We start from the raw sequence: 56,626 nt of genomic DNA, 5'->3' as shown, positions 1-56,626 counted from the left end.
GCTCGATCAATGCCGCGGCCAAGAGCATCGGCGTGCAGAAGATCTACGTGTTCAACCCGCGGATCGACGGCAATGCGCTCAACGTCTTCGACTGGAACGAGCTCGCCACCCAGCTGGGCGGCGACGGCCTCGCGTACTGGAAGGCCGAGGGCGCGGTCGCGACCACGGGCGGCCCGCTCATCGACCTGATCAACGGCAACAGCCCCACGCCCGAGTTCGTCCGCACCGACGGCGTGGTGAGCAGCCCGTACCTCGTCGTGCTCGACAAGGACCGCACGGACGGCGAGGGCAACGACGACCACGTCGTCTCCTCGCTGTCCGACCGCAAGACGGCCGCGGACCTCGACACCGCCGAGGAGCGCGCCGCCTACGAGGAGGCCGTGAAGCAGACGCTGCTTGACGGCGGCACCGTGACCACGCCGGACCTGAGCGTGAACACCCAGTTCGAGTTCTACAAGGACGAGGTCAACCGCCGCCACAACGCGACGTACGCCACGACCGACGCCGACGCGGTCAAGTACGGCCGCGACATCCTGGGCGACGCGGACGGCGAGGGCGGCTGGCGCGTCCAGCAGCTGTCGTACCCGGAGACCATCGACCTGCTCAGCAACCCGCGCTACGCGAGCAGCGACGTCCCGCTGCTGTTCGGCGGCACGTGGTGCCACAACACGCGCGCCGTCATCGGGCACCTGAACGCGGACGCGCAGGCCAACGGCGTGAAGACGATCTACAACCTGGACTTCTCGCTCTTCTCGGCGGGTAACGGCGGCACGACGTACGACCACATCCGCACCAGCGGTGCGCCCAAGGTCCTCGGCGACAAGGTGCTGGCACCGGGTCACCTCTACGGCGAGCTGTTCAACACCTACCTGTACAACGCGGTCGCCGAGTACGCGAACGACGGCGAGCCGGGCGCGAGCCCCAACCGGTACTACCCGGGCGGCGACACCACGCAGCCGGTCAAGACCGCACGCCGCCTGCAGGTCCCCGCGCTGCTGGTCTACAACCCGAGCCACAAGGACGCGCTCGGCAACGCCGCGCCGGTGGTCGACGAGGCCATCCGCACCAACGACGACGGCACGTACACCGAGTACATGACCGAGCACTGGTTCGTGGCCGGTCACGACCTGCCCAACACGCCCGACACCACGCTCAACGGCAGCTACGTCGCCGGTGGCGACCGCCTGGCGAACGCGCGTGACTTCGCCACCGAGGCGCTCGACGCGTACGCCGACGTGCTGGGCTCGCTCGGCTCGACGCACTACACGAGCTCCACGTCCGTCCTGGTCGACGGCCAGCCGTCGACGGACCTCGTGCCGGGCACCACGCCCACGCTCGCCATCTCGGTGAGCGCGGCGGACTACGCGCCGTTCATCACCTTCAACAAGACCGGGGCCGACGTCCCGCGCAGCACCGCGACCGGCAAGCCGGCCGGCTACGTCGTCGTCCGCGACGCCGACGGGAACCAGGTGGGCAACGCCACCGCGCTCAAGCGGGACGGCTCGGCGGTCTCCGTGACGCTGCCGGCCATCTCCTCCGACCAGATCGGCGACGAGTGGACGGTCACGTACCTGGGCCGCGGCTACTCGATCACCCCGTCGACGACCACGCTGCGGGTCGGCAAGCAGTCCAGCGTCGCCCTGACCGGCACGACGTCCACGTCGTACAGCACCGCCGCGGCGTTCACCGCGACGGTGACCGCCGGCGCCACGGGCAACGTCTGGTTCCAGGGTCTGCCCGGCGCGCCGGTGAGCGCGACCATCGTCGACGGCACGGCGACGTTCACCGCGCCCGCCACGCTCCCGGTGGGCACGTACACGGTCACGGCCGCGTACTCGGGTGACGCGCTCTACGCCTCGTCGGTCTCCACGCCGCTCACCCTGACCGTCAAGAAGCTGACGGCCAAGGCCACGGTCTCCGCGGTCACCAGCAGCCCGTACGGCAAGGCCGTGAAGGTCACGGTCAAGGTCGTCGACGCCAAGGGCAAGCCCGCGACGGGCAAGGTCACGCTGTCCGGCGCGGGCACCGCCCGCACCGTCACGCTCAGCAGCGGCCTGGCCGCCGTGACGCTCCCCGCGTCGCTGCCGGTGAAGTCGTACACGCTCAAGGCGACGTACTCGGGCAGCAGCACCGTGTCGGCCACCTCGGCGACCCGCACCCTCAAGGTCACCCAGGGCAAGGTGTCCAAGGTCGCCACCAAGGTGACCCGGATCCCGACGACGAAGGCCTACGGCAAGGCCACGGTCACCGTCACGACGGCGTCGGGCCTGGCCCTGGCGACCGGCAAGGTCAAGGTCACCATCTCGCGCGGCGGGCTCAAGGCGACCGAGACCTTCACGCTGAAGTCCGGCAAGGCCACGTTCACGCTGCCCAAGCTCCCCAAGGGCACGTGGAGCATCTCGACCAAGTACGTCGGCTCCACGACGTACGCCCCGGCCACCGCGACGACGGTGAAGTTCAAGGTCGTCAAGTAGCTCCGGCTACCGCCTGACCGCACGGGTGGTGGTGCCTGCTCCTCGCAGGCGCCACCACCCGTCCGTCGTCTGCGGGATCAGTGCACGCCGTCGGTGGCCAGCGCGTCCGTGAGCAGGCTGACGAGCGCCTCGAGCTGGACGTCGGTCGCCACGGCCTCCTCGTCGGCCGCTCCGTCCAGCGCCCGCGCGGCCAGCGCCGACTTGCTGTCGATGAGCTCGGCGATCTTCGCGTCGATGGTCTGCGCGGCGATGATGCGCCACGCGGTGACCGGCTCGTCCTGGCCGATGCGGTGGATGCGGTCGATGGCCTGGGTCTGCTCGGCGTCGGTCCACGACAGCTCGGCCAGGACCAGGTTGGAGGCCACCTGGAGGTTGAGCCCCACGCCGGCGGCCATGAGCGAGCACACCACGATCGACACCTCGGGGTCGTCCACGAACGCCGCGATGTTCTTCTCGCGCACCTTGGTGGTCTGGTCCCCGCGGATCGAGGCGTAGCGGATGCCCCGGTCGGCGAACGTCTGCTCCGCCTGGTCCATCACGTCGACGTGCTTGGCGAAGAACACCACCTTGCCGACGTTGCGGGCCAGCTGCGCCGCGTAGTCGGCCGCGAGTCCGGCCTTGGCCTGGCCGATGCGCCGGACCATGGTGAACACGTTCTCGCCGCCGGTCTTCGAGCTCGAGTCCTTGAGCTCGGCGGCCGCGACCCGGCGCACCAGCTCGGCGTCGATCCCGTCGCCGGCCGCGTCCCCGCGGAACTCCACCGCGGCCCGGTACTGGGACACGAGTCGGCTGACGAGCGCGACCTCCGCGGCCCGGATGCTGCGGCCCGCGGCCCCGTCGAGCTCGACCGGCAGGTCTGCCACGCGGCGCGCGGGGATGTCCGCGACCACGTCCACTTTGCGGCGTCGCACGATCCCCATCTCGATGACGGCGGCTCGCGCGGCCGCGTAGAAGCCCGGGTCCGCCGGCGTCAGCCCGGTGTCCTCCAGCGCCGTCATGAGCGCGCCCTGCGGCGTCTTCTCATCGATCCATCCGAGGAACTGCCAGATGGCCCGGAAGTCCTCGATGTCGTTGATCAGCGGGGTGCCGGTGAGGGCCATGAGCAGCGCGCGCGGGGTCCGCTCGCGAATGCGCTGCGAGAGCGCGAGCACGTGCTGCGAGCGCTGCGAGGTCTTGTTCTTGATGAAGTGCGCCTCGTCGACCACCATGCCGCGGAACCCGAGGTCGCCCAGCCACCCCACGTGCCGGTCGAGCAGCTCGTAGTTGACGATCACCACGTCGGCGAAGGCGTCGACCTGCTCGCCGTCGCCGTGCACCACCGTGGCCGTCCGCGACGGGGTCCACAGCCCCACCTCGTGCGCCCAGTTCGTCTTGACCACGTTGGGCACCACCACGAGCAGCGGGTACGCGTCGGCGGCCTGCGCGGCGAGCAGCGCCTGCGCGGTCTTGCCGAGACCGGGCTCGTCGGCGAGCAGGAACGTGCGGTGCCCGCCGGCCGTCGCCGCGACCACCTGCGCCTGGTGCGGCATGAGCTCGCGGCCCAGCGGCCCGCGCACCAGGCGACCGTCGGGCAGCCGCATGCACGCGGGCGCCCCGTTGGCCGCGTACTCGAACGAGCGGAACAGCGGCTCGAGCAGCTCCCAGCCGGCCAGCCGGCGGGGACGCGCGGCGATGCGCTCGGCCGCGGCCTCGTAGTCCGGGGCCAGGAACGGGTTGGCGAGCTGGCGCGAGAGCACGGACTGCGGCACGACGCGGGTCGTGGCGTCGGGCGCCGGCGCGGCGGGCGGCTCGGGCTCGGGCTCCTCGGGTGGCTCCATGCCGCCGGCCCGCATGACGGTCGCCTTGAAGGCGCGCGCCGCGTCGGAGACCCGGGCATCCTCGGCGAGCAGCTCCAGCAGGGAGGTGTCCCGCGCGGCCGTCTTGGCCAGCATCGTCGCGACGCCGTCGAGCCGCTTGAGCTGCTCGGTCCTGCGCGCGTTCGTCAGCTCGGCGTCGGCCATCACCCGGGCCCGCTCCTCGCGGACCAGCAGCGCCACCACCTGGAACTTCAGCCGCACCGCAGGGCGCGTGGGCGGTCTCTTGACCGCGCCGTCGACCTCGCGCGCCACGTCGGCGAGCACAGGGATGAGCCCCTGCTCCGACCGCTGCGGACGTCGGCGCTGCGCGCCCGAATCGGTGCGCCCGCGGCCGGACCGGCCCTGGCCTGATGCCACTGCTCCTCCTTCGCAGGCTCGATGCCTGCGTCGCGCGCGAGCCCTCGCTCACGCCGCCGACGGCCGACGCCGCACCTGCGGACGTCGGTCCTCACTCGCTCCCCCGCCATGACCGTGCGGCCACGACCCCTGCCGACCACAGGCTGAGCCCGGCCGGACGACGCTCCGCGTCCGAGTCACCGGGTCCGGTGCTCACCCTGCACGGAGCCCCACCCCGACCGCCCCCGCGTGCGGGGGCGCGGTGCGGGCGACGCCGTGCACGCAGCAGCGTGTCCCCGCCGGTCGGTGGACGCTCCGGGTGTTGCCAGTCCGAGAGGTACGGCCGGCACCACGGGTGTGCCAGCCGGTTGCCTTCGGCTGCGGGTCCAGGGTACGACGCCCCGGGCGTGCGCAGGCGTCGGCGCGCGGCGGTGCGCCCGTTGGCGCAGGACGTCGGCGATCCCATCCGGACAATTCGCCCCAAGTCGCCTATAGCGGGCGTCCAACTTCTGCAACACACTTGCGGGATGAGCCCGCCCGAGGCAGTCCCGCCCACGGCCGTGGCGAGCCGCTTCCACGTGCTCCTGGTCGGCGCCACGAACGTGGGCGACTCACTCGCGGCCGAGCGGCTCCTGCGCGCCAGGCTCGGGGCGGACAGCGCCGTGACGGTGACCAGCGCGGGGATTCACGCCACGCCCGGCGATCCGGTGCCCGAGCACCTCAGCGAGCTTCTCGCGCGCGAGGGGGTGGCCGTCGACGGCCACCACGCGCAGGAGCTCGACGCGGCCATGGTGGAGTCGGCCGACCTCGTCCTCACCGCCACCCGGGACGAGCGGGCGGCCGTGGTCCGCAGGGTTCCGGCCGCGGTGCGGCGCACCTTCACCCTGTCGGAGATGGCCCGGCTCGCCACGTCCCTGGGCCCGTCTGCCCTGCCCGAGGGGGATGCGGCAGCGCGGCTGGCCGCGCTGGCCCGGGTGGCACCGGCGCAGCGGGGCGCACGGCCGGTCGCCGAGGACGACGACATCCCCTTCCCCGCCGCGGCCGGCCCACGCGGCTACGAGGAGTCGCTCGACCAGGTCCGCGCCGCCGTGGACGGCATCGTGTGGACGGTGCTCTCGCCTCCCGACGAGCCGGGACCGCCGCCCGCACCCCCGCGCCGGCCGGAGCCGCCGCCGCGCTCCCCCAGCCACCGCGGCCGGAACATCGCCATCGCGGTCGTCGGGTCGCTCGTCCTCCTGATCGTCGTCGCCATGGCCGGGGCGCTCGTCGTCGTCGGGGCGCTCGACAACCGACTGGAGCGCTTCCCCAACCCGATTCCAGCGGCCGACCGGCCGCCCCCGTTCACGCCCGCCGAGGTGGGCGGGCCCGTCCCCGTCAACATCCTCGTGCTCGGCTCGACGGACGACGTCCGCACCAAGGGGGACCAGGACTGGGCCGAGGCGGCCGCCCAGACCGACATCGTCATGCTCGCGCACGTCTCGGCTGACCGGTCCAGCGTGCAGGTCATCGCGATGCCCCCGGACCTCGCGGCCGACGTGCCGGGTTCGGGCCCGGGAACGCTGCGATCCGCCTTCGCGGAGGGCGGCCCGACCGGCGCGGTGCAGACGGTCGAGCGGCTGACGAACGTGCGCCTCGACCACGTGGCGCTCACCGACTCCGACACGTTCGCCCAGGTGACCGACGAGCTCGGCGGCGTGGAGGTCGACCTGGACGCGGACGTGGTGATCGACGGGCGCGAGGTGTCGGCCGGCCCTCAGGTCCTCACGGGCGAGGAGGCCCTCGCCTGGGTCCGCGCGGACGGCGTCGACGACGTGACGGGGGCGCGGCGCTCGGCGGTGTGGCTCCGCGCGATCCTCGACCGGTTGGGGGACGACGACGTCCGGCGCAACCCCGTTACCTGGCTGCGGCTGCTCCGAGTCGTCTCCGGATCCGTCGCCGTCGACCAGGCGTTCGACCGGTCCGAGCTGGTCGGACTTCTGACCAGCGTCCGGAACGTGGGTCCCGGGGAGGTGCGGGTGGTGCCGGTCCGGACGAAGGTCGTGACGACCGGTGACTCGGCCGCGACTGTGCCTGAGGCCGCGCCCTTTGCGGCGCTGATTGATGCGCTGCGGACGGACACGCTGGACGCGCAGCCGGCTGCCCCGATCTCGTGAGCGCGGGACGGCTCGACCAGCTCGAGCCGTCTCGACGCTAGGAGCACCTCGGGCCGTTTCCGATGATGCCCATGGCGGTCTTGTCTTGCCCCGCGCGCCGCTTGCCGCTCTCCTCGTACACGACACGCGTCGCCTCGAAGCTCGCATCGTCGGTCAGCGCGCGCATCGGCTGGACGATCTCCCAGAGTTCGCCAGGCTGGAGAACGCCCTGCTCCAGGGGAACCCTGCGTGGCCACGCGGCCGTCGCCCACGTGTCGCCTTTCGACGGCGGGACGAAGCCGCTGACGGTGTACCACTTCCCGCCCGGGGGATGAGGAAAGGTGGGTCGATCTCCAAGTCGTGAGGGGCGACAGGCTCGACCTTGACGATCTTGATAGGCGACTCGCCCGTGTTCTTGACCCACACGGCCGCCAGGGCGCGCGTGCTGCGCACCCCGGGTCCGAGCAGTTCAGCTCCTCGCTGCCCGGGCCGATGCTCAGCGACCCGGCGGAGATCCCCTCCGAGCCACTGCACGCTCCGACCGTGGCTGCGACGCCGACCCAGAGCAGTACGGCAAGGACGTGGGCTGACCTTGCTCGCATGTGCGCCTGGGCAGATTCGAACTGCCGACACCCGCTTTAGGAGAGCGGTGCTCTATCCCCTGAGCTACAGGCGCGTGAGACCGGGAGCCCACCGAGAAGCAGCCGGCAAGGGCGCTGCTCCGCAGACCAGAAGACCCGGTCACGCTCGGACCGCCGACCCTCAACCAGAGGCCAGCGACCGCACGCCAGGCTACAGGAACCGGCTCTGCCACCCGAAGCGGGGCAACAGCCAGTGACCCCGGCATGATGTCCCGGTGACGAACACGAGGGCCCGCACGTGAGCCCGTCCCTCTGGCTCGCCCTCGTCGGCGCGTGCCTCGTCATCTCCTGCACCCCGGGCGCGGGCGCCGTCAACACGATGTCCAACTCGCTCGGCTCGGGCTGGACCCGGTCCATCTGGGGGATCCTCGGGCAGCAGCTGGCCCTGGTGGTGCACATCGCGATCGTGGCAGCCGGCGTGGGTGCGCTCGTCAGCCGCTCGCAGGTCGCGTTCGACGCGATCCGCTACATCGGCGCCGCCTACCTCGTCTTCCTGGGTGTGCGGCAGCTTCGGGCGTCCACCGCGGCCGACGACAACGCACACGTGACCCGCGAGCCCGCCTGGTCGATGTTCCGCCGCGGGCTGCTGGTGAACCTCACCAACCCCAAGGCGATCGTCTTCTTCCTCGCGTTCATCCCGCAGTTCGTCCGCCTGGACCGTGCACTGGTCCCGCAGTACGCGATCGTCGCGGCGACGGTCGTGGCCGTCGACATCCTCGTCATGTGGTTCCTGTTCGCGGTGGCGGCGCGGGGGCTCGTGCGGTTCACGGCGCGCGAGGCGGGGCGCCGCACCGTCAACCGGGTGTTCGGCGCGTTGTTCGTCGGCGTCGGAGTAGCGCTGGCCGCCGTGCACTGACGCCCGCCCGGTGCGCCCCAGCCAGGACGACCGCGCGCACACGTCGTCGGGCGGCCACGCACGGGCGGGCGCACCGGTCAAGGATGGGGCAACGGGGGCGTCGTGGGCCGCGCCAGGCCGCGGCGCTTCTGCTCGCCCCACTCGGTCTTGCCGCGGACGATGTCGACGTACCCGAGCAGGCGCCACGTCAGATGCAGCTGGTGGAAGCCGATGCTCTCGATCACGGTGTACGCCATCAGCCTCAGCACGTCGCGCCGGCGCGAGTACCGACCGAAGCTGAGCTCCTCGATCGCCAGCGCTGCGGTGGAGAGCACCACCCCCAGGACGACGGACACCGCGAGCATCGAGAGCAGATAGCCGGCCGAGACGACGCCCAGCACGTATAGCAGCACCGTCACGAGCAGCCCGAGCAGGGCGAAGACCGGGCTGAGAAACTCGAACACCGCGAAGTAGGGCAGCACCAGGGTGCCGACCACCCCGTACCGGGGTCTGCCGAGCATCCCTCGGTGCCGCCGCAGGGACTCCCACAGCCCCCGCTGCCAGCGACGGCGCTGGCGCCCGAGCGTCGCGACGTCCTCGGGGACCTCGGTCCAGCACGCCGGGTCGTCGACGAAGGCGATCCGGTAGGGCTCACCTCGCTCGCGCAGGTACTTGTGCAACCGGATCGTGAGCTCGAGATCCTCCCCGACCGTGTCCACCCACAGCCCCCCGACGGTCTGCAGGAGTGCCCGCTCGTAGATCCCAAACGCCCCGCTGATGAGTCCCAGGGCGTTCAGTCGCCCCCAGCCGACGCGCGCGACGAGGAACGAGCGGATGTACTCCAGCGTCTGGATGACCGCGAGCCTGTTGCGTGCCAGGCGCACCTCGACGACCTGCCCGTGCTGGATGTCGCAACCGTTGGCCACCCGGACGGTGCCGCCCGCCGCGACCAGCGAGCCCGGGTGGTCGAGCAGCGGCTTGGCGATCTTCAGCAGGGCGTCCTGCTCGAGCAGCGAGTCGGCGTCGATCATGCACACGTACGGGTATCGGGCTGCGTTGATGCCGGCGTTGATGGCGTCGGAGCGCCCGGCGTTCTCCTTGTCCAGGACCAGCAGCTCCTCGTGCGGGCGGGACACGTACGCCGTGCGGATGGCCGCGGTCGCGATGCCCTCACGGATCGCCTGTCGGACCGGCACCATGTCGAACGCCTCGACGAGTGCGTCGATCGTGCCGTCCTTGGAGCCGTCGTTGACCACGACAACCTCGTGCCGCGGGTAACGCAGGGCCAGGAGCGACCGCACGCTCTCGACGATGCCGACCTCCTCGTTGTACGCGGGGACGATCACAGAGATGCCGGGCGTCAGCGGGGAGGCGAACACCTCGTCGAGGCCCAGGTAGTTGCGCCGCCAGATCTTCTTGCGCAGGTCGACCCAGGCCAGGGCCGTCAGCGTGAGGTACAGCAGGTCCAGCACGACGAAGTAGGCGAAGGACAGCACGGAGAAGACGACGAACGCCGTCTCGGCGCCGCTCACAGCAGCAGCCGATCCGCCGCCTCGACCAGGTGCTGGCTGGCGTCGGACTGTGCTGCCACCGTGATCACCAGCGCCGGGTCGATGCGCGCCAGGGCTCGTGCAGCCTCGGCGGCCGGGTCGAACTCGTCCCGACGCGCGACGTCGAGCAGGGCGGCAGTGGCGGTGCGGCCGCCGATCTGCCCGAGTGCGCGGGCGGCCGACGCGCGCACGAACGGCACCCGGTCGCTCAGGGTGGCGACGAGCTGGTCGCGGGCGTCTGCACTCCCGAGGCGGCCGAGCGCCACGGCGGAGGCCGCGCGCACGTCCGGGGATGCGTCGCGCAGACGGGTCGGCAGCGCGTCGGCGTCGTTCGCCGCGCCGAGCAGTCCCACCAGCTCGGCGGCGTCGGCGCGCACGTGAGGATCCTCGTGGCCGAGCAGCACGAGCAGCTGCCCCACCGCCGGCGAGCCGATCTCGAGCAGGGCGGCTCCTGCGACGGCGCGAGGCAGCCGCTGGGCGACGGATGCGGCGATGACCGGCTCGACGGCCTCGGTCGCACCGATCCGGCCGAGACTGCGCGTCGCGGCGGCACGTACGTCCACGCTGCGGTCCTCGAGTGCTGCGAGCAGTGCGGGCACCGCACGCGCGGAGCCCATGTCACCGAGCCCGAACGCCGCTTCGACCCGCACACGCTCGCGCCGGCTGCCCAGGTGGCGCACCTCGCGATCGACGGCCCCCGTGTCCTCGAAGTACGCGGCGATCCGCTCGTGAGCCTGGCCGCGGAGCCCGCGCGCGTAGCGCACGAGCAGGTCGGCGAACACGAGGGCCTCCGGAGCCGACAGCCTGGGCACCGGCGTCACCTCGCCGTCGACGAGGTCGATGGCGACCGCTCGGAGCCGCGTGGCGATCTCACGTCGCCGGGCTTCCCGCCGCGCGAGCCGGCGACGGTGCGCGAGAGCCGCCAGAACGCCCACCGCACCCAGCAGCGCCAGCACCGCGATCGTGATGAACAGGGTCACGGCGTGCCCGTCAGCGTCGGCCGAGGATCGCCTGCACGCGGGACCGGAGCTCCTGCGGGCTGAACGGCTTGCGCACGTAGTCGTCGGCGCCTGCGTCGAACCCCTTCTGGACGTCCGAGTCCTGCACGCGTGCCGTCAGGAGGATGACGGGGATCCTGCTGGTCGACTCGTCGGCCCTCAGGGCGCGAGTCACCTCGTACCCGTCCATCTTCGGCATCATGACGTCGAGCACGATGAGGTCCGGCAAGGTCTCGCGCGCGGCCGCCAGCGCCTCGGCACCGTCATGTGCCCGCACGACGGCGTAGCCGGAGCGCTCCAGCCGGAACGCGACCATCTCGAGGATGTCCTCGTCGTCGTCGGCGGCAAGGATCACGGGCTGCCTTCCCGCTGCGTCGTCAGCGCTCATCGTGCTCCTCCATCAGCTCGACGGTTCCTGCGCTCGCGCGCTCTCGCGCGGGCAGCTGGACATTGAAGGTCGTCCCCACGCCCTCGGTGCTCGAGACCGCGATGGTCCCGTCGTGCACCTCGACGATCGACTTCACGATGCTCAACCCCAGGCCCGTCCCGGCGACGGCACCGACGGTCGACGTCCGGAAGAACCGTTCGAAGAGGTGAGCCACCTCGTCCTGCGGGATGCCCATCCCCGTGTCCTGCACGACGACCAGCAGGATGTCGTGCTCCGCGCGCACCTCGACGTCGACCGTGCCACCGGGCGGGGTGAACTTGACGGCGTTCGACAGCAGGTTGTCGAACATCTGGCTCAATCGGCCGGCGTCCGCCCACACCTGCGGAACGGGGTCCGGCGCGGTGAGGGTGACCGCTACCTCGTTCTGCTGCGCACGGGCCCTGACCGTCTCCAGGCTCGCGGCGGCGATGGTCGGCACGTCCACCCAGGCGCGCTCGAGCGACAGCTTTCCGGCGTCGACGCGCGCGACGAAGAGGATGTCGTCGATGATCCGGTTCAGCCGCCGACAGTTGCGGTCGATGACCTCGGCGAAGTGCCGTTGGTCGGCGGTCAGCTCGCCGGCCTCGCCCTCCAGCATCATCTCGATGTAACCGCCGAGGGAGGTCAGCGGCGTGCGCAGCTCGTGCGAGACCGAGCTGACCAGCTGGTCCTTCATGCGGTCGAGCTCGCGAAGCTGAGCGTTCTGCGCCGCCAGGCTGGCCGCGCTCGCCTTCTGCGCCTCGATGAGCCGCTCGCGCTCGAGGGCGACGGACAGGCCTCCGGCCACGTTGCCCAGCGCGTCACGGACGCCTCGCCACGTCGCCGCCTCACGATCGGCGACGATCCACGCGGTGACCTCTCCGCCGACCTCGACGGGGACGGCGAACTGCGTCGCTTCGTCCACGCCACCCTCGCCCCGGTCGACGACCCGAGCGCGCCCCGCGGGGGCCAGCTCGGCGACCGTCTGCGCCGCGACGGCGAGAAGGTCCGCCCGACCGCTGTGCTGGAGCATCGCCGACGTGAACCGGCTCAGCACCGCCCCGCGGCGCGTCGCGGCGCGACTCTGGCCGGCGAGGTCGATGAACCGTGCGAGCACCAGGCCCACGATGAGCACCAGGGCGAAGATGGTGATCCACGCGTTCTGCACGTCGCCGATGACGGCCTGCACCGCGAGCACGGCCACCGGAACCATGCTCACGAGGTAGAGGGACACCACGCGGTGCACGCTGTACTCGGGCACCCGGACCTCGGCGGGCTCGGTGGTGAGCTGCGTCATCGTCGGGTGCAGCCCCGCGAGCCCCATCACGAGCACCCCGGCCATGAGCAGGGCATCGGCGCCGGTCGTCGATCCGGACGTGGTGAACGCGTCCGTCACGCTGTAGACCACGTCGCCGGACAGCACCAGGCAGAGGCCGAGCGCGAGCATGACCAGCGACGGAGTCCGCCACTGCACGGCCAGAAGGAAACGCACCGCGAGGGCGAGCACCAGGACGTCGGCGAGCGGGTACGCGCTGGCGACGATCGTCGGCGCAAGGGGGATCTCAGGGTCGTTGATGTACTGATTGGCGATCAGCAGGAAGGCGAACAAGCCAGCCGTGACCGTGATGATCGAGGCGTCGATGAGGCCGCCGCGATCGCCCTGGGGAACACGCGACGTGCTTGCCACGTGCAGTCCGAGCGCGAACAGGGGGTACGCCGCGAGGTAGAACACGTCCGCCAGCGACGGGAACGGGTCGACCCCGACCACCTGGAACAGCCCGTACACCAGGTCGGCGATGCCGAACGCGACGAGCCCCACGGCGATCAGCAGCCACGCCGACGGCGCCCGCGGCCGGTAGCGCCGCACGCCGACGAGGACGGCGGCCGCCGCGAAGAAGTCCCCGGCGGGGTAGAGGACCACGTGCTTGACGACGAGGAGCTGCGACGGGACCGCCAGCCATGCCACCCACAGGCCGACGGCCGCGACCGCGGCCCCCCGCCACAGACGGTCCACCCCGTAGGTGGGCGGCTGCGGTCCCTCCGTCGCGGTGGCCACGTTCGATGCTTGCACACGCGGTCGGGCAGCGGCTAGAACTCCTCGCCCACCCGGTGTGCGCTCGCCAGGAGAAGGACGCGCATCGCGTGCAAGGATCGGGGAATGACGACGCAGGAGCAGGCCGCCGCCCCCGTACCCGCCAACGCCGCAGGCACGCGGCTGTGGGTGGAGCGCACGGGCGGGCGGCGCTACGTGGGCCGCAACTCGCGCGGGGCCAGCGTGGAGATCGGCGACATCTCCTACGACCAGGCCTTCACGCCCGGCGAGCTCATGAAGATCGCGCTGGCCGGGTGCTCGGGCCTGTCGGCCGACACCGCCGTGGCACGCCGGCTCGGCGACGACGTGGCCGTCACCATCGAGGTGGAGGGCCCGGCCGACGACGAGCAGGACCTCTACCCCCGACTGACCGAGCGGTTCAGCGTCGACCTGTCGGGCCTCGAGCCCGAGCAGCGCGAGCGCCTGCTGACGGTGATGCACCGGGCGATCGACCAGCACTGCACCGTGGGCCGCACGCTCAAGGCGGGCGCCGAGGTCGAGCTCACGGTCATCGGAGAGCGCTGATGGCCGGCGTCGTCGACGAGGCGCTCGCCCGCGCCGTCGCCATCCCCTCCTCGACCATCCACGCGCACGTGGAGAAGGTCCGCAGCCGCAACCCCGAGGCGTCTCCCGCGCAGATCATCCGACTGCTGGAGAAGGAGTACCTCATGGTCGTCGCCGGGGCGGGCGGCGCGGTGGGCGCCGCGGCGGCCGCACCCGCGGTCGGCACGGGCGTCGCGCTCGCGCTGACCGCGAGCGATGTCGCCACGTTCTTCGGGGCGTCGGCCGCGTACGTGCTGGCGGTCGCCTCCGTGCACGGCATCGACGTCGAGGACTCCGAGCGCCGCACGGCGCTGCTGCTCACCAGCCTGCTGGGTGAGTCGGGCGCCAAGGCGGTCACGGACATGACCGGTCAGGGCGCCGCGGGCGTGGCCCGCGTGATGCTGACCCGGATGCCCATCGCGACGGTCAAGAAGGTCAACAACACGCTCACCCGCCGCATGGTGCGCAAGCAGGTCGCGCGGCAGGGCGGGCTGTTCTTCGGCCGGCTGATCCCCTACGGCGTCGGCATGGTCATCGGCGTCGCCGGTGCACGCGCGCTCGGCCGCACCGTCATCGAGGGCGCCCGTGCCGCGTTCGGCAACGCGCCCGCGACCTTCGGGCACGTGATCGAGGTCGAGCCGGCAGCGGCGAAGCAGCTTGGCGAGGGTGGCCGCCCGCAGCTCGACGCTCCGGAGGGCCGGATCAACGTGCAGGCGAAGGAGAAGAAGAAGTGGGGCTCGCGCCGCTGACCCCCTGGGACCGCGCGGCGTTCGACGACCTGCGATCCCGGCTCCACGTGCGCTACGACGACGCCCTGCGCCCGGCCAGCTTCAGCGTCGAGGCCGCTCGTCGGCCCCACGGCCGCGGCCTGGTGCGCGAGATCACGCTGACCGTCTCCGGCGACCGGACCACGACGCACACCTGGCCCGTGGACACCCGGGCGTGGACCGGCACCACCACCCAGGACGCGTCGCTGGACCAGGTCGAGGCCGAGATCTCGGCAGCGCTCGACCGCGTCGCCCGCTGAGGACTCACCAGCGCGAGGCGACGTGCTCCGCGATCCGCGAGTCGTAGATCCCCCGCAGCCGGTCCAGGGCGTCCGCGGGCAGCGGCTCGAGGTCCGCGGCCGCCGCGTTGGCTCGCGCCTGCTCCGCGTTGCGCGCGCCGGGGATCACCACGGAGACGCCCGGCTGGTCGATGATCCAGCGCAGGGCCAGCTGCGCGGTCGTCGCGCCGGACGGGGTGAGCGCGGCGACCTCCCGCGCGGCCGCGACCCCCACGTCGTAGGGCACGCCCGCGAACGTCTCGCCCACGTCGAAAGCCTCGCCGTGCCGGTTGAAGCTGCGGTGGTCGGAGTCCGCGAACTGCGTCGACAGGTCGTACTTGCCGGAGAGCAGACCCGACGCGAGCGGCACGCGCGCGATGATGCCGACGCCGGCCTCGAGCGCCGCGGGCAGCACCGCGTCCAGCGGCTTGCGGCGAAACACGTTGAGGATGATCTGCACGGTCGCGACGTTCGGGCGGGCGATGGCCGCGAGCGCCTCGTCGACCGTCTCCACAGAGACGCCGTACGCGGCGATGCGGCCCTCCTCGACCAGCGTGTCGAGGTCGTCGTAGGTGGACTCGCGGTGGAACACCGGCGTCGGCGGGCAGTGCAGCTGCACCAGGTCGATCGTGTCCACGCCCAGGTTGGTGCGCGAGCGGTCGTTCCACGCGCGGTAGGCGTCGAGGGTGTACGCCTCGGGCGTGTGCGGGTCGGCTCGTCGGCCCATCTTGGTGGCGACGGTCAGGCCCGCCGACGGGCGGGACGCGAGGAACTCCCCCACGAGCCGCTCGGAGCGGCCGTCGCCGTAGACGTCCGCGGTGTCGAGGAACGTCACCCCGGCGTCGACGGCGGCCGCCAGCACGGACAGCGCCGCGTCCGACGACACGTCGCCCCAGTCGCCGCCGAGCTGCCAGCAGCCCAGTCCGACGACCCCGACCGGCCGCCCCGTCCGTCCCAGCACACGCGTCTCCATGCGGGCGACGTTACCGTGGCACGCATGGCCCCTCCACGCGTGCCCGACCCGGCGCCGGCCCGCCCGCACGGACGCACCTGCGCGCGCCGGGACGCCCGATGATCCGCGCCACGCGCACGCTGCCCGTGCCGGCCGACGAGGCGTGGGAGCTGCTCACCGACGCACGCAACCACGCGCGCTGGATCCCGCTCACCCGGGTGCAGACCGACGGCCCGCCGCGGGTCGGCACGCGGATCGTGGCGACGTCGGGCCCGGGCGCCCGACGAGGGTGGCCGGGACTCGTGGATCGCATGCAGATCACGCGCGCCGACCCGCCCGGCCCGGACCGCGTCGCGGTGTTCGTCAAGCGTGGACCGGTGCTGCTGGGCGAGGCACGCATCGAGGTCAGCGCGCTCGACGACTCCCACGCGCGCATCGTGTGGGCCGAGGACGTGTACCTCGCGCACGTGCCCTCCGCGCTGGGCCGCGCCCTCGTGCGCCCCTTCCTGGGCGCCATGCTGCGCCGTGCGCTGACTGCCGCGGCTGCGGAGTCAAGCGCAACGGATCGCCGTTGCTGAGCCGGTAGGCGCAACGAATCGCGCCCATACGCGCAACGCGGGTTGTCGGATCGACGCGGTGGCGGCTCGTACCCTCGATGCAGACCTGCGCTCCCCCGCGCACTGCCCCGAAGGAGCCCGATGACCGTCGCCAGCGCGCCCGGACGTACCGCCCGCCACTACCTGATGTGCGAGCCGGTGCACTACACCGTCTCCTACGAGATCAACCCGTGGATGGACAAGACGCGGTACACCGACGCCGACCTGGCGGTCCGGCAGTGGCGCACGCTGCGGGACACCTACCTGGACCTCGGGCACCGCGTCGACACCATCGACCCGATCGCCGGCCTGCCGGACATGGTGTACGCGGCCAACGGCGCCACCGTGGTGGACGGCGTCGTCTACTCCGCCCGGTTCCGCTACCCCGAGCGTCAGCCCGAGGGCCCGGCGTACCAGAAGTGGTTCGCCGACCAGGGCTTCGTCACCCACACCGCCGCGCAGACCAACGAGGGCGAGGGCGACCTTCTGGTCGTCGGCGACGTCATCCTGGCCGGCACCGGCTTCCGCACCGAGCGGGCCGCGCACGCCGAGGCGCAGGAGCTGTTCGGGCGGCCGGTCATCTCGCTCGACCTGGTCGACGCGCACTACTACCACCTCGACACCGCGCTGGCCGTGATCTCGAGCAGCGCCGAGGACCCGCAGATCGCGTACTTCCCGCCCGCCTTCTCGGCCGGCAGCCGGGCCGTCCTGGAGCAGCTGTTCCCCGACGCGATCCACGCCACCGAGCAGGACGCGGTGGCCCTGGGCCTCAACGCGGTCTCCGACGGCGAGAACGTGGTGGTCGCCCCCGGCGCGGTGGACCTCGCCGGCGCCCTGCGCGAGCGCGGCTACACCCCGATCCCCGTGGACACCAGCGAGCTGCTCAAGGGTGGCGGCGGCGCGAAGTGCTGCACGCTCGAGATCCGCTCCTGACATGACCGTCACCTCGACTCGGTCGGCGCTGGCGCACAACTACCACCCGCTGCCGGTCACGCTGGCCTCCGGGTCGGGCGCATGGGTCACCGACGTGGACGGCCGGCGCTACCTCGACCTGCTGGCCGGGTACTCGGCGCTCAACTTCGGGCACCGCAACCCCATGCTGCTGGAGGCGGCGCACGCCCAGCTCGACCGGCTCACGTTGACCAGCCGGGCGTTCGACCACGACCTGCTCGAGCCGTTCGCCGGCGCGCTGGCCGCGCTCGTCGAGCCGCTGCTCGCCGGCCCGTCGCTGGTGCTGCCCATGAACACGGGCGCCGAGGCCGTCGAGACCGCGATCAAGGCCGCCCGCAAGTGGGGGTACGAGGTCAAGGGCGTGCCGGACGACCGCGCGACGATCATCGTGGCCGACGGCAACTTCCACGGCCGCACGACGACCATCGTCTCGTTCTCCGACGACCCGGACGCACGCCGGCACTTCGGCCCGTTCACCCCCGGCTTCCAGTCGGTCCCGTACGGCGACGCGGCGGCGCTGGCCGCCGCGATCGACGAGACCACGGTCGCCGTGCTGCTCGAGCCCGTGCAGGGCGAGCAGGGCGTGGTCGTCCCGCCCCCGGACTACCTGCCCGCGGTGCGCGCACTGTGCACCGGCGCGGACGTGCTGCTGATCGCGGACGAGATCCAGTCCGGGCTCGGTCGCACGGGCACCACGCTCGCGTGCGAGACGTGGGGCGTCCGGCCGGACCTGGTCACGCTGGGCAAGGCGCTGGGCGGCGGCATCGTGCCCGTCTCCGCCGTCGTGGGGCGCGAGGACGTGCTCGGCGTGCTGACCGCCGGGACGCACGGCTCGACGTTCGGCGGCAACCCGCTGGCCTGCGCGGTCGGCCTGGCCGTCGTCGGGCTGCTCGGCACCGGCGAGCCCCAGGCGGCGGCCCGCTCGCGTGGGCTGCAGCTGGGCGAGAGGCTCGACGCGCTCGTGGCGGCCGGCTCGCTCGCGTCCGTGCGCCGGCTCGGCCTGTGGGCCGGGCTCGACGTCGCCCCGGGCTCCGGCCCCGCGACGGGCCGCGAGCTGTGCGAACGGCTGCTCGCGCGCGGGGTGCTGGCCAAGGACACGCACGGGCGGACGGTGCGACTCGCGCCGCCGCTGACGATCGCCGCGGACGACCTGGACACCGCCCTCGACGCCCTCACGGACGCGCTGGCCTGACTCAGAGGAAGCGGACGGCCCCGAACAGCCAGCCGTCGTTCACAGCGCCGCCCACAGTCATGCGCGTCACGCCGCGGCGCAGCATCTGAGCCTTGTGCGGGGCCGAGTGGGCCCAGGCGCGCACCATCGTCCGGGCGCTGTCGTCGCTCACGCAGGCCACGATGTTGTCCCTGCCCGAGTGCCAGATGCCGCCGGTCGTCGCCATGCGCTTGGCGTGGTTCACCAGGGTGGTGGAGCGCGAGACCCGGAGCGTCCGCAGGCCGTGGCTCTTGCGGTAGGAGTTGATCGCGGCGCCGATGGCCTTCACGCGCTGCTCGGCCGCTCCGGCGCCGCCCGAGCCGCGGCACACCAGGCCGCCCGACGGCACGCGGGCCGGCGCCTTGATGGCCGCCGCGCGGACCGAGGCCAGCTTCGCGGCAGCCGCCCTCTTGGCGGCGGCCTTCTTGGCAGCCGCTCTCTTTGCGGCGGCGGCCGAGGACGCGGACAGCGCTCGGGTGCTGGCCGCGGACCGCATCGTCAGAGGGACGGCGTCGCGGTAGACGGCGGGCGCCGTGGAGGCACCCGCTCCCGCCGCCGGCAGCGCGGCCACCGGCGCCGTGGTGGGCGACACGCTGGGCGTGGGCGAGGCGCTGGGCGCGGGCGCCGCGGTGGGCTCCGGCTCGGCCGTGAGGGTGGGGTCGAGCGTCGGCTCGGGCGTCGCGGACACCGTGGCGGTGGGCGCGGGTGCCGACCCGGCGGACCCCTCGGTGTCGCTCCACGCCGCACTGGCGCCGGCCGCGATCACGGCGGCCGTCACGAAGACTGCCGTGACCGCCCTCGAGTTCTTGTCCCACGCACGCATCTGAGCTCCCTCGGCAATCCACGTGAACCCGCGCGGAGCGGGCTCGCCTGAATCCCCGAGATCGGCAGTCGACGACGGCAACTTGAGCCACTATGCCCAATTGGGTCCGTTATCACACTGGTTGTCGCCCGAGGTCACCAACACACCGCGCGATCCGCGAGGATGTGCAGGTGCCTGACATCGACGATCTCGACCTGGCGATCCTGCGTGTGCTGTCGGTCGACGCCCGCGCGACCTTCGCCCAGGTGGGCCAGCAGGTCTCGCTCTCGGCGCCGGCCGTGAAGCGCCGCGTGGACCGGCTGCGCGAGCGCGGCGTCATCCGCGGCTACACCGTGCGGCTGGATCCCGCCGCGATGGGCTGGCACACCGAGGCCTTCGTCGAGATCTTCTGCCAGGGCTCCACGAGCCCCGCGACGATGCGGACCGCGGTCGAGCAGTACCCCGAGGTGGTCGCGGCGAGCACCGTGACGGGCGACGTGGACCTCGTGGTGCAGGTGCGGGCGCGCGACATGCGCCACCTGGAGCAGGTGGTGGAGCGGTTCGCCGCCGAGCCGTTCGTCTCGCGCACGCGCTCGACCATCGTGCTCTCCGCGCTCGTGCGGCGTCCGGAGGTCCCGCAGCAGCCCTGAGCGCGCCCAGGCCCGATCGGCGGCCCGGTCAGCGGCCCTCTGGCTCCTCAGCCCGCTCCGGCGTCGCGTCGCAGCGGTTCGTCACGACCATCACCGGGCACCGCGCGTGGTGCAGCACGGCCTGGCTCGTCGAGCCGAGCAGCAGCCCGGCGAACCCGCCCCTGCCGCGGGAGCCGAGCACGATGAGATCCGTCGCCACCGAGAACTCCGTGAGCAGCTCCGCCCCGGTCCCGTCCAGCGCGTGCCGCTTGACCACGACGTCCGGGTAGTCGAGCAGCGCGCGGTCCACGACCACGTTGAGGCCCTCCTGCATGTCCTTGAGCACCTGCTCGTGGTCGACGGCGGCGGGCAGCCAGGCGAGGACCCCCGTCATCGACCCGACCGGGACGCCGGCCACGGCCGTGAGCTCCGCCCCCCACGCCTGCGCCTCGCGCACCGCGTAGCGCAGCGCACGCTCGGCCTGCTCCGAGCCGTCCACGCCCACGACGATGCGCCGCAGCGGCCGCACGGGTGGCACCTCGGCGTCGTCGGCCAGGGCGTGGCCCTCGCCGTCGCGCAGCGGGACGACGACCGTCGGGCAGTGCGCGTGCGCGGGCAGGGCCGACGAGACCGTGCCGAGCAACCGGTCGGCGAACCCGCCCCGGCCGCGCGTGCCCACCACCGCGAGACGGGCGGTGTGCGACAGCTCGATGAGCACCCCGGCCGCGTCGCCCGTGTGCACGTTGCTCCGCACGGGGACGCCCAGGTGCGACACGCGCGCCGTCGCCTCGGCGAGCACGGCCCGGGCGCCCTCCTGGATCGCCGAGTCGTCCAGGGCCGCGTAGCCGCCGTCGAGCGAGGCCGCGGTGAACGAGGGCAGCGCGTACGAGCAGACGAGGTACAGCGACCACCCGCGCCGGGCCGCCTCGGCGCCGGCCCAGTCCAACGCGTGCAGGCTGGGCGTCGACCCGTCCACCCCGACCAGGATCACGTCGTCCCGCATCCCCGCTCCTTCGCGCTCACGGCGGGCAGCGTGCGTCAGCGGCGAGCTCCCCGTCGCTCCAGTGTCTCGCGATCGGTCACACGACGACATAGGCGGACCATAGCGGGTCTGCCCGCACGGCACCGCTGCCGAACGCGACCGACCACCGCGGGGCCCGCGGGGTGAAGGGCAGCTCCCACCCCAGCTCGTGCAGCAGCCGGTCGGCCTTGCGGTGGTTGCACCGCACGCAGGCCGCCACCACGTTGGTCCACTCGTGGCGGCCACCCTTGGAGCGCGGGTGCACGTGGTCGACGGTGTCCGCTCCGCCGCCGCAGTAGGCGCAGCGGTGCGAGTCGCGTTGCAGCACGGTGCGGCGCGTGGGCGGCACCGGCCGCCGCCTCGGCACGTGCACGTAGCGCGTCAGGCAGATCACCACGGGGACCGGGACCTCGACGTGGGCCGAGTGCAGGGTGCGCCCGTCCGTCTCGAGCACGGTCGCCTTGCCGCACATCATGAGGAGCACGGCCCGGTGCACGCTCACGATGCACAGGGGTTCGAGGCTGGCGTTGAGCAGCAGCGTGCGGGCCTGGGAGGCCGGCGTGGGCAGGGGCGCAGGCAACTCGGGTACGACCTGTGTCAGCACGGCAATCTCCCGACCGGGGGGTCGGACCGGCTGGCTGCCGGCCCGCGGAGCGAAGTGCAGCGTGGTGCTCGCCCAGAGTAACCACAGGCGGTGGCCGGGATGCGACGAGGCCCCGACGACCGTGTCGTCGGGGCCTCGTCGAGAAGGCTGTGCGCGTCAGCCGACGCGCAGGAACGTGGGGTTGCTCTGCCAGATCCCACGGAACTGGATCGTCTTGCCCGGGCGGGGCGAGTCGATCTGCTGGTTGCCACCGGCGTAGATGGCGATGTGGCCCGGCGTCCAGATGAGGTCGCCCGGCTTCGCCTCCGAGCGGGAGATCACGTGGCCCACGCCGCGGATGCCGCTCGACGAGCGCGGCAGCGAGATGCCGAGCTGCTTGTAGACGTAGGACACGAAACCCGAGCAGTCGAAGCCACCGGGAGCGGCGCCGCCGTAGACGTACGGCGTGCCGACGTAGCGGGCCGCGACCTCGAGGACCGCGTTGCCGGAGACCGACTGCGGGATCGGGTTGTTGGCAACGTCGTCGTTGCTCGAATCCGAGGAAGCGGTGCTGCGCAGCGTGCTGCGGGAGACCTGGGGGGCGGCCTCGCGGGTCTCGACGACGACGACCTTCTTGACCTCGGGCTTGACGGCCTTGACGATCGGCGAGTCGATGGTCCACTTGGCGTCGGCCGGGGCGCTGACGACCGGGCCGGAGGCCAGCACGGCCTTGGCCGAGGCGGTCAGCGCGTCCGTGTCGACGGCCGCGAGGGCGCCGGTGACGGTGTCGTCGGTGGGGGCCGCCGCCATGGCGGGCGCACCGATCATCGAGACCATCAGGCCCGACGATGCTGCGACGACTGCCGTGCGACGGCCGACGGTGCCCAGCTGGTCCGACGCGGCGGACGCCAGCTCGGTCAGCGGCGTCGATGGCCGCCGTGCTGCCCGGTGACGGGCGCGTGTGGTGGTGCTCACGGTCACGCGAGTGCCTCTCCGTGACGCCTACGAGGTGAGCTGTCGGGTTCGGGTGGGAGAAACACCCGGCCTCGACGGCCGACCTGGAGGTCGTTCGTCGGGGCTTCACCCCAAGGACACCGAGACTTCCGGTGCCCACAATTGGGTCCCCCGCCCCTGCCGGCGGTTTGTACGGACCTCGTGGCGGCGGCAGGGTTCGGCGTTCCGCTCGAGGGCTTCTGGGAGGAGGGGTTCCTAGAAGCAGGATGAACGTACCTGACGTCCGGCGGGATTGTCACGTTCCGATCACGAGAAAATGGCTCCGATCTGAACAATCGACCTGCATGAGTGCGCGACGGGCGCGTTGTCCCAGGTCAGAGCGCCGTGGAACGCACCGGGTGGAGTTCATCCGACCGGGTGACACGCCCGGACAGGTCACGATTCGGGCATAGACGCAGCAAACGCCCCGTCCACCCGCCCTCACGGGCCGGGGGCGGGGCGTCCGCGAGCGCGTCAGCGCGTCGTGACGAAGATGTGCCGCGCGACGTCGTCGGGCAGGTCCAGCACGGAGGCCGACCCGGGCGCGCCCACGGTCACGACGCCGATCCCGCGCTCCACCGTGATCTCCGCGTTCGGCAGCACGCCGGCCTCGGCGAGCCGCGTGAGCAGCTCGACGTCCACCTGCAGCGGCTCCGCGATCCGCGCGACGGTCGCCTTGCCGTCCGGCAGGCCGCCCTGGTCGACGAGCGTGAGCACGGACGCGACGCCGTCGAGGAAGCCGACGCGGGTGGACTCCTCACCGATCTCGCCCAGCCCGGGGATGGGGTTGCCGTACGGGTCGAAGTGCGGGTGGTCGAGCAGCGCGGCCAGACGCTTCTCCACGCGCTCGCTCATGACGTGCTCCCAGCGGCAGGCCTCCTCGTGGACGAAGGGCCACTCGAGCCCCACCACGTCGGTCAGGAGACGCTCGGCGAGGCGGTGCTTGCGCATCACGCGCATGGCCTTGCCGTGGCCCGCGTCGGTGAGCTCCAGGTGCCGGTCGCCGGAGACCACGACGAGGCCGTCGCGCTCCATGCGCGCCACGGTCTGCGAGACGGTGGGGCCGGAGTGGCCGAGCCGCTCGGCGATGCGTGCGCGCAGCGGGGTGATGCCTTCTTCGGTGAGCTCGTAGATCGTCTTGAGGTACATCTCTGTCGTGTCGATCAGGTCGCTCACCGCTGGCCTCCGCGTCGTCTCGCCCGTGCCCGTCCCCTGTGCCCGTCACGGGGGGTCACGCGAGGGCGAGCCTCGCGTGCGCACGTGCGCTCAGGGTAGTTGCTCGCGCGGACACTCGGGGGCCCCTCCCGTGAGGCGTCCACCACCGAGCGCGCGCGCCCGGACGAACGACGCCCGCCCGGTCCGCTGGTGCGGACCGGGCGGGCTTCGAGAACCCTGACGGGTGTCAGGCCTGCGTGCGGCGCTGACGGTTGACCAGCAGGACGGCTCCGGCACCGACCACGACCAGCGCTGCGCCGCCGATCAGCAGCGGGGCGACGTTCGAGCCGGTCGCGGCGATCTCGCCCGGAGGGAGCGGGTTGTCGACGAGCACCTGGGTGTCGGGCGGGCTCGTCAGGCACGCGGGGCTGGACGGCGGGTAGGCCACGGAGACCGACATCTCCGGGTTCACCTGGAACAGCACCTTCACGGAGGGCCGGACCCAGTCGAACTCGTCGCCCTCGACCCAGACGCCGTTCTCCAGCCGCCAGCCGGGCCAGTCGATGGCCTCGCCGTTCGCGCCCTGGACCGCGCCGGGCCACAGCACCGTGCCCGACAGCGGCAGACCCGACTGGACCACGTCGTCGCCGTCCGGGTTGATCCACGTGATCTTGACGGTCGTGTTGGGCGAGCCGACGGCCTCCACCTGGTACTGCAGCTTGGGCACGTTGTTGTCGCAGATCGGGTTCAGCACCTGGATCTTGAGCTCGCACGGCAGGGGTGCTCCGTACTCGTCCTCACCGTCGATGCAGCCGTAGCCGGTGGGCGACGGCGACGCGTCGGCCGCCGGGACGCTGGCCGCGCTCGTGGCCGCCAGCGCCGCCCCGGGAGCCAGGAGCATGAGGGCCAGCGCAGCGACGGCTGCGAGGCAGGCTTTGGCGGTTCTGGCCATGACGGTCTCCCCCTGAGGGTGGTCGGATTGCGGTGTTTCGTCGTTATCGTCACCCCGCGGGCGACGCAACGATAGCGGCAGATCGGGTGATTTCGGACATTTACGCTCAGGGGCTGCCGAATTCACCCCTTCGTGCAGGTGGCCCCCACGTAGCCCGAGCCCGTGACGGTCGGCGTGGTCCAGACGTCGACCTGGCCGTGCCGCACCGGCACCGTCATCTCGTAGACCGTCGAGCCGCCGGGAGCAAGCACGGACGTGGCCGCGAGCGCGCGCCTGCCGGCCTCCGTGGCGGTCGCACCGGCCACCAGGTCACCGTCCTGCCGTACGGCGTCGAGCTGCGCGCCCACGGGGGCGTAGAAGAGCAGTCCGGTGGCGAGCGAGCCGGGCGGCACCGCGCGCGGGCGTGCCCCGCGCGCGAACTCGGGCAGCTTCTCGACGTCCTTGGGCGGCTCGTAGGACAGCGTCACCCGCACGGTGGCGGTCGACGCGTCGGCTGAGCACTGCACGCTCACGTCGGCGTCGAGGTAGTAGTCGAGCTTGCCCTCGGTGGCGTCGTTGAGGAACACGCCCGCGGCGTCCGGGTGGTCGCCCGTGAGGAAGGCACTGCCGAGGCCCGTGGTGACCAGCGCGGCCTGCTCGTCGTCGTGCGCCGACCACAGCCGGAACCGGCCCTGGTCGCTCGCCGTCTGCACCGCGTCCACGAGGCCGGTCGTGCTGCCCGCTCCTCCCGTCAGCGCGCCGAAGATGCTGCCGGCCACCGAGGAGAACAGCGCGTCCGCCTGGGCCCCGCTCGCCGCGTTGCGGTAGGCGTCGCGGAGAAGGAGCTTGAGGATCGAGTCGGCCTGCAGCGTGCGGCCGTCGGCCGCCTTGACGGGCCCGAGCGAGCGCAGCACCTCCTGGACCGCCACGGGGTCCGTCGCCACGACCCCGTCGACCTTCCCGTGCACGTCCCGCTCCCACCGAGCGGTGATGAGCTGCGCCGAGCGCGGGAAGTCCGGCGTGGCCACGGCGTTCTGGATCCACCGGCCCAGCCGGTCGCCGTGCAGGGTCGTCTCGGCCGGCGTGAGCGGCACGACGGGCTCGGCGATGCCCTTGAGCTGCGCGGTGCTGATCTGCCGGCCCAGGGCGAGGCGCCCGTCGTCGGCCTTCACCTCCAAGATGCTGCCGACGATGCCCCCGGCGCTGCGCAGCTCGGCGGAGTTCAGCGCGAGCACGAGGTAGGTGCGCGGGCCGTCGCCGCCGAGCATGGGCGGCAGCAGGGAGGCGGCGCTGTCGGCGGCGGTGAGCAGCCCGGCGACGCTGGCCAGCCGCGTCTCGGCGTCGCCCACGGGACCGGCGAGCGGTCCCACGAGGTCGGACGTGTCGATGGACGCGACGCGCGCGTGCGCGGAGCGCGCGACGGCTGCGGCGTCGGTGAGCGCGGGCGCGGCGGCCGCGAGCGCCTCGACGTCGATGCTTCCGTCGTCGCGGCGCAGGCCGCTGCCCTGGACCAGCTCGGCGATGTCCCCGACCGCCGGGAGCGCGTCCTGCGTCAGGTCGTCGAGCGCCGAGGACACCGCGCTCACGGCGTGGAGCTGGTCGCCGGCCCACGGCACGTGCTCGGCTAGCTTCCAGACCGGGTCCGAGGACGCGTGCCGCGCGCGTGCGGTCGCCTCCTGCGCCTGCGGCAGCGCGGCGGTGAGGGCCGCGGCGTCGCGCTGGTCGACGCCGGACTCCATGGTGCTGACCACGTCGCGCGCGTCCATGAGCGCGCCCGTGGCCTGCACCGCGCGAAAGGTCACCCAGCCGGCGGCGATCACGAGCACGACGAGCACCAGGACGAACCCCAGCGCGAAGCGTCGGCCCGCCTTGCCCCTCGGCCGCGGTGCGGACGAGTCGTCGTCCAGCTCGGCGGCGCTCGTCTCGCCGTCCACCTGTGCGCTCACGGGTCGATCGTCACATACCGGACATCTCGCGCGGCCGTCGCGGGGCCCGATTCACCCGCCCGCCAGCAGGTCAGGCGGCCGAGGCCTCGTCGCCCGCGTCCTGGGCACCCACCCGGGCGACGTCCAGGTCGCGGCGGCGCTGTCCGAGGTGCACCACGTCGAGGTGCGGGCTGTGCAGGTGGTACCGCACCCGCAGGCCCCACGCGCGGCGGGCCCACAGCGCGGCGCCCAGCGCGACCAGGATGGCGGTGATCGAGCCGATGCCGATGGCCCACCGCGGCCCGAACTGCTCGCCGATCCAGCCCACGACCGGCGAGCCGACGGGGGTCGCCCCCAGGAACACCATCATGTAGAGCGCCATGACCCGGCCGCGCACCACGGGGTCGGTGCTCATCTGGATGGTGGAGTTCGCGGCGGTCATCATGGTCAGCGACGCGAGCCCCACGGGGATGCAGGCGATCGCGTACGACGTGTACGTCGGCATGAGCGCCATGACGCCGGTCGCGATGCCGAACGCGAAGGCCGAGCCGATGACCAGCCGCACCCGCGGGCGCTCGCGCCGCGCGGCGAGCAGCGCGCCGGTGAGCGAGCCGATGGCCAGGATCGAACCGAGGATGCCGTACTCCCCCGCCCCCTTGCCGAACTCCGTGCGGGCCATCATGGCGCTGGTCAGCTGGAAGTTGAGCCCGAAGGTCGACACGACGCCGACGACGACCATGATCACGACGATGTCGCTGCGGCCGCGCACGTAGGCGATGCCCTCGCGGATCTGCCCCTTGGCGCGCGACGCGGTGGGCATCGGCCGCAGCTCGGACAGGCGCATGCGGGTCAACGAGGTGATCGTCGCCGCGAAGGTCACGGCGTTGATGACGAACACCCAGCCCACGCCGACGCCGGCGATCGCCAGTCCCGCGATGCCGGGGCCGATCAGCCGCGCCGCGTTGAACGAGGCGCTGTTCAGCCCCACCGCGTTGGAGAGCTTGGCGGCGGGGACCAGCTCGGCGACGAACGTCTGCCGCACCGGGGCGTCGACGGCCGACACGCAGCCCAGCACCAGCGCGAACAGGTAGACCTGCCACAGCTGGGCGTTGCCGAGCAGCACGAGCGCGCCCAGGCCGGCCGCGAGCACGCCCTGCGCCACCTGCGTGCCCATGAGCAGCTTGCGCCGGTTGACCCGGTCGGCGAGCAGCCCCGCGTACGGGGAGAGCAGCAGCACGGGAGCGAACTGCAGCGCCGTGGTGATGCCGACCGCGACGCCGGACTCGTCGGACAGCTGCGTCAGCACCAGCCAGTCCTGGGCCACGCGCTGCATCCACGTGCCGATGTTGGCCACGAGCGCGCCGGCGAACCAGAGCCGGTAGTTGCGGAACTTCAGGGAGTCGAAGGTGCTCACGAGTCGGCGAGCCTCCGCAGGATGTCGGCGGCGGCGGCGAGGTGGGCGCGTTCGTCGGGCGTGAGCGTCGCGAGGTGCGCGGCCAGCCAGGTGTCCCGGCGGCGGCGGGTCTCGGCGATCTCGGCACGGCCCGCCTCGGTGAGGCTCACGACGACGGCGCGCCCATCGGTGGGGTGCGCACCCTTGCTCACGAGGCCGTCCTCCGCGAGGCAGTTCACCGTGCGGGTCATCGACGGCGGCTGGATGCGCTCGAGCTCGGCCAGCTGACCGGGGGTCAGGGGGCCGCGCTTCTCGATCCACAGCAGCACGGAGAACTGGTTGTCCGGCAGGCCCGCGTCGCCACGCTCGGCCCGGATGCGTCGCGACGCGCGACCGACCGCGACACGGAGCTCGGAAGCGAGGGCGGGGGTGGGCATCTCCTTACCCTAACTCATTACCTCCGGTAAGTACATGCCGAGCGGAGCTGGCGCCCGGGCGGCGAACCTGTCCTTGTCCACGGTTGGCGGCTCGCAACCGTGGAAGACGTCAGGTTCGGCGGATGGAGGTCGGCAGGCCAGCGGCCGAGCCCGTGGTTGTCCACGGTTGGCGGCTCGCAACCGCGGACAACGTCAAGTTCGCCGGACGGATGGCGGCGGCCGGCAGCCCGGGTGCCGAGCCCGTCCTTGTCCACGGATGTCAGCTCGCAACCGCGGACAACGTCAGGTTCGGCGGACGGATGGCGGCGGCCGGCAGCCCGGGCGGCGAGCCCGTCCTTGTCCACGGATGTCAGCTCGCAACCGCGGACAATGTCAGGTTCGGCGGTTGGGGGTCGGCGGCACTGCGGCCGAGCCCGTGGTTGTCCACGGATGGCGGCTCGTAACCGTGGATAACGTCAGGGTCGGCGGGCAGGGGCGGGCCGGGGCCGGACAGGCCGGGGGGTTACGGGCGGCCGAGGGCTCGGTAGGTCCAGCCCGCCGCGCGCCAGCGGCCCGGGTCCAGCACGTTGCGGCCGTCGAGGATCCGCCTGTGCGCGACCACCTCCGCGAGGGCGTCGGGGTCGATCGAGCGGTACTCGTCCCACTCGGTGGCCAGAAGCACCACGTCGGCGCCGCGCGCCGCCTCCAGCGCGGTGGGCGCGAAGCGCAGATCGGGCCACTTGGCGGCGGCGTTGGTGATCGCCTCCGGGTCGGTGACGGTCACCTCGGCGCCCTGCAGCTGCATCTGGGCGGCCACGGACAGCGCGGGCGAGTCGCGGACGTCGTCGGAGTTGGGCTTGAACGCCGCGCCCAGCACCGCGACGCGGCGGCCGACGATCGAGCCGTCGCACACCTCGCGCGCCAGGTCCACCACGCGCACGCGGCGCCGCATGTTGACCGAGTCGACCTCCTTGAGGAAGCCCAGCGCGTCGCTCACGCCCAGCTCGCCCGCGCGGGCCATGAACGCTCGGATGTCCTTGGGCAGGCAGCCGCCGCCGAACCCGAGGCCGGCGTTGAGGAAGCGGCGGCCGATGCGGGCGTCGTAGCCGATCGCGTCGGCCAGGCTCGTCACGTCGGCGCCCGTGGCCTCGCACAGCTCGGCCATGGCGTTGATGAACGAGATCTTGGTGGCGAGGAACGAGTTGGCGGCGACCTTGACCAGCTGCGCGGTCGCGTAGTCGGTCACCACCAGCGGGATGCCCTCGGACAGCGGCGTCGCGTACACCTCGTCGAGCACCTTCCGGGCGTGCGCGCCGTCCTCGGTCGGCTCGCCGTCGGCCGACTCCACGCCGTAGACCAGGCGATCGGGGTGCAGCGTGTCCTGGACCGCGAAGCCCTCCCGCAGGAACTCGGGGTTCCAGACGAGGTGCGCGCCGGTCCCCACGAGGCGCTCGGCGAGGTCCTCCGCCGTCCCCACGGGCACGGTGGACTTGCCGACCACCAGGTCACCGGGCCGCACGTGCGGCAGCAGCTCGGCGAACGCCGTCTCGACGTACGTGAGGTCGGCGCGGAACTCGCCGCGCTTCTGCGGGGTGCCGACGCAGAGGAAGTGCACCGAGGCCCCGGCGGCCTGGGCCATGTCCGCGCTGAAGCTCAGGCGGCCGGTGGCCGACGCCTCGGCCAGCAGCTCGGGCAGTCCCGGCTCGAAGAACGGCGCCCTCGCGGCCTGGAGGGCCTCCACCTTGGCGGCGTCGACGTCGATGCCCACCACCTCGTGGCCCAGCGCAGCCATCGCCGCCGCGTGCACGGCGCCCAGGTAGCCACATCCGATGACGCTGATCCGCACGGCCGTCCTCCAGTTGTCTCAGGATGTGCGCGAGCCTATCCGCGCCACGAACGGCCCGGGCGAGGCGCCTCGCGTCAGCCCAGCCAGGTTTGGAGCGGTCCGCGGATGAAGTACAGGACGAACAGCAGCGCGATCAGCCACATCAGCGGGTGCACCTTGCGCACCCTGCCGACCACCACCTGCAGGATCACGTAGAAGATCACGCCGGCGCCGATGCCCGCCGTGATCGAGTAGGTGAACGGCATCAGGACGATGGTGAAGAACGCGGGCACCGCGATCTCGTAGCTCTTCCAGTCGATGCCGGTGACCTGGGTGACCATGAGGTAGCCGACGACCACCAGGGCCGGCGCGGCGGCCTCGGACGGGATGATGTTGACCAGCGGGGCCAGGAACGTGGCCAGCAGGAACGCGATGCCGGTCACGACCGACGCGAAGCCCGTGCGCGCGCCCTCGCCGACGCCCGCGGCGGACTCGATGTAGCTCGTGTTGCTGGAGATGCCCGCGGCACCACCGGCGGCGGCGGCCACCGAGTCGACGATCAGGATCTGCTGCGTGCGCGGCGGGTTGCCCTTCTCGTCGAGCAGGCCCGCCTCCGAGCCGACCGCGACCATCGTGCCCATCGTGTCGAAGAAGTCCGCGAGGAGCAGCGAGAACACGAGCAGGACGACGGCGACGAGGCCGATCTTGTCGATCGAGCCGAACAGCGAGAAGTGCCCGAGCAGGCCGAAGTCGGGGGTGTCGATGACCTTGTCCGGCCACGCCGGCACGTTGAGCCGGAAGCCCTCGGGGTTGGGCGTGCCGTCGGCCGTGAACGCGCCGCCGACCTTGGCGATCTGCTCGACGACGATCGCGACGATCGTGGTGACCACGATCGAGATGAGAATGGCGCCGCGCACCTTCTTGGCCATGAGGATGACCATGAGCACGAGGCCCACCACGAAGACCACGAGCGGCCAGGTCGAGATCGACCCGTCGGGCCCGAGCTGCACGGGCGGGCTGTCGGCCCCCGTGCTGCGGATGAAGCCGGAGTCGACGAGGCCGATGAACGCGATGAACAGGCCGATGCCGACCGAGATCGCGGTCTTCAGCCAGACCGGGACCGCGTTGAACACCGCGCGCCGGAACCCGGTGAGCACGAGCACCAGGATGATCAGGCCCTCGAGCACCACGATGCCCATGGCGTCGGCCCAGGTCATCTCCGGGAGCGCCGCGATCGAGAACGCCACGACGGCGTTGATGCCGAGGCCGGTCGCGAGGGCCAGCGGGAAGTTGGCCACCGTGCCCATGAGGATCGTCAGCAGGCCGGCGACCAGGGCGGTGGTCGCCGCGATGGTGGCCTGGGGCGCGAGGGGCGCGCCCGTGCCGTCGTTCCCACCCAGGATGATCGGGTTGAGCACGATGATGTAGGCCATGGTGAAGAACGTGACGAGACCGCCACGGACCTCCGTGCCGATCGTGGAGCCACGCTCGGTGATCTTGAAGTAGCGGTCGATGACGTTGCCACGCGGCACGTCACGCTGGGGCGCCGCGGGCGCCTTCGAGGTCGAGGACATGGCGCGCAGTGTGCCAGGTCGGTGTTTCACCTGTGTAGCCGTGACCGAGTGTCGGTTGCCACAGCCACCCGTCGCGCAGGAGTGACGCGGTTCGCCCGATCGGGTCGATCGGGTCCGTCCATCGGTGCGACCCGCGGGTGCTCGGCAGAATGTCGAGCGTGGCCCCTCCCGCTCCCCTGCGCGTCCTCGTCGTGTGCACCGGCAACATCTGCCGGTCGCCCGCGGCCGAGCGGCTGCTCGCCGCGGGTCTGGGCGCGACGTTCCGGGGGCAGGGCGACGGGCGCCTGGCACCCGCCATCGAGGTGTCCTCCGCCGGCGCGGGCGCCCTGGTGGGCTCCCCGATGACCGACCAGATGGCCGAGCTCGTGGTCGCGCACGGCGGCGCGGTCACCGGCTTCTCGGCACGCCAGCTCACCCCGGCCATGATCCAGGCCGCGGACGTGGTGCTCACCGCGACCCGGCGGCACCGCTCGGCGGTCGTCGAGCTGGTGCCCGGCGCCGTCCGCCGCACCTTCACGCTGCGCGAGCTCGCGCGCCTCGCCGCCGCCGTCGACCCCGCGGAGCTGCCCGGCGCGGGCTCGACCACGGCCGACCGGCTCGCGGCGCTGGTCCCACTGGCGGCGGCGCGACGCGGCACCGCGCGGGCGCACGCGCCGTCCGACGACGACGTGGTCGACCCGTACGGCGGCACGCGCGCGCTCTACCAGCGGGCGTTCGGCGAGCTCGAACCCGCCGTCCGCGCGATCGTGTCGGCGGTGCGCCTGTGAGGTCTCAGATGACCAGCAGCGAGAATCCGCCCGAGCCGTAGCCCGCGACCTCCATGTCGAGGTCGGTGCGACGCACGTAGGCCAGCACCCACGTCGCGACGTCCGCGGGCAGCGGCTCACCCGGCTGGTAGATCCGGTCCAGCCGCACGTGCGGCGCGCCCTCGAGGTTGAACAGCGACGCCATGACGTTGAGCACCTCGCCCGCGTTCTCGGACAGGGCCTGCGGCAGCTGGCCCAGCTCGGCGGCCTCGGCCGCGACGTGCACCGGGACGAGCCCGAGCGCGGCGCCGATCGAGGCGGCGAGCGGCACGTCCAGGATCACCAGGGCGACCAGCGCCAGGCGGCGGTCCACGTACACACCGGTGAGCCCGCCCGCGGCGGGGTCCACCATCGCGCCGCCCGTCGCGACGTTGACGTCACGCCCGATGAGGCCCTCGATGAGCTCGCGGACCTCCTTGGCGCTCGGGAGCGGGGTCGGGATGCTCATGCCAGCACCGGGTCGATGACCTCGCGGAAGGCCTCGGGCGTGAAGGGCTTCGCGATGAGGAACAGGGCGCCGGCGCTCTCGGCCGCCGCACGCATCTCCGGGGAGCCCTCGGACGTGACGAAGCCGAACGGCGTCTGGTAGCCGGCCGCGCGCAACGCGTGCAGCAGCTCGATGCCGGTCATGTTGGGCATGTTCCAGTCGGACAGCACGACGTCCGGCTCGTCGGCCTTGATGGCGGCCAGTGCCTCCACGCCGTCGGACGCCTCGCGGACGTCCCAGTCGTAACCGGCCTGGCGCAGGGTGCGGACGACGATCTGCCGCATCACGCGGCTGTCGTCGGTCACGAGGACGCGGATCATGGCTTCTCCTTCAGTACGAGCGGCGTGACCCAGACGTCGATGACGAGCAGGCGTCCACGCCAGGACAGGGGCAGGTGCTGGGAACGGACGGCGCCGTCCAGCGGGGGCAACGCGTCGCCCACGTGCGGCAGGCCGAGCGTCCCCGGAGTCGGCAGCAGCGACTTGAGGTTGCCGCCGACGACGTTGGCGATCTCGCCGAGCGCGTCGACGAGGTCGTCGGGCGACACCTCGTCGCGCGGGTCCAGGTCGAGGAGAACGCGCGCGAGCTCCAGGGCGGTCGGGCCGGCCGTGACGAGGACGGCGCGGCCGCTCCACTCGCCGTGCAGGTCCACCCAGGCGACGAGCGCGTCGTCGATCTCGGGCAGGTCACCCTCCCAGGGCAGCAGAAGACCCAGGTCGCCGTCGACCATCGCGGAGAAGACCTCCTGCGCGATGCTCAGCACCTGGTCGTGCTCGACGGTGGCGGTCATGCCATCTCCTCCACGGGGACGAGGCCGAGCAGGTCCAGCTTGTCGCGGATCGCATCGGTGGTGAACGGCTTGATGAGGTACTCGTGAGCCCCGGCGGCCAGGGCGCGCACGATCTGGGAGTGCTCCGCCTCCGTGGTGACCATCATCAGTGTGATCCCCCGCCACGCCGGATTCGCGCGGACCTCGGTGACGAACGTCAGACCGTCCATGACGGGCATGTTCCAGTCGACGCACGCGAGATCGATCTCGGCGCCGCCCTCGAGCTGGTCGAGCGCGTCACGCCCGTGCTCGGCCTGCAGGGTCTCGAACCCCAGGCCTTCCAGTGCTCGCGCGACGATGCGACGCATCGTGCGCGAGTCGTCGATCACCAGGGCCTTCATCGAACTGCTCCTCGGGTCAGTGGCACGGCCGCGGTCGGCACGCGTGAGGGGACGGACGGGGACACCGGAGCAGCGGTGCGCGGTGTCGGGAGGGTGGGGGCCAGCGCGCGCTGCGGCGCGAGCGGCCGGTAGACGGAGGTCCGTCCGACGGTCGCCCGCTCCCAGCCCTCGTGCACCCCGAGCGTGGTCTCGGCGGCGCCCAGCAGGAGGACGCCGTCGGGCTTGATCACCCGCAGCACCCGGTCCAGGATCGCTCGCTTGGTGGCCAGGTCGAAGTAGATGAGCACGTTGCGCAGCAGCACCACGTCGAACGGCCCGGGCGGGGGCACGTCCAGCAGGTTGTGGGCGCGGAAGCTCACCATCTGGCGCACCGCCGCGGACAGCTCCCACTCCGTGCCGGCGCGCACCAGGTGGCGCACCAGCAGCGGGGCCGGCAGCCCACGGTTGACCTCGAGCTGGGAGTACCGCCCGGTGCGGGCGCGGGTCAGCACCTGCTCGGACAGGTCGGTCGCGACGATCTCGCTGGTCATGCCCGGAGGCAGGTGGTCCAGCATGGTCATCGCCACGGAATAGGGCTCCTGGCCGGTCGAGCACGCGGCCGACCAGACCCGCAGCCGGCCGATGCCGCCGCGCGCCGCGACGAGCCGCGGGAGCTCGTCCTCGCGCAGCGCCTGGTACGGCGCCCCGTCACGGAACCACGACGTCTCGTTGGTGGTCATCGCCTCGACGACCGCGTCGACGTCCGCGGGCAGGGCGCGCGTGCGCAGCCGGGTGACGTAGGCCTCGAGGCCGAGACCGGCCTCGCGGGCGAGCGGCAGGAGCCGGCTCTCCACCAGGTACTCCTTGCCGGGCGTCAGCTGGATCGCGCTGCGCCGACGGACGAGGTCCGCGACGAACGCGAACGCCTCGGGGGACAGACTCATGCGAACGCTCCCGTGGATGCGAGCTGGCGCTCGATGGTCGCGGCGACCTCGGAGACAGGGACGATCCGGTGGGCGAGGCCGGCCTGCGCGACGGCGCCGGGCATGCCCCACACCACGCTGGTCGGCTCGTCCTGGACGACGACGGTGCCGCCGGCGGTCACGACGTCCTGGCAGCCGGCCCGGCCGTCCGCACCCATGCCCGTGAGCACGACCGCGAGCAGCTCGTTGCCGTACAGGCGCACGGCGGAGCCGAACAGCACGTCGACCGAGGGGCGGCAGTAGTTGACCGGCGGGCCGTCGGTGAGCACCGTCTGCGTCTCGGCACCTGCGCGGCGCACCTCGAGGTGGCGGTCGCCCGGCGCGATGTAGACGGTCCCGGGGCGCAGCGTCTCGCCGCCCGCGGCCTCGACCACCGTTGCGGGACCCAGGCGGTCAAGGCGGGCGGCCAGCTGGCGCGTGAACACCGGCGGCATGTGCTGGACCACGAGCACCGGCGCCGCGGGTGCGGTCGTGAGGCTGGACAGCACGCGCGAGAGCGCCTCGGGGCCGCCGGTGGACGACCCCACGACGACCGCACGCACGGGGTGCGGCGCGGGCGCCGGCCGGACGACGACGGGACGTCCGGGGGCCTTGACCGCCGGCCGCGGTGCGGCGGCGGTCGGGGACGCCCCGGCCCGCCCGGCGACGGCGCCGCCCGGGTTGGGGACGAGCCCCCGCAGTCGCGGCACCAGCTCGCCCGCGACCCGTGCGATCGACTCCTGGACGCTGCCGACGTTCGACGGCTTGGCGACGTAGTCGGTCGCACCGGCCGCCAGGGCGTCGAGCGTCGCGGCCGCTCCTCGCTCGGTGAGCGTGGAGAACATGACGATCGGCATGCGGTGGCCCGTCCGCCGCAGCTCGCGGACCGCCTCGATGCCGTTCATCTCCGGCATCTCGATGTCCATGGTGACGGCGTCCGGTCGCAGCTGGGCGACCTTGGCCTGTGCGAGCCGGCCGTTGGCGGCCACACCGACCACCTCGATGCCCGGCGCCTGCGACAGCGCGTCGCTGACCAGGCGCCGGACGACGACGGAGTCGTCGACGACCAGCACGCGGATGTCGGCCATCAGAACCGGAACCCGGCCACGCGGTCACGCAGGGCGACGGACAGGACGGCGAGCTCGTCGACCTGGCCGCCGACACCGGCGAGCACGTCGGAGGAGCGCGTCGCGGACGTGGCGACGCCGGTGATGTTGGTGGCGATCTCACCCGAGCCGGTCGCGGCCTCGGCCACACCACGCGACATCTCGTTCGTGGTCGCCGTCTGCTCCTCGACCGCCGAGGCGATCGTCAGCTGGTAGTCGTTGATGCTCGCGATGATCGAGCTGATCTGCCCGATCGCCGCCACCGCACCGGTGGTGTCAGCCTGGATGGCCTCCACCCGACGAGCGATGTCCTCGGTCGCCCGCGCCGTCTCCGACGCCAGCTCCTTGACCTCACCAGCAACGACCGCGAACCCCTTGCCCGCCTCACCAGCACGAGCAGCCTCGATCGTCGCGTTCAACGCCAGCAGGTTCGTCTGCTCCGCGATCGAGGTGATCACCTTGACCACGTTGCCGATCTCCTGCGACGACGCACCCAGCTTCGCGACCTGGTCGTTCGTCGAAGCAGCCACCACCGTGGCCTGCGAGGCAACCTTGGCCGCATCCGTCGCGTTCTGCGCGATCTCCCGGATGCTCGCACCCATCTGCTCAGCACCCGCAGCAACCGCCTGCACGTTGCGCGAGACCTGCTCAGCAGCAGCAGCAACCACACCCGCCTGCGCACTCGTCTCGCCCGCCGCGTCGGAGACCTCCGCGTTGGCGCCGGTGAGCCGCTGCGCGGACTCGGCGACGTCGCGGGCCGTGTGGGCCACGTCGGTGAGCGTCGCGCGCAGACCCTCCTGCGCACGCCGGAGCGAGGCGGCCATGCGGCCCGTCTCGTCCTGCTGCTCGGAGACGGCCTCGACGGTCAGGTCGCCCTCCGCCATGGCGTCGAGCGAGGTGGCGACCGAGCCCACGGCGCGGCCGATCCGACGGATCACCGCGGCGGCGAGGCTGCCGGCGACGAGGGCCGCGAGCACGAACGCCACGCCCAGGATCCAGATCATGCGACGCACCTCGGCCTGGCCGGCCTCCTGGATCGCGATGACCTGCGCGTCCGTCTGTGCCGAGGCGAGCGCGAGCGCGCGGCCCGCCCAGTCGGGGTCGGCGGCACCGTCGGCCGCTGCGGCGGCGGCGAAGCCCGCCGTGTCGCCCGCCTCGGCGAGCGGCACCAGGGTCTTGTCGCGGAACGCGGTCCACGCGGCCCAGCGGGTGCGGAAGTCCTTCCACTGCGGCGTGACCGCGGCCGGGAAGGTCTCGACCACGTCGGAGCGGGTCTCCACGACGCTGTCCACCCACTGCGAGGCGGTGAGCAGCTGCGCGCGGGTCGCCGCGTCGGCGGTCGACGCCTGGCGGAGCAGCAGGTGGCTGCGCGCCTGGGCGACCCCCAGGTCGGCGAACGCACGCTGCAGGGAGGTGTTCAGGTCGGACATCTCCGCGAGGTTGCGGCCGGAGTTGACCAGCGACATCGCGCCGATCCCGCCGACGACGGCGAACGTGCCGCCGAGCACCAGCATGGCCGCCGTGAACTTCACCGCGATGGGCCGGTCCCAGAACCAGGCGGCGCGGCGCCGGGGTGTCGTGGTGGTCATCAGCCGACCTCTTCTGCCGTGTAGTAGCCGCCGTCGACGAGCAGTCGGCGGTAGTTGTCCTTGTTCACTTCCTGGGGCGCGAGCAGGTAGGAGGGGACCACCTTCACGCCGTTGTCGTACGTGGCGGTGTCGTTCACCTCGGGCTGCGTGCCCTTGAGCAGCGCGCTGACCATCGCGACGGTCACCTCCGCCAGCTGGCGGGTGTCCTTGTAGACGGTCATGTACTGCTCGCCGTCCGCCACCGACTTCACGGCGGGGATCTCGGAGTCCTGGCCCGTCACCACCGGCACGTAGCCGAGGGACTTCGCCGACGCGATCGCCGCCTGGGCGAGACCGTCGTTGGGCGCGAGGATGCCGTCCAGGTGCCGGTTCTTGTACGCACCGAGCAGCGAGTCCATGCGCTTGCCGCCGGTCTTCGGGTCCCAGCTGGCGATGGCGACGTCCTCGCGGGCGACCTGCCCGGACGGCACCACGAGCACCTTGGAGTCGAGGTAGGGCTTGAGCACCGACATCGCGCCGTCGTAGAACACCGTGGCGTTGTTGTCGTCGGGCGAGCCGGCGAAGACCTCGATGTTGAACGGTCCCTTCTTGCCCGTGGGGGCGCCCGTCGCGTCGAGGATCCCGAGGCCGCGCAGCAGGGCGTTGCCCTGCATGACGCCGACGCGGGCGTTGTCGAACGACGCGTAGAAGTCGACGTCCTTCGAGTCGCGGATCAGGCGGTCGTAGGAGATCACCGGGATGCCGGCGGCGTGGGCCTGGGCCAGCACGCCCGCCAGGGCCTTGCCGTCGACCGACCCGATCACCAGCGCGTCCGCGCCCTCGTCGATCATGGCCTGCACCTGGGCGACCTGACCGGCGACGTCGTTCTCCGCGTACTTCTTGTCGACCTGGTAGCCCAGCGAGGTGAACTGCGCCTCGAGGTTGTCACCGTCGGCCACCCACCGGCTCTGCTCGGTGGTGGGCATCGCGAGCCCGACGAGGGGTGCCTCGTCGGAGCTCTCGCCCCACGAGCAGCCGCCGAGCACGGCCGTCATGCCGAGCACGAGCGCGAACGCCGTGCCGGTCCTGCGTGTCCCGCTTCGCATGTCCGTGCCGCCCGTCAGTAGGTGAACGCTGCGACGCGAGTGCGCAGGTCGGCGGACATGCGGGCCAGCTCGGAGACGGCCGAGGCCATCTGGCCGAGCGAGTCCGCGGTGGACGCGGTCGCGGTGGCGACGCCGGTGATGTTGGTGGCGATCTCACCCGAGCCGGTCGCGGCCTCGGCCACACCACGCGACATCTCGTTCGTGGTCGCCGTCTGCTCCTCGACCGCCGAGGCGATCGTCAGCTGGTAGTCGTTGATGCTCGCGATGATCGAGCTGATCTGCCCGATCGCCGCCACCGCACCCGTGGTGTCAGCCTGGATGGCCTCCACCCGACGAGCGATGTCCTCGGTCGCCCGCGCCGTCTCCGACGCCAGCTCCTTGACCTCACCAGCAACGACCGCGAACCCCTTGCCCGCCTCACCAGCACGAGCAGCCTCGATCGTCGCGTTCAACGCCAGCAGGTTCGTCTGCTCCGCGATCGAGGTGATCACCTTGACCACGTTGCCGATCTCCTGCGACGACGCACCCAGCTTCGCGACCTGGTCGTTCGTCGAAGCAGCCACCACCGTCGCCTGCGAGGCAACCTTGGCCGCATCCGTCGCGTTCTGCGCGATCTCCCGGATGCTCGCACCCATCTGCTCAGCACCCGCAGCAACCGCCTGCACGTTGCGCGAGACCTGCTCAGCAGCAGCCGCAACCACACCCGCCTGCGCGCTCGTCTCCTCCTGCGTGGACTCGAACTGGTTCGACGTCGCCGAGAGCTGCTCGGCGGCCGCGGCGACCGTCTGCGCGGTGTCGACGACCCCCGAGAAGGTGGAGCGGACGGACGTCTGCGCGGTGCGCAGCGCGTCGGCCATCCGGCCGAGCTCGTCGCCCGACGTGGTCTCCGCCTCGACCGTGAAGTCGCCGGCGGACATGGCCTCGAGCGAGGCGTGCACGCGGGCCACCGACCGGCGGATGTTGCGTGTCACGATGTAACCGAGCGTGAGCGAGACGACCAGCGCGATGGCCAGCGAGACCAGGAGGATCGTCGACGCACGGGCCGTGCGGTCCGTCGCGGTCTGCGCCACCTGGGCGACGTAGGCCGTGATCTCGGACGCCACGGTGTCCAGGTCGGTCACGTACGCCTCGATCGCCGGCTGGGCGCTGTCCTCGCGCACCTGGGCGTAGGCGGCACGGTCGCCGCTCATCGCCGCGGGGACGAGCTCGTCGTCGCGGATCTTGAGCCACGCGGCGTAGTGCTCGTGGAAGGAGGTCCAGCTGGCCGACAGGGCCGCGGCGGGCGTGGTGTCGTACGACGCGATCGCCCCGTTGAGCTCGGTGTCGTTCTCCGCCAGCTTGCCGGCCCACTCCTCGCGGCCAGCCTGGTCGGGCGACGCCGCGATCTGCGCGATGATCATGCGCGCCTTGAGCTGGTCCTGGTGGGCCAGGTTGCGCACGTCGGAGATGGTCTCCTGGATCGTGGAGAGGGTCTGCAGGTCGGACTTGCTCTGGTTGAGCGAGGCGATGGCGAAGATGCCCGAGCCGATGGCGACGATGCCCAGCAGAGCGAAGACCGTGATGATCTTGGTCTGGATGGAACGGTCGGAGAACCACGCGCCGCGGCGGCGCGGTGCGGGTGCGGGGGTCGTGGTGGTCATGTCAGTGGCTCCTTGGCGAGGGACGTCGTCGGCCGATCGATCGGCCGGTCGGACGTGGGTCTGAGTGGTGTCGTCGCGCACGCTGCTGCACGACGGTCGGGAAGATCAGGCGGCTGCGGCCTCGTCGACGTCGAGCACCAGCAGCAGCCGGTCGTCGAGGGTGCAGGCGGATCGGATGAGCGGGCGGATGAGCACGTCGAGCGTGTCCGGCGGTGCCTCCACGCGGCCCGGCTCGACGTCGACGACGTCGCCGATCTCGTCGACGAGGAGGCTCACGGTCTCCCCGCCCACCTGCACGACGACCATCATCTGGTCGGCGCCCTCCCCCAGCGGGGGCAGGCCCAGGCGCGGGCGCAGGTCGACCGTCAGCACCACCTGGCCGCGCAGGTTGACGAGGCCGGACACCCCCTCGGGGGCGAGCGGCACCCGGGTGCGGGCGTGCGCCCGCAGGGCCTCCTGCACGCGCTGGACGTCGACGCCGTAGAGGCCGTCGTCGACGGTGAACGTCACGTAGCTGCTCATCGGGTCGCTCCCACGAGGTCGGCGGTGTCGTCGAGGACGTCGAACACGTCCCCGCTGTAGAAGTCGCGGTCAGCGGCGAGCACGGCCGAGCGCACGTCGAGCAGCTCGGTGACCCGGTCGCCCAGCACCGTCGAGCCGGTCAGGCCCGCGTCGTCGATGCTGGAGTGGCGGCCCACCTCGTCCTCGACGATGTCGACGATCTCCTCGACGACGAGGCCCACCGAGCGACCGCCGCGCGTGTACACGACGAGCAGCAGCTCGTCCGTCTCGCGGGCATAGGTGCCGAGGACCCGGTCGAGGCGCGCCAGCGGGAGGATGGTCCCGCGGTACTGGACCACCTCGCGGCCGCCCACGAGCTCCACCTGGTCGGTGCGCACGTGCTCGAGCCTGGCCACGGACGCCAGCGGCATCGCGACGCGTCGGCCGCCGCCGATGCCGGCCACGAGGACCTGCTCGGTCTGCACCTTGGCCGCGGCGAGGTTCTCGGCCGCGACGCGCGCGGCGAGCTCCGGGTCGCGCACCAGGGCGCGCCGGGCGATCGCCTGCACGTCGAGGATGAGCGCGACGCGCCCGTCCCCCAGCACGGTCGCCCCCGAGTACACGCCGATCGCCTTGAGGCGCGCGGCCAGCGGCGTGACGACGATCTCCTCGGTGGTCAGCACGCGGTCGACGAGCAGGCCGAAGCGCTGCTGGTCGGCCTGCACCACCGCGATGACGGACTCCGACTCGGGCGTGGACGCCTCGACGCCCAGCACCCCGGCCAGGGACACCAGCGGCAGCAGCTCACCGCGCAGCCGGTAGACCGGCGCGGCGTGCACGTACTCGACGCCGGCGTCCGAGCGCTGCGTGTCGAGCGCGACGAGCTCGACCACGTGCACCTGCGGGAGCGCGTACACGTCGCCGGAGCACTCGACGGACAGCGACGGCATGATCGCGAGCGTCAGCGGGATGCGCAGCCGCCAGACCGTGCCGGTACCGACGGTCGACTCGACGTCGACCGTGCCCCCGATGGACTCGATGCGCGTGCGGACCACGTCCATGCCGACGCCTCGACCCGAGACGTTGGTGACCTTGTCCGCCGTCGAGAAGCCCGGCAGGAAGAGCAGCTGGAGCAGCTCGTTGCTGCTCATCGCCGCCACCTGGTCGGCCGTGCGCAGCCCCTTCGCGACGGCCTTCGCGGCCACGACCTCGGGGTCGACACCGCGGCCGTCGTCGCGGACCTCGACCGAGACCTGGCCACCGGCGTGCGAGGCGCGCAGCTCGAGCACGCCGACCGGCGGCTTGCCGGCCGCGACGCGATCGGCGGGCGACTCGATGCCGTGGTCGACCGCGTTGCGCACGAGGTGCGTCAGCGGGTCCTTGACCGCCTCGAGCAGGCCACGGTCGAGCTCGGTGTCGCCACCGACCATCTCGAGGCGGACCTCGCGACCGCACAGCGCGGCGAGGTCGCGCACGACGCGCGGCATCTTGGACCACACGTGCTCGATGGGCTGCATGCGCGTGCGCATGACGCCCTCCTGCAGCTCGGACGCGATGAGGTTGAGCTGCTGCGCCGAGCGGGCAAGGTCCACGTCCTGCGCCGACGACGCGAGCCGGCTGATCCGGTTGCGCGCCAGCACCAGCTCGCCGACCTGCCGCATGAGCGAGTCCAGCAGCTCGACGTCGACGCGGATGGAGGAGTCGGCCGCGCCGCGCAGGGTCCCGGTGTCCTCGAGGGCCGCGGCCGGGGCGGTGGAGGCCCGGGGTGCGGCGGGTGCCGCCGGCGCCCCGGGGGCGGGCGCAGCGGGGGCGGGCGCTGCAGGTGCAGCCGGCTCGGCCGCGCGGGGCGCCGGGACGAGCCCGACGGGCGCGGCCTCGGCGGCCGGCCGGTCGTCTGCGGCCCCGACGGGCGCGGCCTCGGCGACGGGCTGGTCGTCGGCGGGGACCGGCTCGACCTCGACCTCGACCTCGACCACCGGAGCGGGGGCGGCCGGCGCCGCTCCACCCTCCTGCACGGCGACGATCGCGGCGCGCGTGGTCTCGACGTCGACGTCGCCCTCGCCGCCGGTGCTCTCGATCGCGGACAGCAGGTCGCGGACCGTGTCCACCATGCGCAGCAGCACGTCGGTGGTCGGCTGGTCCATCGAGCGCCGGCCGTCGCGCAGCTCCACCAGCAGGTTCTCGCCCACGTGCGTGAGCTGCTCGAGCCGGTTGAACGCGAGGAACCCGCTGGTCCCCTTGATCGTATGGATGGTGCGGAACACGCTGCTCAGCAGCTCGCGTGAACCGGGGTGCTCCTCGAGTGCTACGAGGTCGCGGTCCAGCTGGTCCAGGTTCTCGTGACTCTCGACCAGGAACTCGCGGACGATCTCGTCGATGTCCTCCACAACGCCCTCCCCGCCGGGCGCTGATGGGGTGTACCGCTCCGGCTAACCCCTCATCGGTCGGGCCGGGGTGCTGCTGAGGAGTCCGTCGCGGACGGTGTGACGGAGGCTCCTGCGGGCGGTGCGACCAGCCGGCGCAGGTCCTCGACCGCGCCCTCGGACGCGGCTGCGGCGTCCACGTTGGCCGCCTCGACGGCGTCCAGCACCTCGGCGCGGTGGACGCGCACCGAGCGCGGCGCATCGATGCCGAGGCGCACGCCGTCGCCTCGCACCTCGATGACGGTGACGACGATGCCGTCCCCGATCACGAGGCGTTCACCCACACGGCGGCTGAGCACGAGCATGCGGCGACACTACCGCCAGCGCGGCCTCTCGCCGCGTCGTGGCGCTCAGTCCCAGGACTCCCGCCCGCCGAGCGCGCCGTCGAGCACCGCGGCCCACGCGACCGGACCGGCCGGGATGCCGTCGAGCCACGCGACGGGCACGCCCAGGTCGAGGAGCGTCCCCGGCTCGCTCGTGTCGAACACGCCCCGGGCCGCGACCGCGTCGAACGGGCCGACGGCCGCCATCCACGCACGCGCGTCGATCGCCTTGGTGCGTGCGTCCACCACGGCCCAGGAGCGGTTGGCGCCCAGCGCGCGCAGCAGCTCGGCGCCGGCCGCTCGCTCGTCGGCGTCGGGCGCGACGGCCAGCGCCACCACCCACGGGTGCGGCGCCTTCGCGGCGCCGGCGCGCCACTGCCGGGCCTCGTCGGGCCCGGTGGGACGCGGGCGGGCCTTGCCCCGCGGCTGCGGGACCGACGGGCGCGCCGCGGGCGTCCCGGCGTGCACCACCGCGGCGGGGTCCAGGTTGAGGCGCTCGGCCAGCAGCCGCGCGACGGCGTCGGCGTCCTGCGCCGCACCCACCACGGCGATCACGGAGCCGGGACGACGGTCGAGCTCGGGCGCCTCCGGGATTCCCGCGAGCGCCTGCGAGAGGGTGCGGGGCCGCTCGACGAGCAGCCGGGCCGGGACGCCCAGCGCCGCGAGCCGGTCCGCGAGCGCCTCGGCCGGGGACTCGGTCGGTGCGGCGCGCAGCACCACGGGCTCGGGCACCGGCTGGGGTGCGGCCGCGGGCCGGGCGGCGGCCTCGTCGCCCCCGACGAGGGCCCGGACCTGCTCGAGCACGTCGGCGAACGCCGGGCTGCCCGTGGAGACGACGGGCAGCCCCGCGTCCTGCGAGTCCGCTGCGTCGAGGAGGTCGTCGAGCCCGGTGCGCGCCGCCGCCTCGGCGAACCGGCTGGCCCGCGGGCGCTGCGTGGCCGCCTCGGGGGCTTCGGGGACGTCGACCGTGAGCTCGAAGTGCTCGCGCGTGAAGAACCCGGCCACCCCGCCCGCGCGCACGCGCTCGGCGCGAACCACGCGCGCGCCGGGTCCCAGCTCGTCGGCGACCCGCGCCATGAGCGTGGCCAGGTCGGTGCCCTCAAGCAGCAACCGCGTGCCCACTGCTCACCACCCCCATCGTCTCGATGGTGACGCCGGCGCCGGTGACCTCGCCGTAGGACAGGACGGGCAGGCGGGGCAGGCCGAGCGTGACCAGGCGGCGCAGCGCGGGCCGGATGGCGGGCGCGCACACCAGCACCACGGTACGACCGCTCGCCTCGGCGTGCGCCACCGCGTCGCGCAGCTGAGCCAGGATCATCTCGACGCGCGAGGGGTCGACCAGCAGCTGCGTGCCGTTCTCGGCCGGGCGCAGCTGCTCGACCAGGTGCTGCTCGAGCAGCGGCTCGAGCGTGACCACGCGGAGCGCGCCGTCCTGCACGTAGGCCGCCGAGAGCGCGGGGCCGAGCGCGGCACGCGCCGCCTCGACCAGGCCCTCGGGGTCGGTGCCCGTGCGCGCCCGCAGCGCGAGCGCCTCGTAGATGCGGCCCAGGTCGCGGATCGGCACCTCCTCCGCGAGCAGACCCTGCAGCACGCGCTGCACCTCGCCCAGGCTCATGAGCGAGGGCACCAGCTCCTCGACGACCGACGGGTTGACGCGCTTGAGGCCCTCGGTGAGCACCCGCACGTCCTCGCGGCCCAGCAGGCGCGCGGCGTTCTGGGTGATGAGCGCGCCCAGGTGCGTGATGAGCACGGACACCCGGTCCACGACGGTCGCCCCCGTCATCTCCGCCGCGTGCCGCAGCTCGGCGGGCACCCACTTGCCCGCGAGGCCGAACACCGGCTCCGAGACGACAGAGCCGGGCAGGGCGGCAAGGTCGTCGCCGAGCGCGAGCACGCGGCCGGCGGGCGCCTGCCCGCGGCCCACCTCGACGCCCGCGATGCGCACCGAGTAGGTGGCGGGCGGCAGGTCGACGCTGTCGCGGGTGCGCACGGGCGGCACGACGATGCCCAGCTCGAGCGCGGTCTTGCGCCGCAGGCCGCGCACGCGCGCCAGCAGGTCCTGCTCGGGCCCGTCGCCGACGAGGTCCACGAGGTCGGGCGCGAGCAGGATCTCCAGCGTGTGCACGCGCATCTGCTCGATGAGCTGCTCGGGCGTGTCCGCCGCGGGCGCGGTGCTGGGCGCGGCGACAGCCGACGCCTCCTTCTCCTGCCGGGCCAGGGTGGCCTTGGTGCGCTGCGCGACGATGACGAGCAGGATGCCCACCAGCAGGAACGGCAGCTTGGGCATGCCGGGCAGCAGCGCGAGGCTGATGGCGCCGATGCCGGCGATGAGCAGGGCGTTGCGCGACTGGGTGAGCTGCTTGGACGCGGCCGTGCCCATGTCGCCCTCGGCGGTCGCCCGGGTGACCACGATGCCGGTGGACACCGAGAGCAGCAGGGCGGGGATCTGGGTGACCAGGCCGTCGCCGATCGTCAGCAGGCTGAACCGCTGGAGCGCCTCGGCGGGCGACATCCCCATCTGGAGCATGCCGATGACGAACCCGCCGATCAGGTTGATCACCGTGATGACGATGCCGGCGATGGCGTCGCCCTTGACGAACTTGGAACCACCGTCCATGGCGCCGTAGAAGTCGGCCTCGGCGGCCACGTCCGCGCGGCGCTGGCGCGCCTGGTCCTCGTCGATGAGGCCCGAGTTGAGGTCCGCGTCGATGGCCATCTGCTTGCCGGGCATGGCGTCGAGCGTGAACCGGGCGCCCACCTCGGCGACGCGTCCGGCACCGTTGGTGATGACCACGAACTGGATGACCACCAGGATCAGGAAGATCACCAGGCCGATGACCAGCGACCCGCCCACCACGAAGTGGCCGAACGCGTCGATGACCTGGCCCGCGTAGCCGTCGCGGAGCACGAGGCGCGTGGACGCCACGTTGAGGCCGAGCCTGAACAGCGTGAACACGAGGATGAGCGAGGGGAACACCGAGAAGTCCAGCGGCCGCTTCACGTACATGCTGGTGAGCAGGATGACGAGCGACGCGGTGATGTTCACGGCGATGAGGATGTCGAGCAGCGCCGCCGGGAGCGGGACGACGAGCATGAGCACGATGCCGACGACGCCCGCGGGCACGGCCATCGGAGCGAGGGACCGGTTCTTCATGGCTGGGCCTTCGGTGTCGCGCCGGCGCGGGCCGGCGGGCGGCGGGCCGCGCGTGCGGCGGCCCGGTGGTCGGTGGTGTCGTCGGGCGGCAGCGCCGAGCCGCCCTGCAGCTTGTGCTGGCCGGCGGCGGCGCCGCGACGACGCAGGGCCATCACGAACGCGAGCACGCGCGCGACGGCGGTGAACAGGTGCGCCGGGATCTCCTGGCCCATCTCGCACGCGGCGTGCAGCGCGCGTGCGAGGGGCACGTCCTCGACCATGGGGACGCGGTTGTCGGCCGCGGCGGCGCGCATCTTGGCGGCGACGGCTCCGGCGCCCTTGGCGACGACGCGCGGTGCGCCCGTGCCGGGCTCGTAGCGCAGGGCGACGGCCACGTGCGTGGGGTTGACCAGCACGACGTCCGCGGTCGCGATCTCGGACATCATCCGGTTGCGGCTCATCGCCATCTGCTTGGACCGGATCGCTCCCTTGAGCATGGGGTCCCCCTCCGAGCGCTTGTGCTCGTCCTTGACTTCCTTGAGCGACATCCGGGTCTGCTTGCGGTTGCGGCGGATGACCACGACGACGTCGAGCACGGCGAGCAGCACGCCCGCCGCGATGCCCCAGCGGAGCAGGGCCTGGACTCCCCCGGAGGCCTCACCCAGCAGGTGGGTGAGCGGCAGGCGGCCCGAGCCGATCACCAGCGGGACGAGCGCCTTGACCGAGATGTAGAGGACGAGCCCCACCACGGCGGTCTTGAGCAGCGTCTTGACGCCCTGCCACAGCGCCTGGGGGCCCACCAGCCGCTTGATCCCCTTGACGGGGTTGAGCCCCTCCATGTGCAGGCGGAACCGGCGCGGGCGCCAGCCGCCCTGCGCCATGCCCACGGCCAGCGTGACGCCGACGAGGACGGCGAACAGCGGGCCGAGCGTGGTCAGGACGCTCGAGAGCCCGTCGCGCAGCACCTCGACGGCGGCGGCGGGCGTGGGGTCCTGCGCGACGTCGCGCAGCGCGGCGAGCTGCTCGACGGCGGCCGCGCGACCGCGCGAGACGACGCTGGGGATCATGAGCGCCGCGGCACCGAGGCCGAGCCAGGCGGCCAGGTCCTGGGACCGGCCGAGCTGCCCCTTGCGGTGCAGCTCCTTCATGCGCCGCGGTGTGGCCTTCTCGGTCTTGTCCTCGCTCACGGCAGCACCCCCAGCAGCTGCACGACGGACTTGCCCGTGAGGGCCTCCATGACGGCCGGGAGCCCGATCAGGGCGAACCCGCCGAGGCCGAGCGTGATCAAGATCTTGAGCGGGAAGCCGAGCGCGAACGCGTTGAGCGCGGGGGCGACGCGCGTGAGCAGGCCGAGCCCGGCGTCGGCGAGGAACAGCACGACGACGAGCGGGCCGGCGATCTGCAGCGCGGACACGAACATCTGGGTGAGGCCGTCGGTGAGCGCGTGGGCCAGCGCGGCGGTGTCGAGCAGCGCGCCCAGCGGGAGGGCGTCGAACGAGCGGACCATGCCGGCGATGACCACCTGGTACCCGTCGGTGACGAACAGCAGCACCATCGCGGTGAGCTGGTAGAAGCGCTGGAAAGGCGCGCCGCTGGTCATGCCCATGGGGTCGAACGCGGTGGCCATCTGGAAGCCGCCGGACATGTCGATCATCGCGCCGGCCGACTGCACGGCCGAGAACACCAGCATGACCAGGAACCCGAGCGCCGCACCGGTCACGGCCTGCAGCACCAGCGCGCCCAGGAACGCCGGCGTGGTGTCGGACGGCAGCGGGTCGAGGTGCGGGCCGACCGCGAGCGCGAGCGCCATGGCCAGCCCCACCTTGACGGTGGAGGGCACGGCCCGGTGCGAGAACGGCGGCGCGATCACGAAGAACGCGGCGAAGCGCACGCTCGCGAGCATCACGGTCTCGAGCCCGCCCAGCGGCAGGGTCAGCGCGATCGGGCCCACGTCAACCGCCCACCAGGGCGGGGATGCGGTCGAACAGGTCGTGCGTGAACGTCATCAGCTCGGAGATCATCCAGTGGCCGCACACCAGCAGCGCGACGCCCGCGGCGAGCGCCTTGGGCACGAAGCTGAGGGTGACCTCCTGGATCTGGGTCACGGACTGCACGAGCGAGACCACGAAGCCCACGACCAGCGCCGTGACGAGCACGGGCGCGGCCAGCTTGGCGGCGAGGACCAGGGCATCGAAGCCGACGTCGAGGACGGCGTTGGCGTCCATCGTCAACCACCGCCCGAGTACGAGCCGATGAGCGAGGTGACCACCAGGCCCCAGCCGTCGACGAGCACGAACAGGAGCAGCTTGAACGGCAGCGAGATCATCACCGGGGGCAGCATCATCATGCCCATCGACATCAGCGACGCCGAGACCACCAGGTCGATGACCAGGAACGGCACGAAGATGACGAAGCCCATGATGAACGCCGAGCGAAGCTCGGAGAGCAGGAAGGCCGGGACCAGCGTGGTCATCGGGACGTCGTCCGGCGTGGCCGGGTTGGGCTGGTCCGCCGCGCGGGTGAGCAGCGCGAGGTCCTGCTCCCGGGTGTGCGACTCCATGAACCCGCGCAGCGGGTCGGAGCCGGCGTCGACCGCCTGGGAGAACGTCATGGTGCCGTCCAGGTAGGGCTGCACCGCCTCGGTGTTGATGTCGCCGATGATCGGGGACATCACGAACAGGCTGAGGAACAGCGCGAGCCCCGCGAGCACCTGGTTGGGCGGCACGCCCTGGAGCCCGAGCGCGTTCCGGGTGAACGCGAGGACGACGAAGATCTTGGTGAAGCTCGTGGTCATCAGCAGCAGGGCGGGCGCGACCGACAGCAGGGTGATCGCGATGAGCACCACGACGGACTGGCTCGGGGTGCCGTTGACCCCGTTGACCGCGACGGTGACGCTGTCGCCGACGCCCGACGGGGCGGCCGGCGGCGTCGGGGACGCGGGATCGGTCGGCGCGGCGGACGCCGCACCCGCGCCGACCACCAGGGCGAGCCCGGCGACCGCGGCGACGACGAAGACGCGCCGCAGCACGGCGGGCGCGGTCACCGTCTGACCGTCCGGTCCTGCAGCGTGCGGACCAGGGTCCGCCAGGTCTCGGGCGACAGCACCGAGCCCTGCAGCGGGCCGTCGGAGGACGCGGCGGCGGCCTTGGCGGACGCCTTCGCGACCGAGGTCTCCGCGGACACGCGCGGCGAGGGCAGCGTGGGCAGGCTGAGCCGCGGCTTCGCCCGGGCGTCGCCGGCAGCGGCCGGCGTGCGCGGCGCCGCGGGCAGGGGCGCGGTCTCCACCACCGGCGCGAGCTCGGTGAGCATGGTGACCTGCTGGTCCCCGTAGCCCACGAGCATGCGGCGGTTCCCGACGGCGACCACGGCGACTCCCGAGTGCCGGCTGACGGACTGCTTGCCGACCACCCGCACCTCGGCCTCGCGCTGCGTGCGCTCGCGGCGGGGGCCGTTCATGCGCCGACCCGCGTACCAGATGAGACCGACCACGCACGCGAGCGACAGGATGACCCTGGCGGCGAGCATGAGCGTGTCCATCAGCGGGTGGCGTCCTCGTCGTTCACGATCTCCGAGACGCGGATGCCGTAGACCTCGTCGACCACGACGACCTCGCCGCGGGCGATGAGCTTGCCGTTGACCATGACGTCGGCCGGCGCGCCCGCGGCGCGGTCCAGCTCGAGCACGGTGCCCGGCGTGAGGTCGAGCACCTGGCGGACGGGGAGCGTGGTGCGACCGAGCTCGGCCGTGAGCACCATGTCGACGTCGTAGAGCATGCGCATGCTGCCGCGCTGCGTCGGCACGCCGCGCAGCGGGGCCGGGGGCTGCGGGCCACGGACGCGCAGGGCGAACCAGGCGACGGTCGCGCCCTCGTCCTGCAGGGCGAACACCTCCGCGCCGGCCACGGCCGCACCGGCCGCCTCCGTGCGGCTCGCCTCGAGCACGCCCGCGCCGACCTCCTGGCCCGCCGCCTCGAGCGCGGGGCGCAGGGCGTCGAGCGTGGTGAGCGCGCCGCCGGCGGCGGCCGTCACGTCCCCCAGGACGTCAGAGGCCACGAGGACGAGGTCCGCGCTCGGGGCGCCGACGAGCGTGGCGACCACGGCGACGGCGTCCGCGGGCACGTCCGCGTCCCGTGCGGGGACCACCGCGAGGGCGGCGATCGCGGGCACGAGCGCCGCAGCAGCCTGGGCGGCCGCGCTCGCGACCCCCGTGCTGCGGCCCGCGGCGGCCAGGGTGGAAGTGCTCAGCGAGTTCATGCGGGGTTCTCCTCGACGGTGACGACACGGCACGCGAGCCGCGATCCGTGGCTGCCGATGGCGGCCTGGGCAAGCACGACCCCGTCGACGACCACGTCCAGCGGGGTCGACGACGGGTGGGACAGGGTGAGGACGTCCCCCACCTGCAGCGACAGGACGTCGCGGGGCTGGACGGTCCGCGGGGCGAACTGCACGCCCACCCGCACGGGCACGCCCTCGACGGCGTGCTCGAGGTCGGCGTGGGCGAGAGCCGCGGCGAGACGCTCGTCGTCGGACTGGGCGCTCGCGCCGTCGACCGCGTTGAGCGCGGCGAGCATGGTGTCGGCGGGCAGCATGAGCGTGACGGCGTCCTCGCGCTCGCCCACCCGCAGGGTGAACGACGCCACGAGGACGGTCTCGGAGGCGGCGGCCGCCTGCACGAACTGCGGGTTGTACTGCACGCCCTGCACGGAGACGACCAGGCGGGTGAGGCCGGCGAACGCGTACTCGAGGTCGCCGAGCGAATGCTGCAGCAGGTCGCGGACCAGCGTCAGCTCGATCTCGGTGAGCTCGCGGCCCTCGCGCTCGTCGCCGCGTCCGTTGCCACCGAACAGGTAGTCGATCCACACCATCGTCGCGCCCACGGGCAGCTGGACGACGGCGGTCTGACGGCTGCTCTCGAGCGTGCACAGCACCATCGCGGTGGGGCTCGGGAGGCGGTTCACGTACTCGTCGTACGTGTGCAGCGCGACCTGGTCGAAGGTGAGGTTGCTCATCACCCGCAGGCGCGCGGTCAGCTGGTTGCCGAACTGGCGCGCGAACCGCTCGAACGCCATCTCGAGGTGGCGGGCGTGCTCGCGCACGAGCGTCAGGGGACGGCGGAAGTCGTAGGTCTCCACCTGGCCGCGCGCACGCCTGGCTGCGGGCACGCCGGTGGCAGCGGTCGGGGCTGGGGCGTCCTGGACGGTCACGAGCCACCTATCGGCGGGCGCGCAGGCTTGATGAGCGATCGCGTCGGACCAGAATCTCCGCCCCACCCTTCGTGGGTGAGTTCGGGTCCCGGTGCGGGACCCGGCGGAGCGGTGCGGCGCCCTCCGTGGCGCCAGTGAACGACCGGACGAGCCGGCTACTGCGTGACGTAGTTCGTCAGGTAGACGCCCATCACCTCGCCCTCGTACACGGTGGCCAGCTCCTTGGCGAGCTGGTCGCGCAGCTTCTCGCGGGTCTTGGGGTTCGAGACGTCCTCGACCGTGCGGCCCGAGAAGACGGAGATGGCGTGGTCGATGGCGCGCGACGTGTCAGGCGCCTCGGTGACCTCGGTGGTCAGCTGCAGCGCGATGCCCAGACGCAGGTAGTGACCGCCCGCGAGGTTGAGGCTCACCGGGTCGACGGCCAGCACCTCGCCCGGCTCCGGCTTCGGCTCCGCCTCGGGCCCGGCCGCACCGCTGGGGCGCAGCAGGAAGAACCACGCGGCGCCGAGCGCCACGAGCACCACGGGCACCACCAGGAGCACCAGCTTCTTCTTCGACCTCTTGGGCTCGGACGCCTCCGCCTCGGCGGCGGGCGCGCTCGAGGCACCGCCGATCTTGCCGCCGATCTTCGGGGCGATCTTGGGTCCGGAGACCACGCGCTGCTCGATGGGCATGGACCTACTCCTTGCTCACGGCGGGCAGCAGGGCCCGCACACTCTCGGGGGCGTCCGACAGGACGACGAGGTCGACGCGGCGGTTGGCCTCGAGGGCCGCCGCGCTGCGTCCGGCCATGAACGGGCGCTTGTCGCCGTAGCCGACGGCCATGATCTGCTTGCCCGGCACGCGGTCCTTCTCCACCAGGTGGCGGAGCACCTGCGTGGCCCGGTCGGAGGACAGCTCCCAGTTGGTGGCGTAGCGGCCGGAGACGGGCAGCGTGTTGGCGTGCCCCTCCACGGAGATCTGCTCGTCGATGTGCCGCAGCGCGGGCGCGGCGGTGTTCAGCACGCGCCGTGCGACGGTCGTGAGCTCGGCGCTGGCCGGCGCGAAGAAGACGTCGTCGGCCACGAGGCCGAGCACCAGCCCGCGCTCGTCGATCCGGAAGCGCACGGCGTCCTGCAGGTGCCGCTTGCTCAGCTGGGCCGCGATGGTGTCGCGCAGCTTCTCGAGGTGCGCGGCCTCCTTCTTGGCGGCCGCGAGGACGTCGGGGTCGACGCCCTGCTTCGGCGGGTTCGTGGTGGGGTTCTCGGCCTGCGAGCCCAGGTTCGCGTCGGCGTCGACGATCCCGGTCGTGTCCGCCTTCGGCGCGTCGACGGAGACGGTCTCGCCCGTGAGGGCGCCGTCGCTGCCGTCCAGCACGGAGTCGGTCCCGGTCTGGTCCTGGAACCCCGCGCTGAGTGACTCGCGCAGGGCGATGTACTTCTCCTGGTCCACCTGGCTGATGGCGAAGAGCACGATGAACAGCGCCATGAGCACGGTGATCATGTCGGAGTAGCTGATCAGCCACCGCTCGTGGTTGACGTGCTCCTCCTCGTGACCGCCCGAGCGCCGCCCGCGGCCCCGGCCGCCCGAGTGCCCGCTCACGCCGCAGCCTTCTTGTCAGGCGCCGCAGGCGGCAGCAGGCTGCGCAGCCGCTCGCCGACGAGGCGGGGGTTGGCGCCGGCCTGCACCGCGAGGAGGCCCTCGAGGGTGACCTCCATCTGGGTGCACTCGAGGTCGGAGATGCGGCGGATGCGCGCGCCGAGGGGCAGCCAGATGACGTTCGCCGACAGGATGCCCCACAGCGTGGCCACGAACGCGGCCGCGATGGAGTGCCCCAGCTCGGCCGGCTCGGAGAGGTTCTCGAGCACGTGCACCAGCGAGATGACGGTGCCGATGATGCCGATGGTGGGCGCGTAACCGCCCATGTCGGCGAAGTACTTGGCGTGCACGCGGTCAGAGCTGCGCTTGGTGGCGATCCGGTCCTCGAGGATGACCCGCAGGTCCTCCGGGTCCGTGCCGTCGATCGCCGCCTGCAGGCCGCTGCGCAGGAACTCGTCGTCGATGGTGCGCGCCGCGTCCTCGAGCGAGAGCAGACCCTCGCGCCGGGCGCGGTCGGCCAGGCCCACGACGGTCTCGACCGTGGTGGCCGGGTCCGGCGCCTTGCTGCGCAGCGCGCGCGGCACGGCGGCGAACGCACCCTTGACGTCCTTGAGCGTGTGGCCCGCGACCCCCACGCCGATCGTGCCGAGCCACACCAGCATCAGCGGTGCGGGCAGCATGATGGACATGGGGTTCGCGCCCTCGAGGAAGAGGGCGCCGAAGATGGCGACGAAGGCGACGCCGATGCCGATCAGTCCGGCCGGGTCCATCACACGCTCCTCGGTCGTAGCGGAAGGGTCTGGGCGAGCGGGGCGTCGTCGTCGTCCTCGTCGTCCTCGGGCTCGGGCACGAGCTCGATGTGGGGGGTCGCGCGCATCTCGTACGAGCGCGCGAGCAGCGCGGCGCGGTGCTCGTTCACCCGCGCGATGACCTCGAGCATGGGCTCGGCGACGATGTACTTGGTGCCGTCGACCAGCGTCAGGATGGTGTCCGGCGCGCTGTCCACGCGTTGGATCAGGTCCGGGTTCACCCCGAACTGGGCGCCTGTCAGGCGAGTCACGACGATCACGGCAGATACCCATCCTTGGTCACGGTGCGGCGGTCGCCGCGGGGCCCATCCATGGGCCCTCGATGCTCTCTACCCATCGGTCGGTACCCGGCCGGTGTGAGGGGTCGCTCCCTCACACCGGCTGTCACGGTCAGCGCTTGAGGTTGACGAGCTCCTGGAGCACCTCGTCGGACGTCGTGATGACGCGCGAGTTCGCCTGGAAGCCGCGCTGCGCCACGATCAGGTTGGTGAACTCGCTGGAGAGGTCCACGTTGGACATCTCGAGCGCGCCGCCCTGCAGCGTGCCGCGGCCACCCGTGCCGGCCGTGCCGATCGCGGGCTCGCCCGAGTTCACGGTGGTGCGGAACAGCGACCCGCCGGCCTTCTCCAGACCGGCCGGGTTGGTGAACGCGCCGAGCGCGATGCGGCCGATCGTCTGCTTGAGGCCGTTGCTGAAGGCGCCCGTGATGGTGCCGTCCGCGCCGAGCGAGAACGACTGCAGCGTGCCGGCCGGCTGACCGTCCTGCGACTGCGCCTTGACGGTGTCGAGGCCGGAGAAGCCGGTCAGCTTGGAGATGTCCACGTTCACGCCGCCCACGCTCAGCGTCGTGGGGGTGGTGAGCGACCCGTCGGCCGCGAAGGTCATGGCGGCCGGGGGCACGGTCGCGCTGCCATCGCCCGCCCCGACCGTCCAGCCGGCGGCCGACTTGGTGAAGGTCAGCGTCAGCGTGCGCTCGTTGCCCTTGCTGTCGTACACGTCGACCGTGCGGTTCAGCACCGTGCCGTCGGCCGCGGCCGAGTCGAGGTTGCCCCCGTAGGTCGCCTTGGTGGACGCGACGGCGGCCATCAGGGTGCCCGCGGGGACGCGCAGGTCGGTGAGCGGGCCGTTGGTGTCGATCACGCCGTTGACCGCGGCCCAGCCCTGCACCAGGGCGCCCTCGCCCGGGAGCACCATCTGGCCGGTGGCGTCGAAGTCGAACGAGCCCGCCCGCGTGTAGAACGTCTCGTTGCCCTTGCGCACGGTGAAGAAGCCGTCGCCCTGGATCATCATGTCGGTGCTGCGGCCCGTGGACTGCGAGGCGCCCTGCGAGAAGCTGGTGGTGATGCCGGCGACGCGCACGCCGAGGCCCACCTGCGCCGGGTTGGTGCCGCCGACGCCGCCCTGCGCGCCGCCCGCGTTGATGAGCACCTGGCTCAGCGTGTCCTGGAACTGCACCTGCGAGGACTTGAAGCCCGTGGTGTTGACGTTGGCGATGTTGTTGCCGGTGACGTCGAGCATGGTCTGGTGGCTGCGCAGACCGCTGATGCCGGAGAAGAGCGAACGAAGCATGTCGGGTTTCCCTTCGGGAGCCGGCCGGTGGTTCGGCGCGGCGGGTCGGACGGTGAGGTGGCTGCGATCAGGAGTGGGTGCTGGGGGTGGCCGGTGCGCCGGTCTCGGCGGTGACCGCCGAGACCTGGTCGAGCGGGACGTCCTTGCCGTCGATCGAGACGGTCGGGACCGGCCCGGCGAACGAGACGCCGGCAGCGACCCCGGAGTGGTCGACGCCGTCGGCGTCGGTCCACGACACCTGCTTGCCGACGAAGGACGAGGCCGCGACGCGCATCTGGAGCGCGAACGACTCGCGGGACGTGTCGCTCAGCTCCACGAGCTTCTCCATGGTGGTGAGCTGCGTGGTCTGCGCCATGAGCTGCGACGAGTCCATGGGGCTGCTCGGGTCCTGGTTGCGCA

At 72.6% G+C, this 56,626-nt stretch carries 56 protein-coding genes, 1 tRNA gene and 1 riboswitch (2 of these 58 only partly in view); of the genes, 11 read left to right on the top strand and 46 right to left on the bottom strand.

The window, feature by feature from the left end:
- Positions 1-2,474, top strand: the 3' portion of a protein-coding gene (locus QRT05_RS04615) for an Ig-like domain-containing protein (protein ID WP_289445713.1). It extends 298 nt beyond the left edge of the window; only the last 2,474 of its 2,772 coding nucleotides appear in the window; its start codon lies beyond the left edge, outside the window; its stop codon occupies positions 2,472-2,474.
- 77 nt (positions 2,475-2,551) lie between these two features.
- Here the strand turns inward: QRT05_RS04615 and QRT05_RS04610 are convergent, their stop codons facing one another.
- Positions 2,552-4,687, bottom strand: a complete 2,136-nt coding sequence (locus QRT05_RS04610) for a DEAD/DEAH box helicase (protein ID WP_407650295.1) — start codon at positions 4,685-4,687, stop codon at positions 2,552-2,554.
- 506 nt (positions 4,688-5,193) lie between these two features.
- On the opposite strand from QRT05_RS04610, the gene QRT05_RS04605 reads away from it, so the two are divergent.
- On the top strand, positions 5,194-6,819 hold the full coding sequence (locus QRT05_RS04605) for an LCP family glycopolymer transferase (RefSeq protein ID WP_289445711.1): 1,626 nt from the start codon (positions 5,194-5,196) through the stop codon (positions 6,817-6,819).
- A gap of 37 nt (positions 6,820-6,856) precedes the next feature.
- Here QRT05_RS04605 and QRT05_RS04600 read toward each other — a convergent pair whose 3' ends face one another.
- Positions 6,857-6,985: a hypothetical protein gene (locus QRT05_RS04600; protein WP_289445709.1), complete on the bottom strand. Its 129-nt coding sequence runs from the start codon at positions 6,983-6,985 to the stop codon at positions 6,857-6,859.
- 416 nt (positions 6,986-7,401) lie between these two features.
- Positions 7,402-7,474, bottom strand: a tRNA-Arg gene (locus QRT05_RS04595).
- 203 nt (positions 7,475-7,677) lie between these two features.
- Between QRT05_RS04595 and QRT05_RS04590 the strand changes: the two genes are divergently transcribed.
- Positions 7,678-8,295 carry a LysE family transporter gene (locus tag QRT05_RS04590; protein WP_289445707.1) on the top strand — a complete coding sequence of 206 codons (618 nt, stop codon included), beginning with the start codon at positions 7,678-7,680 and terminating at the stop codon, positions 8,293-8,295.
- Between the two features lie 77 nt (positions 8,296-8,372).
- Here QRT05_RS04590 and QRT05_RS04585 read toward each other — a convergent pair whose 3' ends face one another.
- The 4 genes from QRT05_RS04585 to QRT05_RS04570 are packed head-to-tail and all read right to left on the bottom strand — an operon-like array spanning position 8,373 to position 13,284.
- Positions 8,373-9,806 carry a glycosyltransferase family 2 protein gene (locus tag QRT05_RS04585; protein ID WP_289445705.1) on the bottom strand — a complete coding sequence of 478 codons (1,434 nt, stop codon included), beginning with the start codon at positions 9,804-9,806 and terminating at the stop codon, positions 8,373-8,375.
- Positions 9,803-10,804 carry a HEAT repeat domain-containing protein gene (locus QRT05_RS04580; RefSeq protein ID WP_289445703.1) on the bottom strand — a complete coding sequence of 334 codons (1,002 nt, stop codon included), beginning with the start codon at positions 10,802-10,804 and terminating at the stop codon, positions 9,803-9,805. Before QRT05_RS04580 ends, QRT05_RS04585 begins: the two co-directional genes overlap by 4 nt.
- Before the next feature lie 10 nt (positions 10,805-10,814).
- On the bottom strand, positions 10,815-11,210 hold the full coding sequence (locus QRT05_RS04575; RefSeq protein WP_289445701.1) for a response regulator transcription factor: 396 nt from the start codon (positions 11,208-11,210) through the stop codon (positions 10,815-10,817).
- The gene (locus tag QRT05_RS04570) at positions 11,200-13,284 is read right to left on the bottom strand and encodes a sensor histidine kinase (protein WP_289445699.1); all 2,085 of its coding nucleotides are present in this window, start codon (positions 13,282-13,284) and stop codon (positions 11,200-11,202) included. Before QRT05_RS04570 ends, QRT05_RS04575 begins: the two co-directional genes overlap by 11 nt.
- 102 nt (positions 13,285-13,386) lie before the next feature.
- On the opposite strand from QRT05_RS04570, the gene QRT05_RS04565 reads away from it, so the two are divergent.
- Genes QRT05_RS04565 through QRT05_RS04555 form a run of 3 tightly spaced genes read left to right on the top strand, consistent with a single transcriptional unit; the run spans position 13,387 to position 14,890 of the window.
- Positions 13,387-13,845, top strand: a complete 459-nt coding sequence (locus QRT05_RS04565; protein ID WP_289445696.1) for an OsmC family protein — start codon at positions 13,387-13,389, stop codon at positions 13,843-13,845.
- On the top strand, positions 13,845-14,612 hold the full coding sequence (locus QRT05_RS04560) for a hypothetical protein (protein WP_289445694.1): 768 nt from the start codon (positions 13,845-13,847) through the stop codon (positions 14,610-14,612). The genes QRT05_RS04565 and QRT05_RS04560 overlap by 1 nt, the downstream gene beginning before the upstream one ends.
- A complete protein-coding gene (locus QRT05_RS04555; RefSeq protein ID WP_289445692.1) occupies positions 14,594-14,890 on the top strand; it encodes a hypothetical protein in 297 nt (98 codons plus the stop codon). The genes QRT05_RS04560 and QRT05_RS04555 overlap by 19 nt, the downstream gene beginning before the upstream one ends.
- 4 nt (positions 14,891-14,894) lie before the next feature.
- On the opposite strand, the gene QRT05_RS04550 is transcribed toward QRT05_RS04555, so the two are convergent.
- The gene (locus QRT05_RS04550; RefSeq protein ID WP_289445690.1) at positions 14,895-15,881 is read right to left on the bottom strand and encodes an aldo/keto reductase; all 987 of its coding nucleotides are present in this window, start codon (positions 15,879-15,881) and stop codon (positions 14,895-14,897) included.
- Between the two features lie 98 nt (positions 15,882-15,979).
- On the opposite strand from QRT05_RS04550, the gene QRT05_RS04545 reads away from it, so the two are divergent.
- The 3 genes from QRT05_RS04545 (at position 15,980) to rocD (ending at position 18,599) form a co-directional block, all read left to right on the top strand.
- Positions 15,980-16,438: an SRPBCC family protein gene (locus QRT05_RS04545; RefSeq protein WP_289445688.1), complete on the top strand. Its 459-nt coding sequence runs from the start codon at positions 15,980-15,982 to the stop codon at positions 16,436-16,438.
- Between the two features lie 120 nt (positions 16,439-16,558).
- Positions 16,559-17,389, top strand: coding sequence for a dimethylargininase (ddaH, locus tag QRT05_RS04540; protein WP_289445686.1), 831 nt, complete (start codon positions 16,559-16,561; stop codon positions 17,387-17,389).
- 1 nt (position 17,390) lies between these two features.
- Complete coding sequence (gene rocD, locus QRT05_RS04535; RefSeq protein WP_289445684.1) at positions 17,391-18,599, top strand: ornithine--oxo-acid transaminase; 1,209 nt, start codon at positions 17,391-17,393, stop codon at positions 18,597-18,599.
- Position 18,600: 1 nt separating this feature from the next.
- Here the strand turns inward: rocD and QRT05_RS04530 are convergent, their stop codons facing one another.
- Positions 18,601-19,440, bottom strand: a complete 840-nt coding sequence (locus QRT05_RS04530) for a CAP domain-containing protein (protein WP_289445683.1) — start codon at positions 19,438-19,440, stop codon at positions 18,601-18,603.
- A 170-nt stretch (positions 19,441-19,610) separates the two neighbouring features.
- On the opposite strand from QRT05_RS04530, the gene QRT05_RS04525 reads away from it, so the two are divergent.
- On the top strand, positions 19,611-20,069 hold the full coding sequence (locus QRT05_RS04525; RefSeq protein WP_289445681.1) for an Lrp/AsnC family transcriptional regulator: 459 nt from the start codon (positions 19,611-19,613) through the stop codon (positions 20,067-20,069).
- Positions 20,070-20,097: 28 nt separating this feature from the next.
- Here QRT05_RS04525 and QRT05_RS04520 read toward each other — a convergent pair whose 3' ends face one another.
- The 10 genes from QRT05_RS04520 to QRT05_RS04475 all read right to left on the bottom strand — a co-directional run bounded on the left by QRT05_RS04520 (position 20,098) and on the right by QRT05_RS04475 (position 31,864).
- Entirely contained in the window at positions 20,098-21,051 is a 954-nt protein-coding gene (locus QRT05_RS04520) for a universal stress protein (RefSeq protein ID WP_289445679.1), read from the bottom strand.
- A 76-nt stretch (positions 21,052-21,127) separates the two neighbouring features.
- Complete coding sequence (locus QRT05_RS04515; RefSeq protein ID WP_407650308.1) at positions 21,128-21,670, bottom strand: HNH endonuclease; 543 nt, start codon at positions 21,668-21,670, stop codon at positions 21,128-21,130.
- 159 nt (positions 21,671-21,829) lie between these two features.
- Positions 21,830-22,627, bottom strand: a complete 798-nt coding sequence (locus QRT05_RS04510; protein WP_407650294.1) for a C40 family peptidase — start codon at positions 22,625-22,627, stop codon at positions 21,830-21,832.
- A 9-nt stretch (positions 22,628-22,636) separates the two neighbouring features.
- Positions 22,637-22,839: riboswitch (cyclic di-AMP (ydaO/yuaA leader) on the bottom strand.
- A gap of 280 nt (positions 22,840-23,119) precedes the next feature.
- Positions 23,120-23,821 (bottom strand): metal-dependent transcriptional regulator, encoded by a 702-nt coding sequence (locus QRT05_RS04505; protein ID WP_289445674.1) that lies wholly within the window; start codon positions 23,819-23,821, stop codon positions 23,120-23,122.
- Positions 23,822-24,047: 226 nt separating this feature from the next.
- On the bottom strand, positions 24,048-24,752 hold the full coding sequence (locus QRT05_RS04500; protein WP_289445672.1) for a peptidase: 705 nt from the start codon (positions 24,750-24,752) through the stop codon (positions 24,048-24,050).
- A 122-nt stretch (positions 24,753-24,874) separates the two neighbouring features.
- The gene (locus QRT05_RS04495) at positions 24,875-26,677 is read right to left on the bottom strand and encodes a DUF4012 domain-containing protein (protein ID WP_289445670.1); all 1,803 of its coding nucleotides are present in this window, start codon (positions 26,675-26,677) and stop codon (positions 24,875-24,877) included.
- Positions 26,678-26,747: 70 nt separating this feature from the next.
- Entirely contained in the window at positions 26,748-28,070 is a 1,323-nt protein-coding gene (locus QRT05_RS04490; protein WP_289445668.1) for an MFS transporter, read from the bottom strand.
- Positions 28,067-28,486, bottom strand: coding sequence for a MarR family winged helix-turn-helix transcriptional regulator (locus QRT05_RS04485; RefSeq protein ID WP_289445666.1), 420 nt, complete (start codon positions 28,484-28,486; stop codon positions 28,067-28,069). The genes QRT05_RS04490 and QRT05_RS04485 overlap by 4 nt, the downstream gene beginning before the upstream one ends.
- A 502-nt stretch (positions 28,487-28,988) precedes the next feature.
- Positions 28,989-30,311: a UDP-glucose dehydrogenase family protein gene (locus tag QRT05_RS04480; RefSeq protein WP_289445664.1), complete on the bottom strand. Its 1,323-nt coding sequence runs from the start codon at positions 30,309-30,311 to the stop codon at positions 28,989-28,991.
- 74 nt (positions 30,312-30,385) lie between these two features.
- Entirely contained in the window at positions 30,386-31,864 is a 1,479-nt protein-coding gene (locus tag QRT05_RS04475) for an NCS2 family permease (protein ID WP_289445662.1), read from the bottom strand.
- 158 nt (positions 31,865-32,022) lie between these two features.
- Here QRT05_RS04475 and QRT05_RS04470 point away from each other — a divergent pair, with 158 nt between their 5' ends.
- On the top strand, positions 32,023-32,631 hold the full coding sequence (locus QRT05_RS04470) for an arsenate reductase/protein-tyrosine-phosphatase family protein (protein ID WP_407650293.1): 609 nt from the start codon (positions 32,023-32,025) through the stop codon (positions 32,629-32,631).
- 4 nt (positions 32,632-32,635) lie between these two features.
- Here the strand turns inward: QRT05_RS04470 and QRT05_RS04465 are convergent, their stop codons facing one another.
- From QRT05_RS04465 to QRT05_RS04335, 27 genes are all read right to left on the bottom strand, one after another.
- A complete protein-coding gene (locus QRT05_RS04465) occupies positions 32,636-33,118 on the bottom strand; it encodes a hypothetical protein (protein ID WP_289445658.1) in 483 nt (160 codons plus the stop codon).
- The gene (locus QRT05_RS04460; protein WP_289445656.1) at positions 33,115-33,477 is read right to left on the bottom strand and encodes a response regulator; all 363 of its coding nucleotides are present in this window, start codon (positions 33,475-33,477) and stop codon (positions 33,115-33,117) included. Before QRT05_RS04460 ends, QRT05_RS04465 begins: the two co-directional genes overlap by 4 nt.
- Positions 33,474-33,947 carry a chemotaxis protein CheX gene (locus QRT05_RS04455; protein ID WP_289445652.1) on the bottom strand — a complete coding sequence of 158 codons (474 nt, stop codon included), beginning with the start codon at positions 33,945-33,947 and terminating at the stop codon, positions 33,474-33,476. The genes QRT05_RS04460 and QRT05_RS04455 overlap by 4 nt, the downstream gene beginning before the upstream one ends.
- Positions 33,944-34,327 carry a response regulator gene (locus QRT05_RS04450; RefSeq protein WP_289445651.1) on the bottom strand — a complete coding sequence of 128 codons (384 nt, stop codon included), beginning with the start codon at positions 34,325-34,327 and terminating at the stop codon, positions 33,944-33,946. The genes QRT05_RS04455 and QRT05_RS04450 overlap by 4 nt, the downstream gene beginning before the upstream one ends.
- On the bottom strand, positions 34,324-35,250 hold the full coding sequence (locus QRT05_RS04445) for a CheR family methyltransferase (RefSeq protein ID WP_289445649.1): 927 nt from the start codon (positions 35,248-35,250) through the stop codon (positions 34,324-34,326). Before QRT05_RS04445 ends, QRT05_RS04450 begins: the two co-directional genes overlap by 4 nt.
- A complete protein-coding gene (cheB, locus tag QRT05_RS04440) occupies positions 35,247-36,356 on the bottom strand; it encodes a chemotaxis-specific protein-glutamate methyltransferase CheB (RefSeq protein WP_289445646.1) in 1,110 nt (369 codons plus the stop codon). The genes QRT05_RS04445 and cheB overlap by 4 nt, the downstream gene beginning before the upstream one ends.
- Positions 36,356-37,963 carry a methyl-accepting chemotaxis protein gene (locus QRT05_RS04435; RefSeq protein ID WP_289445645.1) on the bottom strand — a complete coding sequence of 536 codons (1,608 nt, stop codon included), beginning with the start codon at positions 37,961-37,963 and terminating at the stop codon, positions 36,356-36,358. Before QRT05_RS04435 ends, cheB begins: the two co-directional genes overlap by 1 nt.
- Positions 37,963-39,048 (bottom strand): substrate-binding domain-containing protein, encoded by a 1,086-nt coding sequence (locus QRT05_RS04430; RefSeq protein ID WP_289445643.1) that lies wholly within the window; start codon positions 39,046-39,048, stop codon positions 37,963-37,965. Before QRT05_RS04430 ends, QRT05_RS04435 begins: the two co-directional genes overlap by 1 nt.
- A gap of 14 nt (positions 39,049-39,062) precedes the next feature.
- Positions 39,063-40,688, bottom strand: a complete 1,626-nt coding sequence (locus QRT05_RS04425) for a methyl-accepting chemotaxis protein (protein ID WP_289445641.1) — start codon at positions 40,686-40,688, stop codon at positions 39,063-39,065.
- Positions 40,689-40,793: 105 nt separating this feature from the next.
- Positions 40,794-41,210 carry a chemotaxis protein CheW gene (locus tag QRT05_RS04420; protein ID WP_289445639.1) on the bottom strand — a complete coding sequence of 139 codons (417 nt, stop codon included), beginning with the start codon at positions 41,208-41,210 and terminating at the stop codon, positions 40,794-40,796.
- Positions 41,207-43,576 carry a chemotaxis protein CheA gene (locus QRT05_RS04415; protein ID WP_289445637.1) on the bottom strand — a complete coding sequence of 790 codons (2,370 nt, stop codon included), beginning with the start codon at positions 43,574-43,576 and terminating at the stop codon, positions 41,207-41,209. Before QRT05_RS04415 ends, QRT05_RS04420 begins: the two co-directional genes overlap by 4 nt.
- A 50-nt stretch (positions 43,577-43,626) precedes the next feature.
- A complete protein-coding gene (gene csrA, locus QRT05_RS04410) occupies positions 43,627-43,917 on the bottom strand; it encodes a carbon storage regulator CsrA (RefSeq protein WP_289445635.1) in 291 nt (96 codons plus the stop codon).
- Between the two features lie 45 nt (positions 43,918-43,962).
- Positions 43,963-45,057: a hypothetical protein gene (locus tag QRT05_RS04405; RefSeq protein WP_289445634.1), complete on the bottom strand. Its 1,095-nt coding sequence runs from the start codon at positions 45,055-45,057 to the stop codon at positions 43,963-43,965.
- Positions 45,035-47,089, bottom strand: coding sequence for a flagellar biosynthesis protein FlhA (locus QRT05_RS04400; RefSeq protein ID WP_289445632.1), 2,055 nt, complete (start codon positions 47,087-47,089; stop codon positions 45,035-45,037). Before QRT05_RS04400 ends, QRT05_RS04405 begins: the two co-directional genes overlap by 23 nt.
- Positions 47,086-48,255, bottom strand: a complete 1,170-nt coding sequence (locus tag QRT05_RS04395) for an EscU/YscU/HrcU family type III secretion system export apparatus switch protein (RefSeq protein ID WP_289445629.1) — start codon at positions 48,253-48,255, stop codon at positions 47,086-47,088. The genes QRT05_RS04400 and QRT05_RS04395 overlap by 4 nt, the downstream gene beginning before the upstream one ends.
- Positions 48,252-49,019 carry a flagellar biosynthetic protein FliR gene (locus tag QRT05_RS04390; protein WP_289445627.1) on the bottom strand — a complete coding sequence of 256 codons (768 nt, stop codon included), beginning with the start codon at positions 49,017-49,019 and terminating at the stop codon, positions 48,252-48,254. Before QRT05_RS04390 ends, QRT05_RS04395 begins: the two co-directional genes overlap by 4 nt.
- 1 nt (position 49,020) lies before the next feature.
- Positions 49,021-49,293: a flagellar biosynthesis protein FliQ gene (gene fliQ, locus QRT05_RS04385; protein WP_289445626.1), complete on the bottom strand. Its 273-nt coding sequence runs from the start codon at positions 49,291-49,293 to the stop codon at positions 49,021-49,023.
- A 2-nt stretch (positions 49,294-49,295) separates the two neighbouring features.
- The gene (gene fliP, locus QRT05_RS04380; protein ID WP_289445625.1) at positions 49,296-50,111 is read right to left on the bottom strand and encodes a flagellar type III secretion system pore protein FliP; all 816 of its coding nucleotides are present in this window, start codon (positions 50,109-50,111) and stop codon (positions 49,296-49,298) included.
- Positions 50,108-50,605, bottom strand: coding sequence for a flagellar biosynthetic protein FliO (locus QRT05_RS04375; RefSeq protein WP_289445623.1), 498 nt, complete (start codon positions 50,603-50,605; stop codon positions 50,108-50,110). The genes fliP and QRT05_RS04375 overlap by 4 nt, the downstream gene beginning before the upstream one ends.
- Positions 50,605-51,321, bottom strand: a complete 717-nt coding sequence (gene fliN, locus QRT05_RS04370; protein WP_289445621.1) for a flagellar motor switch protein FliN — start codon at positions 51,319-51,321, stop codon at positions 50,605-50,607. Before fliN ends, QRT05_RS04375 begins: the two co-directional genes overlap by 1 nt.
- Positions 51,318-52,271 (bottom strand): flagellar motor switch protein FliM, encoded by a 954-nt coding sequence (locus tag QRT05_RS04365; protein ID WP_289445619.1) that lies wholly within the window; start codon positions 52,269-52,271, stop codon positions 51,318-51,320. Before QRT05_RS04365 ends, fliN begins: the two co-directional genes overlap by 4 nt.
- Before the next feature lie 155 nt (positions 52,272-52,426).
- The gene (locus QRT05_RS04360; RefSeq protein ID WP_289445616.1) at positions 52,427-52,945 is read right to left on the bottom strand and encodes a flagellar basal body-associated FliL family protein; all 519 of its coding nucleotides are present in this window, start codon (positions 52,943-52,945) and stop codon (positions 52,427-52,429) included.
- Between the two features lie 4 nt (positions 52,946-52,949).
- Complete coding sequence (locus QRT05_RS04355) at positions 52,950-53,852, bottom strand: OmpA/MotB family protein (RefSeq protein WP_289445614.1); 903 nt, start codon at positions 53,850-53,852, stop codon at positions 52,950-52,952.
- Entirely contained in the window at positions 53,849-54,619 is a 771-nt protein-coding gene (locus QRT05_RS04350; protein ID WP_289445613.1) for a motility protein A, read from the bottom strand. Before QRT05_RS04350 ends, QRT05_RS04355 begins: the two co-directional genes overlap by 4 nt.
- The gene (locus QRT05_RS04345; RefSeq protein WP_289445610.1) at positions 54,619-54,918 is read right to left on the bottom strand and encodes a flagellar FlbD family protein; all 300 of its coding nucleotides are present in this window, start codon (positions 54,916-54,918) and stop codon (positions 54,619-54,621) included. The genes QRT05_RS04350 and QRT05_RS04345 overlap by 1 nt, the downstream gene beginning before the upstream one ends.
- Before the next feature lie 130 nt (positions 54,919-55,048).
- The gene (locus QRT05_RS04340) at positions 55,049-56,227 is read right to left on the bottom strand and encodes a flagellar hook protein FlgE (protein WP_289445609.1); all 1,179 of its coding nucleotides are present in this window, start codon (positions 56,225-56,227) and stop codon (positions 55,049-55,051) included.
- A gap of 67 nt (positions 56,228-56,294) precedes the next feature.
- Positions 56,295-56,626 carry the 3' portion of a flagellar hook assembly protein FlgD gene (locus QRT05_RS04335; protein ID WP_289445607.1) on the bottom strand. The gene runs 124 nt beyond the window's last position, so only the last 332 of its 456 coding nucleotides appear in the window; its start codon lies beyond the right edge, outside the window — the gene reads right to left on this strand; the stop codon is at positions 56,295-56,297.

It is taken from the genome of Cellulomonas edaphi (genome assembly GCF_030362815.1).
In the GTDB taxonomy this organism is placed as follows: Bacteria; Actinomycetota; Actinomycetes; order Actinomycetales; family Cellulomonadaceae; genus Cellulomonas; species Cellulomonas edaphi.
Note: the sequence above shows the minus strand (reverse complement) of the source record. Positions and strands in the feature narration are given on the sequence as shown.

Bases quoted from the DNA above. Each gene is read 5' to 3' on its own strand.
- QRT05_RS04605 (WP_289445711.1), top strand. From the start codon at position 5,194: ATGAGCCCGCCCGAGGCAGTCCCGCCCACGGCCGTGGCGAGCCGCTTC.
- QRT05_RS04600 (WP_289445709.1), bottom strand. From the start codon at position 6,985: ATGCGCGCGCTGACCGACGATGCGAGCTTCGAGGCGACGCGTGTCGTG.
- QRT05_RS04575 (WP_289445701.1), bottom strand. From the start codon at position 11,210: ATGAGCGCTGACGACGCAGCGGGAAGGCAGCCCGTGATCCTTGCCGCC.
- QRT05_RS04565 (WP_289445696.1), top strand. From the start codon at position 13,387: ATGACGACGCAGGAGCAGGCCGCCGCCCCCGTACCCGCCAACGCCGCA.
- QRT05_RS04560 (WP_289445694.1), top strand. From the start codon at position 13,845: ATGGCCGGCGTCGTCGACGAGGCGCTCGCCCGCGCCGTCGCCATCCCC.
- QRT05_RS04550 (WP_289445690.1), bottom strand. From the start codon at position 15,881: ATGGAGACGCGTGTGCTGGGACGGACGGGGCGGCCGGTCGGGGTCGTC.
- QRT05_RS04545 (WP_289445688.1), top strand. From the start codon at position 15,980: ATGATCCGCGCCACGCGCACGCTGCCCGTGCCGGCCGACGAGGCGTGG.
- ddaH (WP_289445686.1), top strand. From the start codon at position 16,559: ATGACCGTCGCCAGCGCGCCCGGACGTACCGCCCGCCACTACCTGATG.
- rocD (WP_289445684.1), top strand. From the start codon at position 17,391: ATGACCGTCACCTCGACTCGGTCGGCGCTGGCGCACAACTACCACCCG.
- QRT05_RS04530 (WP_289445683.1), bottom strand. From the start codon at position 19,440: ATGCGTGCGTGGGACAAGAACTCGAGGGCGGTCACGGCAGTCTTCGTG.
- QRT05_RS04520 (WP_289445679.1), bottom strand. From the start codon at position 21,051: ATGCGGGACGACGTGATCCTGGTCGGGGTGGACGGGTCGACGCCCAGC.
- QRT05_RS04500 (WP_289445672.1), bottom strand. From the start codon at position 24,752: ATGGCCAGAACCGCCAAAGCCTGCCTCGCAGCCGTCGCTGCGCTGGCC.
- QRT05_RS04485 (WP_289445666.1), bottom strand. From the start codon at position 28,486: ATGCCCACCCCCGCCCTCGCTTCCGAGCTCCGTGTCGCGGTCGGTCGC.
- QRT05_RS04475 (WP_289445662.1), bottom strand. From the start codon at position 31,864: ATGTCCTCGACCTCGAAGGCGCCCGCGGCGCCCCAGCGTGACGTGCCG.
- QRT05_RS04465 (WP_289445658.1), bottom strand. From the start codon at position 33,118: ATGAGCATCCCGACCCCGCTCCCGAGCGCCAAGGAGGTCCGCGAGCTC.
- QRT05_RS04460 (WP_289445656.1), bottom strand. From the start codon at position 33,477: ATGATCCGCGTCCTCGTGACCGACGACAGCCGCGTGATGCGGCAGATC.
- QRT05_RS04455 (WP_289445652.1), bottom strand. From the start codon at position 33,947: ATGACCGCCACCGTCGAGCACGACCAGGTGCTGAGCATCGCGCAGGAG.
- QRT05_RS04450 (WP_289445651.1), bottom strand. From the start codon at position 34,327: ATGAAGGCCCTGGTGATCGACGACTCGCGCACGATGCGTCGCATCGTC.
- QRT05_RS04445 (WP_289445649.1), bottom strand. From the start codon at position 35,250: ATGAGTCTGTCCCCCGAGGCGTTCGCGTTCGTCGCGGACCTCGTCCGT.
- cheB (WP_289445646.1), bottom strand. From the start codon at position 36,356: ATGGCCGACATCCGCGTGCTGGTCGTCGACGACTCCGTCGTCGTCCGG.
- QRT05_RS04435 (WP_289445645.1), bottom strand. From the start codon at position 37,963: ATGACCACCACGACACCCCGGCGCCGCGCCGCCTGGTTCTGGGACCGG.
- QRT05_RS04430 (WP_289445643.1), bottom strand. From the start codon at position 39,048: ATGCGAAGCGGGACACGCAGGACCGGCACGGCGTTCGCGCTCGTGCTC.
- QRT05_RS04425 (WP_289445641.1), bottom strand. From the start codon at position 40,688: ATGACCACCACGACCCCCGCACCCGCACCGCGCCGCCGCGGCGCGTGG.
- QRT05_RS04420 (WP_289445639.1), bottom strand. From the start codon at position 41,210: ATGAGCAGCTACGTGACGTTCACCGTCGACGACGGCCTCTACGGCGTC.
- csrA (WP_289445635.1), bottom strand. From the start codon at position 43,917: ATGCTCGTGCTCAGCCGCCGTGTGGGTGAACGCCTCGTGATCGGGGAC.
- QRT05_RS04400 (WP_289445632.1), bottom strand. From the start codon at position 47,089: ATGAAGAACCGGTCCCTCGCTCCGATGGCCGTGCCCGCGGGCGTCGTC.
- fliQ (WP_289445626.1), bottom strand. From the start codon at position 49,293: ATGGACGCCAACGCCGTCCTCGACGTCGGCTTCGATGCCCTGGTCCTC.
- QRT05_RS04375 (WP_289445623.1), bottom strand. From the start codon at position 50,605: ATGGACACGCTCATGCTCGCCGCCAGGGTCATCCTGTCGCTCGCGTGC.
- fliN (WP_289445621.1), bottom strand. From the start codon at position 51,321: ATGAACTCGCTGAGCACTTCCACCCTGGCCGCCGCGGGCCGCAGCACG.
- QRT05_RS04360 (WP_289445616.1), bottom strand. From the start codon at position 52,945: ATGCCCATCGAGCAGCGCGTGGTCTCCGGACCCAAGATCGCCCCGAAG.
- QRT05_RS04350 (WP_289445613.1), bottom strand. From the start codon at position 54,619: ATGGACCCGGCCGGACTGATCGGCATCGGCGTCGCCTTCGTCGCCATC.
- QRT05_RS04340 (WP_289445609.1), bottom strand. From the start codon at position 56,227: ATGCTTCGTTCGCTCTTCTCCGGCATCAGCGGTCTGCGCAGCCACCAG.